Genomic DNA, 56,584 nt, shown 5'->3' with positions numbered 1-56,584 from the left:
ATCTGAAATAAAGAATGAGTCTTATTTTTGCATTGTCAATATGATCCCCGAAAGGATCTTCCAGAATGGCCGGAATCGTAAATCCCAAAGGAAAAGGCAAGTCCCAACCACGCCTGCATCCTTCTATCAAGAAGGACAATGTCCATCCGTCTGATTACCTGAAATACGACACACGCTTTTCCTGTGAAGACTGTTCTCACTACGATGGCGACAAGATTCTTTGTACTATTGGCTACAACCCACGCCATCACCTGAAGGCCGAACAGACGCACCAGTATCTGTTGGCTGGCAATATGGCTTTCTGCCGTTTCCTGGAAATCGACTAAGCTTTTTCTTCGACATTCGTCTCCTCTCTAAAAATTGACCGATCTAAAGTCCGGCAATCGCTGGTTTTTCCCTCTGAAAGTACTGTGTACAAATGATTCAGGACAACCTTACGTCCTGAATCCCCGATCTGCCCTTTGACCAGTATTGTAAAAAACAAACAAAACCCGCCTGACGTCCTGTCAAGACCTCGTCTCAAATCCCGATCTAATGCACATCAACGATTCACTCAGAAGGAGTCAAGAGAGATGGTCACTCTCTTGCTGAACCGAAAGGAGGGCCTTCAAGGATGAAACTGAAATAGAACAACAGATTGTTCACGCGCTGAGCGCAAGAGCAAAAGGGGCAGAGCCCCGGATGCGAACTTAGCCAGCGGGGGTTAACGCCCAAAATAAAAAGGCCATTAAAAAATGCACCGACTCGGATGTCAGTGCCGGCAAAGCGAAAGTAGGTTTCGCCGATGCCAAAAAAACAAATCAAGGAAGGTATTGAGTATGAAAAATAAATATTAACGGAGGAATTTAAAATGGGAATGAGAGTAACAACAAATATCAGCGCACTTAATGCTCAACGTAACCTTATCGGTTCTCAAAGAGCGATCAACGATTCTATGGCGAAACTTGCTTCCGGCAGCCGCATCAATAAAGCTGCTGACGACGCTGCAGGTTTGGCGATCTCTGAAGGCTTGAAAGCTCAGATCAGATCTGCCGCTCAAGCTCAACGCAATGCGAACGATGGTATCTCCATGGTTCAAACTGCTGAGGGTGGCTTGAACGAAATCGGTAACATCGTGGTTCGTCTTCGTGAGTTGGGTATCCAGGCTGCTTCTGACACTGTTGGTGAGACAGAGCGTGGTATGTTGAATAAAGAGGTTCAACAGTTGAAATCTGAGATGCAACGTATCGCTTCTGTAACAACTTGGGGTACTACTAAGCTTTTGGATGGTTCTTCTCCAAGCTTCGATTTCCAAGTGGGTTTGTTCAACAATGCTGAAGAAGATCGTATCTCCTTCAACGCTGGTGAAAACGTAGCCACTTTGGATGCTCTGGGTCTTTCTGGTGTGGACTTCTCCACTAAAGAAGGTGCTCAGGAAGCTTTGAGCCAACTTGACGCTGCTCAGACTTCAATCTCTGGAACTCGCGCTAACCTTGGTGCGCTTCAGAACAGATTGACTTCCACAGTGGACAACTTGGGTGTGGCTCAAGAGAACTTGTCTGCAGCTAACAGCCGTATCCGCGATACAGACGTTGCTCAGGCATCTTCCGAGATGACTCGTAACAACATCCTGTTGCAAGCTGGTACTTCCACTTTGGCTCAGGCTAACCAATCCAATCAATTGGCTCTTAAGCTGATCGGTTAATTGGAATAAGATAACCAAAACCTAAAACCCGGTGGGATCTTCCCTCCGGGTTTTTTATTTATTTCTGCCCAAACTTTTTCCACCCACCCTTGCCCGCTTTTCATCACACAAAAAACTGTCGAACTTATTTACCAATAATTTCAAATATTTAGCTTAAGTCCAGGCGAAAACCTTCCGAAAAATATGTACGAAGCATGGAGGTTCGATATGACTAAGGCGAAAACAGCAAGATTGATGGGGGCACTTCTCGCAACCGCAGTTCTTGCAGCTTGCAGCAACCAAGGAGGGTTTGAACCTCTGGGTGGCACCGGTAACACCAGCCAAGGGTCTAGCAGTGGCGGAGACAACTCCGGTCAGGGAACGGAAACTCCCCCGGTGACTCCGGCCCCGCCAAGTGCCTATGACAAACTGGAATTGTCAGCCCATGTGGGCGGTGGCGCTTATGAAAATGAACAGGTGATGTCACTGGACAAGGCCAACAACGCTTTGCTTCTGTATCTGCCCCTGCCGGGTGTATTTAGCCAGCTCTATATAGATGTGCCACAGGTTAAAGGTGTCCAAATCAAAACGGTTCTGGACTCCCAGCAAAAAGCCCGCGTGGCAGTTAGCATTCCGTTAAGATTAATTGTTAAGGACAAGGTTACAACCTTGCCAGCCTCCCGCCTTCCCAATGGCAATGCCTTGCCAATGATGCCAAGCGGAGAGCTTCCATCCCTAGGGCTGGGCCTGAATCAGAATTCCAGCAACAAGCTGTACCTGTACTTCGGCGTCAGTGCGGTCGGAATGTTCGTCGAAAGTTCCTTTTTCCCAGAGTATTTCGGGATGACCTCCCCGCTGAAAAATGCGGCGGGTACTCGCACGCTGGGGTATTTGACGATTGTGCCTAAATCCGGGGGCTACAATGGGGGGCTTTTCCTGTCCTTCATACTGCCTAACGATCTGGCCAAGATCATTGATGACCACTTGAGTGGTATTATCAACTAAGCAAGACCGTCCCCACAAGAAATCTATTTTGATTTGCCTGCCCCCTTAAATCTCGCTAGTCTAAGGGGGCATTTCCATTTTGAACCAGGACATTTCAGGGAGCGAATCATGGCAAAGAAAAAAGCAAAACCGGCAAAGAAAGTAGCTAAAAAAGCAGCGAAACCTGCAAAAAAAGCTGCTGCTAAAAAAGTAACTAAGAAAGCTGCAAAGCCCGCTAAAAAAAAGGCGACTAAAAAAGCAGCTCCAAAGAAAGCAGCCAAACCTGCTAAGAAAGCTGCTCCTAAAAAAGCCGCTGCAAAAAAAGTAACTAAAAAAGCTGCAAAGCCTGCGACTAAAAAAGCCGCTGCTAAGAAGCCTGCTGCAAAAAAACCAGCAGCTAAAAAACCAGCAGCTAAAAAGCCAGCCGCTCCTAAAAAAGAAAAAGTGGCTAAAGCTGCTGTTGGCGGTATCGCTGCAACTGAAATCATCAAACCAGCTATCGAGGAAATCTCTGCTGACTTTGACGACGAAACAGAAATGGACAGCATGATCGATATCGAGGAAGAAGCTGTTACTGACGAATCCGACGACTGGGATGACGAAGGCGAAGAAGAGTCTGAAGAAGCGGAAGGTTCCTTTGAAGAAGAGGACGAAGAAGCTGAAGACGACATCACTTCCAAAGATGATGATGGCGATGACGACGACGATGATGAAGACGACGACTTCGGTGATGACGAAGGTTACTTCTAGTCGCTGCGCGCACAGCTAAATAAAAAAGGGAGTCTTTGACTCCCTTTTTTATTATGATCAGGCCATGTACAAACATCTCTATCAAAGATTTCTGGCCGCCCACACTTCTGAACTGCATTTTGCCTGTCACAGCCATCACTACTGGCCGGACTGTTCCCGTGAAGCCCACCTGCAATACTGGGATGATTCCTGTAAATATGTGGACGACAAATGGGGCTATATCTTTTCAACGAAAATCCCCCAGGCGCAAAAGCTGATCGCCGAACAACTAAAGATCTCATGTCCGGAACAAATCGTTTTTGCCCCGAACACCCATGAATTCGTCTTTCGTCTGCTCAGTTCCCTGAATTGGAAAAAGAGTCTGAAAATCCTGACCACAGATTCCGAGTTCTACAGCTTTGACCGTCAGATCAATCGCCTTTCTGAAATGGCCGAATTTGAAGTGGTCAAGATTCCGACCCTGCCCTTTGAAACTTTCCATGAACGCTTTGAAGCAGCTCTGCTTTCTGAAAGCTGGGATCTGGTATTCTTCAGTCAGGTGTTCTTTAACTCTGGCCTGGTGGCGGACATTCCCCGTCTGGTGGCCAAGGCCCCGGCATCTGCCATAGTCGTGGTTGATGGATATCATGCCTTTATGGCTGTGCCGACGGATTTAAGCTCTGTGCAAGAAAGAATCTTCTATCTTGCCGGTTCTTACAAATACGCCCAAGGCGGCGAAGGGGCTTGTTTTCTGTATGTGCCTTCCAGCACCCGCCACCGTCCGCTGTTTACAGGCTGGTTTGCCGAACTGTCACATCTGTCTGCGGTGGGAAATGAAGTGGGCTATCCGACCGACGCCCTTCAATACGCTGGCAGCACCATGGATTTTTCAGGGCTTTACCGCCTGATTGCCACACTGGAAACTTTTAAAAAAGAAGGTCTGACCACCGAAGCCATTCATCAATGGGTGCACAGAAATCAAATGTTGTTTTTACAGAAACTTTCCGGGAAGTCCCATCCCCTGTTACAACGATCCAAAGTTCTTATGCACAACCCGGATCACCATGGTCACTTCCTGACATTTGAACTGCCTTCCACGGAAGACACACAAAAGATGGTGAAAGAGCTTGCCAGCAAAGGCATTAAAACAGATTCCCGGGGTAATCGCCTGCGTTTTGGATTCGGGCTGTATCACGATGAACAGGACATTCAAGAACTTATCCGCCGCATTTAAGACAGCGGCCCCGGGTTGCCGCGGGGCCGAACTTGAATCACCCCCACAAGTATTCTAAACTTCCCCTTTGATTCTTCAGCTATACCGAAAGGATACAATGAACATCCAAATTGACTCTGCCCTTGCGTGGTCTCTTTTGAAGGCAGCACTCCTTCTGATTCTTTTCGCCATTCTCTGGCGAGTGATCACATTTGCAAAACGCAAAGGTGAAGAAACCCTTCAAACTTACATCACCAGTCGCCTGACCACTCTTAAAGAAAAAAGGCTTTTGGTGTTTGATACAAAAGTTATCAACAAGACTTTCATGGGTGTCTTAAGCCTGATTGTTTTCTTTGTCCGCTTAAGTCTGATTTACCTGCTGGGGACCGCCATACTTCTGGCAATTCCCTATACACAGTCGTGGTCATCTCAAATCATCGACTTCATTCTGACGCCTTTACGCTGGTTGGGTGCCGGAGCAGTCTCAGTGCTTCCCAACCTCATTTTCATTATGGTGATTGCGGCTGTTGCACACTATCTTTTGAAGGCCCTGAAGTTCATCTTTGACTCAATCAAAGATGAAAGCATTCACATTAATGGATTCCACGCTGACTGGGCTGAACCAACTTATCAACTTGCCCGTATTTTGGTATTTGTGATCTTTATGGTCGTGTGCTTTCCGTACATTCCAGGATCAGATTCGGCGGCATTCAAGGGACTGTCCGTATTTCTGGGGGTCTTGATTTCCCTGGGTTCCTCGTCTGCGATCAGCAATGTTATGTCAGGCCTGGTGATTACCTATATGCGCCCCTTCCGTCTTGGGGACCGTGTGAAAATTGCCGACATCGTCGGAGACGTTCTTGAAAAGAATCTGCTGGTGACAAGAATTCGGACGGCTCAAAATCTGGATGTCACAGTTCCCAACGCCATGATTCTTTCAAATCACATCACCAACTTCAGCTTCCAAGCCGACAGCCAAGGTGTTTCCTCCTCTGTCAGTGTCACTATCGGATACGATGTCCCATGGGATCAGGTCCACAAAACCCTTCTGGCAGCCGCCCAAAGAACCCGCGGAGTTTTGGCGCAACCCGCTCCTTTTGTCTTACAAACAAGCCTTAATGACTTTAATGTGGCCTATGAACTGAATATCTGGACGTCGGAGCCCAAATCCCTACGGCAAATTTCATCCGACTTAAACTGTCATATTCAAGAAGAATGCGCGAAAGCCGGTATTGAAATCATGTCCCCACACTATATTTCAAATCGTGACGGGAATAAAAGCACGATCCCAAGCTTTTAAAGCATTTCACCAACTCTCTACTTTTTAAAAAGAAAAAGGCCGTCTTTCGACGGCCTTTTTTTTTGTTTTAGCCTCTTGGAGTTAAGGCAGATTTGTTTTGAATCATCTTGGCCAGCAGGCCGTTCATGGAACCTTTTTCCTGTTCGGAAATCACATTCCAGAAATTCACCACTCGCGGATACCATTGCGGGAAGATCTCCTGAATCAGCTGCTCGCCTTTAGGAGCCAGCTTGATCACAAAAGAACGACCGTCTGATTGATGTCCTTCACGAACCACCAATTCAGCTTTTTCAAGGCTATTGATCAAACCTGAAATCGTGGCTTGGGTGACACCAACCTGATTCGCAAGCTCAGAGGGGCGCAAACCCGCCGGAGAATTACGAAGCATGAACAACAACATAAAGCGTCCCGAAGACAGATTGTACTTGGCAAGCAAGCTATCAAGGCTGTTTTCAATTTCGCTGGCCACCTTCATGAACAGAAGATTGGAATACAGAGCCGCTGCAGAATCCACAGCAGAATTAAGACTCAGGACAGAAGCTTGAACTTCCTCCTCAGAAGGGATGTCTTGGATAAAAAGTTTCGCCATAAGGCCTCCAACAAATTCTAAAAGCAAGCGGGACATATCTGGTCCCGCCTTGTCATAAACTATTTCACTGGAACCATTCCGTCGTCAGACTTGCTGACTTTTTCTTCAACGACCGCTTCGCGGGGTTCCACTTCCATTTTCTTCTGGGAAGTGAAGCGCGCACCGAAGTTGTTCGCCCACACACGGAATCTATCCACATACGTAAACACCGCCGGAACCACAATCAGAGTCAGGATCGTGGAGGAAATCATACCCCCGATGATCGCAACCCCCATCGCCGTACGGGTCTTGGATGCCGCATTCATACCGATCGCCACCGGAACAACCCCGGCGATCAATGCAAAGGACGTCATCAAGATCGGACGAAGACGCGTCTTACCGGCCATAATCAAAGCCTCACGACGGTTTTTGCCTTCTTCCATCATCTGCTTGGCAAAGTCCACAAGCAGGATACCATTCTTACCAGCCACCCCGATCAGCATGAAGAATCCGAAGATCGCAAAGATCGTCAAGATCTCGCCCGTCAGGAACAGCGCCAGGAACGCACCACACAGAGCCAGTGGCAACGCCACCATGATCGTAATTGGTGTGATGAATGACTCATACAAGCTCGACAGAATCAGGTAGATGAACAGAATCGCAAAACCTAATGCCATCACTGTGGACGTCATCAGTTCCTGCATGTTTTCCGCATCACCACCGAATCCGAAGCGAACACTTGGAGGCAGGGCATTTTCACCCGTGGTCATTGCCGCCACCGCAGAGTTCACAACCTCACTCAACCCCACACCCGGAGCCAGGCCCGCAGTGATCTGGATATAACGACCACGGTCCTGACGTTCAATCGAAGCCGGGCCGGATTCCAGGTCACCTTTGGCAATATCGCTCAAACGAACCAGTTTTCTGTTCACGTTCGGGATATAAACGTCGTTAAACGTTTTCAGCAGGTCACGCTGGTCCTCTTTCAGACGAACACGGACTTCGTACTCGCGTCCCTTTTCACGGAACTTCGCTGGTGTGAAACCTTCCACCTGCGCACGCAGTTCAGAACCCATGGTCGATGTATTGATACCATAAGCCTTGGCTGCCCCGGGTTTCAGATGAACCTGCATTTCAGGTTTACCCGGGCGATAGTTGGAGTCCACGTCCTTTAGACGTGCATCCTTCTTCAAAAGTTCAAACATTTTCGTACCGGCTTGTTCAAGCTCCACCGGGTCCGCAGAAATGATATTCAAGATAAACGGCTGCTGCCCCATACCACCAGTTGCATCATATTTCTTAACAACCGGGTTGGCGGATGAAAGATGCGTCAACTGACCGCGGACTTTGTCACGGAACTGTTCTGTCGTCAGAACACCGCGCTCTTTGCCATCTTTCATACGAACATAGAAGCTGGCCTTGTTGGACTCACCATACAAGCTGCCCACGATCATCGTTGTAAAGCTGACTTCAGGGTTGTCATGAAGGATCTTATCCACCTGCCGAGCCACTTCTTCCGTACCATCCAAACTTGTGCCCGGCTGCAATTCCAAAGTCACTGTGAACTCACCACTGTCGTCGTCCGAGATGAACGCGCCAGGAACTTTTGTCACTGTATAGATACTTAGGAAGAACACCATCACCGTCAAACCGATGGTGACCTTTGGCCAATCCAAAGAAACCTTTAAAAGCTTTTCGTACATGTTTTCAAGCCAGGACTGGAAGCGGTCGAAACCTTTTACCATTCGGCCCAAAGTTTTGTCGTACACGCCTGCAGGCTTGTGATCATTGTGATTGCCACCATGATGACCGGAACCACCAAAGTAAGCTGTCAGCATCGGAATCAATGTCATCGCCACAAACCAACTGATGGCCATGGAGAATACCACTGTCATACCGAACTGCTTCAGGAACTGACCGATAGTACCGGACATTGTACCCACTGGCACGAACACCGCGATAACAACCAGCGTGATCGCCATAACGGCCATCTGGATTTCCGTGGTCCCTTTTTCCGCCGCAGTCAGGGATTCTTCACCCAGCTCCATACGACGATAAATATTTTCAATAACCACGATGGCATCATCGATTAAAAGACCCACAGCCAAAGTTAAAGCCAGCATCGAAACGATATTGATAGAGAATCCCGCCACCTTCATAACCATAAATGCACCAATCAAAGAAATTGGAACAGATAAAGCCGTGATAAAGGTTGAGCGCGGACTTCCCAGGAAGAAGAACACAGTGATAACTGTCAGAATAATACCAATGATGATCGTTTCATAAACGTCATACAGGTTGTTGGAGATTTTGATGGAGGCATCAGTCATCACTGCCACCACAGGGGCTCCGTCCATTTTATCAAGTTCTGGCTTGATACGGTTCATCTGTTTGATTACGTCCTGAGCCACTTTGACAGTGTTGGAACCGGACTGACGATAAACCTGAAGGAACAGGGACTTTTCACCATCAACATAAGCACGTGATTTTTCATCGGCCAGGGTGTCAACAACAACACCCAGATCCGCCACACGTGTTGGCACTTCGTTTCCGTACAGGTTCACCAGAGTGTCAGAAATTTCCGGCACTGAGGAAAACTCCCCCAGACCACGGAATACCAGCTCTTTTTCGCCCTGATTTACTTTACCGGATGGAATGTTCTGACCGGAAGCCCCGACCTGACCTGCCACCTGAGTCACAGAAATCTCGCGGGCTTTCAGTTTTTTACGGTCTAAAAGCACGTGAATTTCACGTTCACGACCACCAAGAATTTCAATCGCGCCCACGTTCTGAACCTGTTCAAGACGAGGCTTCACAAACTGGTCCGCGATATCAAACAGCTGGGCATCCCCAAGGTCTTTGGCAGTCAAAGACACTGTCAAAATTGGCGTATCGGCCGGGTCAAAACGTTTGATCAGTGGATCTTCCACTTCGTCAGGCAGTTTTGCCTTGGCGATATTTACCTTATCGCGCACTTCCTGTTCAGCATGTTTTACGTCCACGCTGCTGTTGAACTCCACGATAACCTGGGACACACCTTCCAGAGACTTGGAAGTCAGACGTTTAATACCGGAAATGGTGCTGACCTCTTCCTCGATAGGACGACTGACCAGAGTTTCAATTTCGGCAGGACCCGCACCGGCATAAACTGTTTGCACAGTTACAACCGGAATGGACACATCCGGATACAAATCCACAGACATGGATTTGAAAGAGGCCCAGCCCACCACAACCATGGCGATGGTCACGCACGTGATGAAAATCGGACGACTGATGGATAACTTAGGTAAACTCATGGCTAGTTCCCTCCTTCAGGAGAGGCTTGGTAAAGCTTGATCTGAGCCTGCAGACCAAGAATATTTGCTGCTAATTTTACTTTGCTCAATGCGGACTGAGAATAGTCCTGCTCAAACAACAATACTTGATACGTCGTTGTACGGCCCTGACGCAAACGAGTGCGCTCAGCTTCCAGCTTGGCCTTCTGAGCATCTTCAATGCGAGCCAACAAACGAAGGTTGTCACGGGCATCCTGCAAGTTGCGGGTCAGATTGATCCAGTCCTGCTCTTGCGCGTAGTATGCGTACTCACGATTCAGCTCGGCCGCACGTTCCGCCTTTTTTGCACCGGCTTTCGTGTCGCCAGCGGCAGAAATGTTCAAAGGCATGCTGAAACGAATCCCCACAAAGCCAGTGTCCTGCTCGGTTTTACCTGCATTTTTCAAAGCCTCGTTGAACTCCTCATCACGACCGTTCAAAGAATAATTGGCATACACATCCAAAGTCGGACGGTTGCGTTCCAAAGTCAGAACCGCAGAAGCCTTGGCTGCTGCCAACTGAGCATTGGTGGCTTCCACATCAGCACGGGTGCCCGGACGCTTTTCAGGAACAGTCAAAGCCTCCAGGGCCTTGTAGTTCACTTTCTCCAAAGTCTCGACCTGGGCGTAGGCCTCACGGTTCAGGAACTTATTAAAAGAGCGTTGCGCTTCCAGCTTTTCGTTGTTCGCCATCTGCAATTCCAAAGTGCGGGCTTCAACCAGAGCACGTGCCTGAATCACATCGGCGTCTTCACCCAGATTCATTTTTCTTTTCTTGGCAACGTAATCCAGAATATTTTGCGCGGCTTGTTTGGCCTGCTCTTGAATGGTCACAACATCCTGCCAGGCAGCCAGCTTCCAATAAGCTGCTTCCGCACCAGCAAGAATATTCAGGGATTGTCCCTGACCTGCAAATTTCTCTGCAATGTTCTGCGCGCGAAGAGCTTCTTCATTCGCCTGAGCGGTACGCCCGAAGCCGTTCCCCCACAATGGCATTGCCAATTCCAATTTCGGAGTTGCATCCCAATACTTCTGCGGACTGATCGGAGACGTCGGTGCCAGACCTTCAAACTCCGTGCGGCTCATATCATAATATAGTTTGGTTTGAAGACCGAAACTGAACTGTTGTGATACACCCAGGGAGTAGTATTGGCTTTTCACTTCATCATACATTTTCGGATTGCCGGGTTTTCCGTCAGAACCGATGCGTGCTTCCGCAAACAACTTTGGAGTGAAAATCAAATCTGCTTCACGAGCTTTTAGCTCTGCACCTTCTGATTGTTCGGCGCTGCCCTTGTAGGCGGAGCTTCCACTCTTTACTTGTTCCAGGTACTCATTGAGCGTGAGGGCTGAAGCAGCCGTTCCATGCAAAAGAGTCCCACATATGAGAAGCTTTGCTCCCCAATGTATGATCTTCTTGTTTTCCATACTGAGTTTCTCCAAAGTCCTATTAACTAACTGGTTGAATATGTAATCGCTTACATACAAATAAGTACCCCAACACTTATAAGTATGCAATCAATTACTTAATTGAATACCAAATGACCTTATGATACAGTATTCTATATACAGTGATTTTAGGTATTTAGGGGGCTATTCCATGTCTGAAACATCTCAACTTAAGACCACACCAGACGAAGGTGCTGAGAGTCAAAAGGGCAAAAAGCGTGATCGTTCTGCATCCGAAGAACGTTTGATTTCCGCTGGAATCGAGATCTTTTCCAAGCACGGCTACAGTGGCGCAACCACCAAAATGATCGCGAAAAAAGCGGACGTAAACGAATCCTTGATCGGCCGTTACTTTGACGGAAAAGAAGGACTGCTGCTTTCTATTATTGAAAGATTCATCGAAGACCTGCGCAGTGAAGAACTGCCCTATTCTGCACAGGAAAATCTGGCCGCTGAACTTGAAAACTATATCATCTTTAAATTGAGCACCAAAGACGACCGCGACTGTCTGGGCAAGATCATCATCGTGCAATGCCTGACCGATAATAAATTCCGCAAAAAAGCACTGGAAAGAATCCCCATGTTCTCAGACCCAAATCTGCTCAAACGGCTTGAGGTTCTGCAGAACGGAGGCAAGATTCCAAAGTCCGTTGATCTAAATGATATCTGTCAGGATCTGGAAGCCTACCTGCATGGCGTTTTTCTTTTCGATATGATTCTGGCAGAAGTTCCGGAAAAAGAAGTGCTTGCCCGCGCCCGTCGCTTTGTCAGCCGCTATACACAGGGCTACCGCAGTTAACAAAAGAAATACTGGCAATCAATAAAAAAAAGCCCACTTTCATCAAGTGGGCTTTTTTGTTTTTACTTGGCAGTTATTGTGGAATTGGCAGATCCGTGATCACACCACCGTCATCTGCGACTGGTGGTGGCGGAGTCTTCGGCGGCTTGCCAGAACCCGTTCCAGAGCCGGAACCAGACTGAGAGCCATTCTCTTTGTCTTTCTTTTCCTGCTCTTCTTTACGTTTACGCTCTTCTTCTTCCTTGCTCTTACGTTCTTCTTCCTGACGTTTCTTTTCCTCTTGCTGCTGTTTTGTCTGCTGCTCGTTCTGCTTGCGTTGCTCTTCCTGTTTGCGCTGTTGTTCCTGCTGCTTACGAACCTCTTCCTGACGACGCTTGTCTTCCTGATTCTGAGAAGATCCGGAAGAAGAGCCAGAAGACGATCCTGGCTTCGGCAGCTCCGGTTGAACTACGACGTCTTCACGACGGCGACGCTCTTCCTCTTGACGTCTTTTTTCTTCCTGTTTGCGGGCTTCTTCCTGACGGCGTTTTTCCTCTTGCTTGCGCTGCTCTTCCTGCTGACGGCGCAATTCTTCCTGACGACGTCTTTCTTCAGCCGCTTTTCTTTCGGCTTCGATACGGCGTTTTTCCGCCTCAATACGAGCGCGTTCTGCCGGATCATGCTGAGCACGGCACACTTTAACCGCGCGCTGGGCATCCCCGTTGGAGCGACGGAATTCATCCACGATACAATCATTCAATCTCTGGTTCTGCATCTGGCACAGACGAGCTCCATCATCCAGATACTGCCCGCCATACAGGAACAACCTGGAAACACACATACCGAAATCACTGGAGTTCGCCATTTGACAGGCCTGGGCCGCCGGCAAAGAATACCGTTCCTGCTCTGACAATGCTGATCCGTCCAAGTTTGCGTTATCCAATTCCAATACAACATCAACCACGCATTGCTGGAACTGACGGTCAAATCTGTTCACACGACAAACAGCCTCTGCTGTGGATGAAAAGATCCCCATACGGGAATACAAGTCATCAGCACAGGCCATCTGGTCATAAACCGTGGCAGATCGCTGCGGAGCTGGCGCAGGCGCTTCTTTCTTTTTGCCCCACCAAGCGTGAGAAACACTTGAAAAAGCCATGATAACGGACATTGTAAGTACATATCGTTTCATAGAAACCTCGACATTCACGGGTGGAAATGCAACCCGTGCGCCAAAGCCCTCTCAAATTAAGACGATCTGATAGAATTTCCATGGATAGCTCTTAGACAAAGATGCCGTTTTGCGCCGCCCTCCCCCCATATATTTCAGATATTTAGATGAAACCGGGGCTTATCTCAGGTAGCCTTTCAGGCATGAACTCATTCTATACCCGCACCCAATGGATTGAAGAAAACTTCATGGAAATCAAGCCTTCCTCTGAGGTGGTTTTAGATCTGAAATACGCCACGACCGACAACTTTATGAAAGAGGATATCTATGCAGGCTTCCAGCGCTGCTTTATGTCTCCGGTTGCCGGCAGGATGTTTCTAAAAGCCTGCGAAGTACTGCGCAAAGATCAGCCTCACCTGCAATTTCGTATTTGGGATGCCCTGCGCCCCCGCAGTATCCAGGCCCGTTTTTTTGACTTTTTGGCAGGAACACCTTTTCAAAGCTACGTCGCAAACCCTTACCCCGGATCTTTACACAATTTCGGCATGGCCCTGGATGTGACCCTGCAAACAAAAGAAGGGGAACTGCTGGATATGGGAACGTACTTCGATGACTTCCGCGATATTGCACAGCCAAAGCTGGAAGGGCATTTTATAAAAACCGGCGAACTGACGCCGGCTCAACTGGAAAATCGCCTGCTGCTAAGAAAGCTTCTGGAAGATCAGGGCTTCAAGGTTCTTGACCACGAATGGTGGCACTTCAATGCCCTGCCAAAAGAACATGTTTACGAAAAGCATCCTATCTTGGAATAGGCCAGATTGTCGGTGGCAGATCAATTTCCGATTCTGCCCACTCGTACTCTTCGGAAAAGAACAGGGCCACATAGGTGCGAAATTCAACTGAAGTTTTCACGCCGGGATGTTTGCTTTTCTTAATCACCAGTCGATAAACCAGTTCATGCAGAATTAAAGCCGCCTGGTTTTTTGCATCCAGCTTATCCCACAGATCAAGCGAGATATCATAGCGGCGGCCAAAAGAGGATTTTTCAGTCCACTGCACCGCCAACTGCTCCAGATAGCAACCTTCTTCCAGAACGTAGTGCCCTTCGTCCTGCACATTCGGTAACCTGCCAGAAATAAACTTCACTTCGCTTGTAAAAAGAAACAGCTCATATCGAAGCTCACGAACAAACTGAGGATGCCTTCTGGACAGGCGATTCAACACCTGATTCAGCAGTTCCGACGCCGAGGTTTCCATAGTCGCATAAGACCAAAGCGAAAAACCCCGCTGCTTAAGTTCATACATGTCCAACAACTGATAACGTGGGCCCTCTTCAGAATTGCAAATGACAACGTCACCGCCATTGCCGCGATCAAAAACCCCTTCGCCACCCGCCCAGGAGTTAAATCCGCTTAGCAACAGTATAAAAGTAACAAGACATTTCATTCTACACCCCCAGCTCGGACACAGGCACAAGCTGCACATTCAGATTGTAAATTTCAGAGGTCTTTCCCCGCTTCATCACACGTGCCATTTTACTTTTAAATTCGCGAATCAGCTTCTTGGCCTCTTTCAGGTTTTGCAAATCCACCGGGAAAGTCATGGAGGTGATATCGCGACTTAGAACGTCCACCGTGTTCATTTTTTCCAGCCCCTGTAAAATGCAACTGGCATTGGCCTTACGCAAAGCCTCTGACGGGATATCAGTCAGAGTGGACATCGAACGATGAACATTGCTGATTTTGTTATTCTGATCAATCCGCACAAATCCCATGCTGACCAGACGTTGTAAAACCTCATCCGTGCGCGCCAAACTAAGCCCCAGCTTTTTCGCGATCCACTTTCGGTCTGATTTGAACGTGGACACCTCGATCAAAGACATCAAGGCAAAGTATTCCCAATCCTGCACCAACACCACTTCGTCCATTTTAAGACGGCGCGGAGCAACGCCTTCATACCGACTGCGCCCGCGGCGTTCTGTGCGCTGTAAATTTTCATTTTCCACCAGACGCAGGAAGTATTGCTTTTCATAGGGTTCAAGTCCCAGCTTATTGACAATTGACTGGGCTTTCTTTTCCGTCAGCGGCGCCTTGCCATTAAGAATTTCAGTCAAACGTCCGCTGGAAATCCCCAGAAGCTTGGCATAAGAACGTTTGGAAAAACGGGAGTTCTTACTTTTTTTACTGTTGTAGTCGAACAACAGAACATCTTTGGAAGTTGCAAATTTCTGATTCGGCATTTGCCGCGATCCTATAAATACAGGCCACATCCTTCAAGATGGATTTTATATAACTGCTCCGCATAAGTCGGCCAATTTGGAGCATAAAAAGACCGAACAGTCGATCTAGTGCTCCAAAACGCTGAGGCGCGAGAAAGGCCCGCCGATAAGAAAATTACAGAGTGAGGTGGGTTATGATGGTACGTTTGTGGGTCCTCTTTGCAGGAATCCTTCTTACCGGCTGCACATTGGATGCGGAAATGCTTCGCCGTATGGAACAAAGCCTTAAAACGCCCGAAGTGGTTTTAACCAGCTCGTCACAAGATAATACCAATATATCCCCCATTATGGTGAGCGCAGAATTTTCCAGCGAGATTTCAGGGTTCGATGCTGAGGATCTCAATTTGATAAATGGAACCGCCATCATCACCGGATCAGGCAAGAGCTACCTCATCGCCATCACTCCGCAATTAGCCGGAGTCGTCAGCGTTTCAGTCAAAGCCGGTTCCGTTACCGGTACTGATGGATATGGCAACTCACCTTCAAACACCCTGCAAAAAATGTTCGACGATGTCCGCCCAACGCCGCCAGTTATTTCAAACAGTCCTTCGGCTGCCACGCCTGATACATCCCCTGCCATTTCCTGGACCGGAGCCAGCGACGGACACTCGGGAATTCACCATTACGAAATTGCGCTGGGCACAACCGCAGGCTCCGACAATCTGGTGGCGTGGGATATAACTGCAGAATCCTCGAAAACATTTGAGAGTCTGACTTTACAGGATGGCGTAAACTACTACGCCTCGGTGCGCGTGACTGACAATGCCGGCAATGTCAGCACGATCGTCTCCGGCCCCGCCTTTCAGTATCAAGCGCCTTTAACTTGTCCTTTAGGCTATGTCCGCGTGCCCGCTTTGGCTGGATATTCCGCCTCTGATTTCTGCGTGATGAAATACGAAGCCAAACAGGATGGGACCAAAGCTGTTTCCACTGCGGCCGTGGTCCCTTGGGGGAATCTAACTCGTGCTGCTGCCGATGCTGCCTGCAAGGAAAGCGGCAGTCGCTATTCACTCATCACCAATTATCAATGGCAAACCATCGCCCGCAATATCGCGGATGTCGATGCCAACTGGTCCGGTGGTGTTGCCTACAGCGGGGAAATCAGTCGCGGCCACAGCGACAGCACTCCTTTTGATGCGCTGGTCGCCAGCACAGATGACAACGATGGCTGCGCTGGCACCGGACAGACTTGCAATTCCACTGTATATAACAATCAACGCCGCACACATGTGCTTTCCAATGGCGAAGTCATTTGGGACTTCGCAGGGAACCGGCATGAAATGGTTTTGGAAAATGACGGTTTCGGAACTACAAATGTCGGGGGCTATGTTGCCTCCCTTACCGCAGGTGACCGCCGTCAGTCCGATTATGGCAATGACACAGTCTGCGCGGCACCAGCCAGCAACAACTACTGCGGCTTCGGAAAACATAATTTCTATGACTATAACAAAGTGGTGATTCGTGGGGGCAATGCCACCTATGGGGATTCGGCAGGAATTTTTGCGGCTTACATGGGTTATGATCCGGCTTATCCGGTGGGAGGCTCTGTCGGTTTCCGCTGTACTTATAAGTAATAGTTCTGAAACACGAGCATCGGTACATCGTGATGCGGCGAAAAGACAATCTTAACAAGAAATGGGGCAGATTTTATTTGTCGGATAGCAGCTTTGGATAGGAGACTCCCAGTCATATCCCAAAGGAGCGCCATGAAAGCAAATATTTTGAAAAGATCCCTCGCTTTAGCCGCCGTATCCATTCTTTCCACAGGTTTTGCACCTATTACCCCCATGGGGATTTACGGCGACGACAATCGTTCCGATCTGTATGAAGTTCAAAAAGAGGAAGTCCGCGCTGTCGCCGCCTCTACTGCGGCACTTATCGGCAAGGAGCATCTTCAAAATAATGATTCAAATGGTTACTATCACAAGGGCTCCACTCTGGGGCATGAAAAAAAACTCTGTCCAGAGGAAAGATTCATTGATCAACCCGCCTTGTCCGACTGCTCTGGCTTTCTGGTGGGCGAAGATCTGTTGGTCACGGCAGGACATTGCATTCTTTCTGCAAATTCCTGCAACAGCTTTTATTTTGTCTTTGATTATAAAATGGACAACGCCCATGTCGGGCCAAAGTTTTCCAGCTATGATGACGTCTATTCCTGCAAAAAAATTATCGAACGCAAACTCAGTGATGCAGCAGACTATGCACTCATTCGCCTTAATCGTCCCGTAAAAGGTCGCAAACCCCTTCGCCTGCAAGCCCGTTCAGCACAGGCCGGCGACACTCTTTACGCCATTGGTTACCCTTCGGGCCTGCCAACCAAAGTCGCTGACAACGCCACTGTCAGAACCTCATATTCTGATTATTTTGTAGCCAATTTGGACACCTTCAGTGGAAATTCAGGATCGGCCGTATTCAATGCGGAAACAAACGAAGTAAATGGTATTTTGGTGCGTGGTGATGATGACTTTAGATACGACAGAGCCAGACGCTGCAATGTCACTAATCGCTGTCCTGACGACTCTTGCAATGGGGAGCATATCACCCATATCTCGTTTATCATCAAGGCCCTTGCAAAAATCAAGAGCGGCACATCTGAATAAAAAAAAGCCCGGAGTGGAAAGAGAGAGAAACCACTCCGGGCAGCCAGTCAAAGAACTATTTCATCGGCTTTGTGTGAACCGCGAACTTTTCAAATTCGCCGTACTCATGAAGTTTGTTATAAAGCGTCTTGATCGTAATACCCAGGTTGTTTGCAGCCTGAGTTTTGTTGCCACCAAAGTGAGCTAACGCTTTCAGAATGTAACGCTTTTCAAGCTCGTGCAAAGTCATTGCCGGGTCATAAGCAATCACATCTTTTTCCGTTTCGCCATTACGGATATTTTCTGGGACATCATTCAGCATGATCATGTGACCATCAGACAGGATCTGCAAACGTTCACAAACATTCTGAAGTTCACGGATATTACCCGGCCACTCGTAACGAACCAGAGCTTTCATCGCTTCTTCATTTACAGAACGTCCACGGTTCAGGTACGCGTGCTGGGAATTGTTCAGGAAGTGATTCACCAATGCCGGAATATCTTCCTTACGACGACGCAGTGGCGGAGCACTTACCACGATTGTGTTAATACGGTAGAACAAGTCCTCACGGAAGTTGCCACGAGTCACTTCCTGATCCAGTTCACGGTTCGTCGCACAGATCAGACGAATATCAACTTTGATTGGGTCTTTGCCACCAACACGGTAAACTTCACCCTCTTGAATGAAGCGAAGAAGTTTCGCCTGAATCGCCGGATCCAATTCACCGATTTCATCCAGGAACAAGGTCCCACCGTTAGCCGCTTCAGCCAAACCGATCTTGCGGTTGTAAGCACCTGTGAAGGAACCTTTTTCATGACCGAACAATTCAGACTCAAGCAATGTTTCGCGAAGAGCACCGCAGTTGATGGCAACAAACGGTTTGTTCTTACGACCAGAACGCTCATGGATAGCACGAGCGATCAACTCTTTACCGGTACCGGACTCACCCAACACAAGGATGTTTGCCTGGGACGGAGCTACGCGGTCGATCATCTTCATCAAACTGCCCATCACTTCAGACTGATAGACGATGGTCTTGTTTTCCACCACTTTGGAAGTTTGATTTGTGTTCCACATAACTTGGTTTGCATTCTGAGAAGAGGGCAAAACAGTCGTTGAGTTGTTTTCGTTCATAGCTCCACCTTTCGGTTTACGTACTTTATTTAAACTTGGGTGGGCGTCTCATTTTGAATATCTCAACTTGATACGCCGCGACAACGCATTGAGTTATAACTTTGGTCGTGTAGTATTTGCAATAAAAATAATGCATGACGTTAACTTTTTTTTAGGGTGTGAGCCCTAATATAGGGATTTTCAGGGCTATGGCGAAGGCATTCAGGCTTTCCGAAAATATAGATAAATACCTGAAATACATGACTTTTATTAAGTCTGCTTCGCCCTTGACTATCAAGCACTACAGCCTGGATTTAAAGCAGGCTTTTGATTATGAAAATCCCTCAGTTAAGTCCAAATCAATTTCGGAGTCCGAATTACTTTCAACAGCACGAGGGGCTTTCAACCACTGGGCGCACCTGTCCCTGGCCTCGCGCAATCGCAAGGCCGCAACCCTGAAGAGCTTCTTTTCCTGGGCTTTCGAGGAAAGTCTGACAGAGAAAGACCTCTCCCTGCAGATCACCTGCCCTAAAGTCCCGAAGAAGCTGCCCCACTTTGTGAGTGTGGATGAGGCACTGGCCGTCTTAAAAAGCTTCGACACCGAAGACAACGTTCCCCTGCGGGAAAAAGTTCTGTTTCTGCTTTTATACGGCGGCGGTTTGCGAGTCAGTGAAGCCTGCAACCTGAAATGGAACGAAGTGCATCTTTCCCAGAAGGTTTTGCGAGTCACCGGAAAGGGTTCCAAAGAGCGCGTCGTGGCCCTGCCCTCACTCACTGTGCAAGTTTTAACGAAGTGGAAAAAGGAAAGTTCCTTCAACGAATATGTTCTGGGTGAAAAACCCCTGAACTCCCGAACCGCTTATGAGATGGTCCGCCAAAGTGGTGTGCGTGCGGGATTGCTGAAGCCTTTACATCCGCATGCGCTTCGCCACAGCTTTGCCACACATATGTTAAGCAGCGGAGCGAACTTAAGAACCCTGCAAGAACTGCTGGGCCACGAAAGCCTGCAAGCCACAGAGAAATACACTCACTTGGGAATTGATCAACTGGCCCGCACGATGGAAAATCTGCATCCCCTCGGCAAAGGCAAATAAGTTCTATAGCGTCGCATGCTCAATGTAATGGCGAACCATCTGTTCCACATTGTACAGTTCGTCATCGACCACCTGACGGTAGGACACGAGCTGATTGGAATCCGCCAGATTGGTCTTTAGGAACGGCGCCATCCACGGTTCGGCATCCACCACCCCTTGTTGCAACAGGAACTTCAGATAGAAATGCATCTTCACAACCAAGGGGTCCTGCGCATTTTCAAGCGCGCGCAAAGTATGGCCCAGAAGGTTGAATAGGAATTCAGAATTCTTATCCCCTTCCTGACTGACTTTGCTGACACACTCAAGGATATGCAAGGCCAGCTCCAGACGGTCATAGTCCGTGCGCAGCCCGACAAAATCATTCACCAAAGTGGCTTCTTGCAGAACATGCATTTTGCCCTCTTCGGAGGACTGCTTATAAGTGAAGCTGACAAAGTGAGTGGGCTCCAGAACGCCGCCGCCAAAGCGCTTTTTACTTTTTAAAGCTCCGCGCGCAATAAAGGACAGCTTTTCCCCTTGAACGGAAATCGCATGCAGAATCAGATCGGATTCTCCGTATTTCATTTTTTTCAGGATAATAAAACGATTCTGCGCCTGGGTCACACATTCCAACTTTGCTGGGATTTGATATCTTCATACGAAGATATCACCGTCTTGGCAAAGTCTTTTGTGTTCAAAAAATCTGAACCGATAATCAGTAACCCGCGCAGCGTTTCAAGACTCGGAGCAGGTTCCCACCAGTGATGAAACATTTTAACCACCGACCAGTGACACATGTTGGTGGTCGCTAGTTGACGCCAGCCTTCCTCCGCAGTCACGCCAAGGCGTTGAAAGATAGTCTGTGCCAGCGCTTCAGCACTGACGTCCTTAAACACACACACCGCCCGGTCAGTTAAGCGCATCTGTCCGGGTTGAAAATAAGGCGTGGCAACAGCAGAAAGATCTTTTTCAACCTGCTCCACCAACAGAGGATTCTGAGTTCTTCCCACTCTGGATTTTTCCAGAACAGAAACAAAGTCCACCCCGTCCCAGCTCATATTGTGAGCCATCATCGATGGAGACCGGAATCTTTCCCCGACAACGGCCACCGCTGCCTGAGGCTCATAAGAACAGAGTCGAACCGAATACGGTCGAATCTCGGAATTGTCATAGAAATGCTGAAAGTGAGAGACACGGAACGAGAAAATTCTTTTCTCGTTCAGCAGACGATCCAACTCCTCGGCAAAGGGATACAGCTCGCCGGTGACGGGATGGTCTTCACTAAACAGAACGAAGCAGGTGTCTTTCTTCAGGCTTTCCACCCACTCTTTGACATCAGTGATTTGCATGTGTGACCGGGTGTGAACCTCGTAGGTTTCCTTGTAGTAGTATCCCAGCAATCCTTCAAACGCGGAGGTCTGCCCCAGAATCACCCCGATGGCTTTTTTGTGAGACATAAACTGAGCTGTGCTTTGCGAGATTTCGTACACAGCCTGTGACAAGCCGTTATAAACACGGGCACGAACCCGTGGCGCCAGACCCAAATAGGATTTAACTTGATCGTTCAATTCTTCCCAGGTTTCAGGGCGCACAACATCGATGAGCATACTGTGATTGAAGATAGCAGATTCTCTTATAAAAGAGAGTGCGACAAAGGTCTTATTTTAAGACCGGCTTTTGAGAAAGCCCGGCGGGGACATTACACTAAAGTGGTTTGTCAGGAGTTCGTTTATGCGTATGCCATTATTTTTTGTTTTGTCCGTTCTGCTTTTTGTTTCTCCAAAAGTTTTTGCCCGGGACCTTTTTGAAGCGCGTGTCTCTTACGGTTTACTGAACGCAAATCCCAATATGGACTCGTTATGCCCCAGTTGCGCCACCTCGGCCCCCAGTGTGACTCCGGCATACGGCTTGGGAGCTGATGCTATTTTAACTTTGCCACTTCCTTTTATTCCGGGGATAGGTTTGCGCTACGAAAACATGGAGCTTTCCACCAGCAAATCCGGCCAGGATCACAAGGCTAATTTCAGTCGAACAGCGTTGCTGCTTAATTGGAGACCCATTGATAATCTGATTTTTGTTGGTCCTGTTTTGACATACGGCCTTTCACATTCAACCGACTATGAAGTCACGGAATTTGGCGTAAAAAAAGCCAGCTTCTCTGCTGGCTCTGCCAAGTCGTACTCCGTCGGTTTAGAGGCCGGAGTCAAACTCATTGGGTTTTCAGTTGGAGCTGAGATCGGCTATCAGGATTTCCATTGGGATGACGCAACAGACTCGACTGGTAACGCACCCAAACAAGATATCAATATGAGTGGGACTTACGGTAAATTTATCCTTGGCTTTTCTATTTAATTATTGAAATCTTGGCACCTCTGTTACACTTAGCAGTAAGAGGTGCCCTATGACTAAAAAACAAATTGAATGGCCAGTGGCTCTGTTCTTGGTTCTGAATCCACTGATCACTTTGATCCTGGCCCCCGTTTATTTCTACTTCTACGGTTTCCAATGGGACATCCTGCTTTTTGCTTTGATTTTTGCTGCGGCAACAAACCTGGCGATCACGGCTGGATATCACCGCCTGTTTTCTCATAAAAGCTATGATGCTCATCCGTTTATTAAGGCCATGTTCCTTTTGGTTGGCGCGTCCGCGTTCCAAGGTTCGGCTTTGAAATGGTCTTCTGATCACCGTCGCCACCACACGCACATCGACAGCGAAAAAGATCCTTACAGCATTGAAAAAGGATTCTGGTATGCCCACATGGGCTGGATGTTCTACAAGGACTCTGTGAATCAGAAAATTCAGGCTCCCGATCTGGAAAAAGACTGGATGGTTAAATTCCAAAACGACTACTACGTTCCAGTGGCTATTCTTACCGGTTTTGCGATCCCGACTTTGATTGGCTGGATGATGGGTTCCTGGCTGGGTGGCTTGGTGATCGGTGGCGGTTTGCGTATCGCTCTGACCCAGCAAAGCACCTTCTTTATCAACTCTTTGTGCCACACTTTGGGCAAACAAACTTATTCCAAAGAAATCTCTGCTCGTGACTCCTGGTTTGTCGCTTTGCTGACTCATGGTGAGGGCTATCACAACTTCCACCACAAATTCCAAATCGACTACCGCAACGGCATCAAATGGTATCACTGGGACCCGACAAAATGGGTGATCCGCAGCTTAAGCCTGATGGGTCTTGCCACCAAGTTGCGCCAGATTTCTCATGTCGAAATCCTGAAAGCGCGCCTGCAAGCAGAAGCCGCAGAACTGACCAAACACGGATTTGCGGAAGAAAAACTGGCTCAGATGAAAGAAAAAATCCTGGAAGCGCAGAACAAGATGAAAAAACTGCGTGAAGATTACGAGCAGTTCAAACTGGATGCCGCTCGCAAACGTGAGGAACTAAAAGAAGCTTACGATCACAAACTGGAAGAGCTTCGCAGGGACATGGAAATCGCCAAATTAGAATTCCAAATGGGAATGAAACAATGGCGAATCTACGTAAGATCCGTCTAAGACTTGACTCAAACACAAACCCACAACTTTAATGGTTGTGGGTTTTTTGTTTTTTGGAGGTCCTATGAAACACATCCTGACATTGCTTTTTAGTCTGACCCTGTGGGCTCCTGCCGTCACTCAAGCCGGTGAATTCGCCACTCAGTTTAAAGCCAAATATCTTCCCAAAAAACTGGCCGCTGTCGAACCGGGCAAAACCTCGAAAAAAGAAATTCTAAAATCTTTCGGCAAGCCCTTAAAGACGGAAAATAACGGAAGCCTGTTGTTCTTTAAAACCGGTGACATTCCCTACGACACGACCATCGAAATCAAGAATGATCGCGTGCAGTCGTTCTATTTCCGTCTTCCCGAAGGAAAAGTTTCTTTAAAAGACATTGAAGCCCAGCTTCCTGAAGCCATCGCCAAAGATGAATCGGAAGAAGGCCACGGTGAGGGCACTGAAACCCAGATCGAACACGACGGCATTCGTCTGGCTGTGAAAAACACCAAGGCGGCCCCTGTCACGTCCTTCTATCAAAGCGCTACGCCTTAATCCCCACGTCTAAAGTAGCCACCAGGCCGGAGCTGTAGCTTCCTGACATACTGGCCATCTGATAGGCCGTACCGTCACTGAAGACATTGTCCGTGGCAAAACTGATCTTGGCAAAATTGGTTTTGCTGGCACTGTACCCGGAAACATTGTTGTAAACCGAGCTGGAGGTCGCCAGCGGGAACGTGAACTGAGAAGTACGCACAATATAGCTGTCATCCACGGCTTCCGCCAGACTGGGGTAAATTTCAAAGTGCACATGGGTCATCCGGCCGTCATAGCAGCCCGGAAAAATCGTCTGAAAAGCCACCTGTCCGTTTGTATCAGTCTGCTGCACTCCGCGCAGATAGGTTTCCTGAGTCACCCCTGAAGAATACATCGAGTACTTCCCGTTGATATCACAGTGCCACAAATAGATGACATAACCTGCCAGCGGTGCGCAGGCCGAATTCACATCCAATAAATTCAATTGAATGAGCAAAGGCACACCTGTCGCCGTGGCTGTGCCGGAATAGCCACCGGAATTCAGACTGCTGCGAATATCGCTGCGGTTGATACCGTTAATTCTAAGAACATTGATGGCACTGTCATCGTGCGCGGGATAAGGCCCGGCGGTTTCAGATGGAATCACCCCGCAGGCTCCCCCCGTGGTGCCATCGCCAGTGTCAGTGCCGCTTCCAACAGCGTTACTGAAGTTGGTCTCTGAACAGCCCAGCACACTGCCCGCCGCTGCTGATCCCAGAATGGCCAAGCCTCCGTATTTGATAAGGTCTCTGCGTGAAAGTCTTTTAAGCTCCATGAACCGCATCCTTTCGGGCACCGTCTTGCACCCTTTGGAAAAGCCTAACAAGGCACTATGGAGCCAGTATGGATGTCCAAAATGAGAAAAGCCGCAAACACCCTGTGCCTGCGGCTTATTATCGATTTAAAAAACAAATCCTAATTATTCACACTTTTTGGATTTGTTATAGAAGAACCAATGGAACTTGGAACGATCCACATTGGGCATTCCATCCACTGTCCGATTTTGATCCAGATACTCACGATGCAACTTACAATCCTGAATACGATAAGCCTCGTTCATCGCCAGCATGTCCTGGAAGGATGGCAGATAACCTTTCTTTTTATAGAACTCAGCTTCCTGCTTATAGATATTTTCTTCCAGAACCTTGGCGACGGCTTCAAACTGCACATTCGTTTTGATGCTGTCCACAGGCATGTACTTAGGCAGGGTGTCCTTCGCCACACCGAACTGACGAACCATCTTCGCAAAGTAAGCCTTCACACTGTGCTGTGGAGCCCAGTGGAATGTATAATCTTTTTCAATCATCCAGCCATACAGGCTTTGCAAAGTCGCATCCTGCATGCGCACCTGACGAAGCAATGGCAGATGGCGATATTCCGCAACAAGATCAAAACGCGGGTCCACTTCGATATCATAAGGGGCAAACAAAGAGGTCTTCGTCACACCCAGGCTGCGTGGATAGTCTGTGTTTTTGAACTTGGTCACAGTACTGCGATATTTTGGAACGATGAACTGACCATTCGTCGCCTTATCGTAAGCCATACGCACAACTTCAGAACAGAACAACGTGGAATAGTCATCGTCGTCCATGGCGAAGTCATAGCGGATGCCCTTCTTTTTATCCAAAGCGGATTTCGCATGATCATACATAAAGCGCGCGGCTTTCTTTGCCACCACCTGATCTGGAGAGCGGAACAAAGCCACGCGGGAATCTTCAGCCTGACGCCATTTTTCCAGCGGAGTGACAATCACACCATACTGAATCAAAGATTCCACCACATACTTTTTCCCGGCTTTGTCTTCACCGACAATCGCCAGGTGAGAGAAGTTGCCCTCTTCATCCGCGATACGCGCGATCATGGCGGAAACATAGGACTTACCACGAATCAGCATCACGTCACCGGATTTAAGTTCGAAGCCTTCAAACTTTGGATTCGTCCACGTGCTGGGTTTTTCATTGATCATGATCGGGGTCTTTTTGAACGTGTAAACTTTGTTCGTGTACAACCAGTCCAAAAGGTATTCTTCCGAGAAGCGCGCATACTGGAAGCCTTCGCGGATTTCCGTGATGCAGTCCTTGTTCAGCTCGTTGCGGGCATCAAAAGCCTGTAGTTTTTCATGCAAAGACACGCGGATCTGGAAGATGGTGTCCAATACCTCAGGCCCGAATTTTTTCAGATTCTCCTGTTCGCCGGGCGTTTTGGGAATGAAATGATCAGCTGGCAAATAGTACAGATAGTCCGTCACTTTATTTACAAAGCTGGCGCAAGTTTGCGGATTGAAGATTTGTGGATTGTTAATATCCGACAGCACTTTCCGGCTTCCTGTGATCAATTCATCTGTGCTGGCGGGATTGCGATAAGACTTAAATTCCGCAGACTTATTCGGGGTGCTGGAACAGGCCGTGAATAAACCAGTTGCCGTCGCAGCAGCCAACAAAACGAGCTTCTTCATAATGTATTCTCCTAATATGACCTTTCTTTTTTCGGCATCCTACGGACCTCACATAACTGGACCTTTGAACAGGAAGTGCCAGTCCCGACCTTAGCCCCCTGTTCTTGCTCCCCCATCTTTACGATAAGAAGCTGTCAAAAATTACGACAAGATTTAACAACTTTGAGGAGACAGCATGAGTGCTCACGGCGCAATGAAACAGGAATTCTTCCAGATCGACGAAAACACCCGCAAGAAAGTCATCCGTCAGGACAGAAATGACGTTGAGCCGGGAACCTGCTTCCTGTCTGTGCCGGGTCGTCAGTTGGAAGTTCTAAATATCAGTTCCTTTGGTTGCGCGGTTTTAGTTCCGGGAGCGGACTATCAGGACTTCCAACAGTGGTACAATCAACATCCTCACATGGAAGCTGATGTCTTCTTTAAAAACATTCAAACACAACATGTGGCTTTGCGCTGGGCCCGTTCAGAGAATCATAGTAAATCCGTAACCGGCGAAATGATCGTGGGCTTTGAGGTTCTGGGTGAACCTTTGAAAGTGGAACGCATCAAAGCTTTGGAAGCCTCTGCTGAAGTGATCTCAGCCCAAACAGACTATGCACAAAATCTGGCACAGCTTCCTGCGGAATTTAAAACTTTCGTGTATGAAATGAAAGACTGGCTGGAAAAGCTAAAAAGCCGCATCGATAAACTGGAAGCCGAATCCCCAGTGGACAACTGGAAAGAGGCTCAAGACTACCGCATGACAATCGCCGATGCAGTTTCTGACTATTTGGGTCACGTTCTGCCGATGAAGTATTCACAAATTCCGGCCTTTATTCAAAACTTCACGCCGGACCAATTAAAATGGGCCACTCAGTTTGCCCGCGAACAAATCGGTCATCTGGTTTACGGTGCACCTTTTGCCAACCGCGCTTACTACAAACCTCGTGGCTATGCCGGGGACTATGAAATGATGAATCACCTGTATCGTGACGAACTGGTTGGAAAAACTCTGTTTGACCAGTGCATGCATAAGTACTTTATCGACGAACCTGCGGGTGCAGCCGTGAAGAATCGTGGTCAGTATCTGTTTGAAAAGATCACTCAACTATTTGACAAGAGCTCTCCGGCCACGCCATTGAAGGTTCTGTCTGTGGCCAGCGGCCCGGCAATGGAACAGCAGATCTTCCTGCAAAACTCTCCAGCCCACTATGGTCGCCCGGTGGAGTTCACTTGTTTGGATCAGGACGAAGAGTCTTTGAAACATGCCCAAAGACAACTGCACTCTGTCGAGCGTTTTGTTAAGTCCGGCTTTAAATTCAAATTCAATAACATGGCCATTCGCAACGTCATCGCTGCGGGACTGCCAGAAACAGACTATGACATGATTTATTCTGCGGGTCTGTTTGACTACTTCACAGAACCTGTCGCCCAAATGGCAGCACAAAAAATGCTGGCTTCCGTAAAACCCGGTGGTCATGTCATCATCGGGAACTTCAGCAAAGACAACCCATGTGTTCCGTTCATGGAGCTGGTCTTGGACTGGCATTTGATCTACCGCTCTGAAGAAGATCTTCTGCGCATGTTCAAGGGCATGGGTTCAAAAGTATGGGTGGAAAAAGAGCCACTGGGTGTAAATCTGTTTGTAGTCATCCAAAAGTAGGAACTTATCCATTATGCTGGGTAAAGAAATCACCACCTCGCAACTTCGTGAGTTCGAGGTGATTGAGGAAATCAGATCTGTTCTTAAGGTCGTCGCCAATTGGATGGCGGTCCCTTTGTTCATGGCCTTCTGGGTCGCGGATCTGATTTACGTTCCCCAGTTCAAATGGCACTTCCTGGCTTTGCGTCTGACAATCATTCCCTTATGTTTCTTAGCCAACAGAGAACTTAGAAAAGAACATAATGCCACTCGTACACAATCTGTCGCGGCCTTGTATGCGGCATTGGTGGCTTTGCCTATTAATATCATGATCTACATGATTCCCGATGTGGGAACCGGATACTATGCCGGATTAAATCTGGTCGCCATTGGCGGCCTGTCGTTCATTCCTTTTTCTTCCACCTTCTTTATTGCAACCGCCGTGGGCATTTATCTGCCGTACTTTATCATTGCGGCTCTTAAGATTCAGGCGCTGACAGATCTGTGGCCTGTGGTTCTGAACTCGTTCTTTATCGTCGGCTCCATTGTGATCTGTTTCCTGATTCGCTTCTTCCATGAAAAGCTTCGCATGCGAGAAATTAACAGCCGACTGGCCCTGAAAGCGGAAATCGCCAACCGCGATAATCTAATTAGAAGTAAGACCGAAGAAGCTGTCCGCCTGAACACGTTAAGCACACAATTCAGCCCGCAAGTGGTGCAAGCCATTCGTGACGGGCGCGTGGATATTGAAAAAGGTGTGCGCAGATCCCAGATCTGTGCCATCTTCGTGGATATTGTAGGCTCTACAGAACGCGTTGTGCGTCTGGATCAGGCTAAAGTGGATCTGGTACTGGCGCGCTTTATGGACACTGTTGTCAGCATCTTCTTAAAGTACGACATCACTATCGACAAGTTCCAGGGCGATGGTATTTTGGCCTTTGCCAATGATCCCATCCGCTATGGGGACTTTATGCAAAGAACCTGTCTTGCCGCTCTGGAGGTCCGCCAGGCACTTCAGCAGGACCGCGAGTTCTATTTGTTGAACTGGAAAAAAGAAATGCAGATTCGCGTGGGTATTTCCGCCGGATATGCCAATGTCGGCTTCTATGGAAACAAGAAATTCTTCCGTTCTTACACTGCCATCGGCGCCCCGCTGCCGTTTGCTTCCCGCCTGACCAATCTGGCGGAACCAGAGCAGATTCTGATTGATTCCGATATTGCCCAGTCCCTGATGGCCGAAGGCTTCCAAGTCCGCAATATCGGCGCGCGCACCATCAAAGGCTTTGAAGACGACACCCACTATGTGTTTGAACTGATTCAGGCACCAGAGGCTCGTAAAGAACACGCCAACTCCGGCTGCCCTCACTGCCCGGACTCCGTCCTGTATCTGGATACAAACGCACACGGGCATTTTGTGATGAAATGCCGCTCTTGCAACTACGAAGCTTCCGAAAACCCAGCCGCCCTGGTCGCCAATTAAAATCCACCATTCCGGCACTGTTGAGGCATTTGACAGGGCTATGACTCTTTAGGCTTCTGACACTTACAGTCTCAGAGTGAGACGCCAGGCTGGCGCGTAAGTGCCTGATAATTGTGGAATCCTTTTTGGCAGGCCTATTGCTTTAAGAAGTACCTGAGGAGGTGCTTCTATGAAAGTGACCACATCCCATTTGTACAAGATGCTATTCCTAAGCCTTTGCTTCAGCATCGGCTGGAACAACCCTATGGATTTTTCCATAGACCTAGCTTCCAAGGACAAACAAGGTCTATCTGCACCTTTTACTGTTACAGTGCCTCCAATTTCCAAACTTGTGTCTGACAAAGACCAGGAAAAGGAAGAGGAACCAACAGAACCCACTCCTATTATTGAGCACGCTCTGGATAAGATCGAAAGTGCCAAAGGATTCCAAAGTCTTTTCGGCTGGAGTGACAACACTGCCAATCGCAACTGCCCTTCCTGTGAAGAGGAAGTTCGCAATATGCGCTACATGCAGTGTAACAAGCAGAATGATTATCTTGAATCCGAAATGGCCACAGCGGTTCTAAGCAAAGGTCTTTTAGGCGATATTATCCGCGCTCCGATTAAGACAAACTCCATCATCAAGCCCGTCTGTATTCAAATGGGTATGAATATGAAGTTCGGAGCCAGCAGCAAAACCTTCCGTGAGTGCTCTGCAAACGGCACATCTCGTCAGGCTTTCCGCCCTTGTATCTCTGAAAACTACTTTAAAATGATCAACAACAGCTTCGAAGCAGTCAGCTCTTGCATGAAGGAATTCCTGGCTCCTGGAGGCAGTGAAGAAACACAGAATCTGGATGTACGTGCAGTCTATGCTTTGATCAACGTTGAATCCGGCTTCCACGTGAACGCTCGCAGTGGTACTGGTGCTGGTGGTATCGGTCAGTTCACAGCCTCTGCCATTCAGGATGTTAATGCCAACGAACTGAATGCCGTAAGAATTTCCCTGGAAGGCAACAAGAATCCTCTTTGTTCCCGTCTGTCTTTGGAACTGTTGGACACGATGACTCCAATGCGCACTTCCAGCAACTATTCCTGTGATCGCACGGCATTGAAAAACGGCAACCCAATGAAGAACATGATCTATACCTACGCTTACCTGAAAGGTATCAAAGCGGATATGGACATGATGATCTTCAACAACAAGAACTATAAAGCCAAGTTTAAAATGTCTGAATATGACCTGAATAAGATCAAACGCGCTTTGATGATCTGGTCACATAACACCGGCCCGGCCGGCACATGGACACCGGCAAAAGCTTTGCTAAATACATTCTATCGTGGAAAAACCGTGACTGACGCGGATCAATTCATCCAGCAAATGCAGCAGTACATGCAGAAGTTCCCGGCCAGTGCAAATAAGTCATCCGCACGCCGTAAAGAGACTTCGCACTACTTCCCGTCCATCACTAAAACTTTGAATTCAATCGAGCAATCTGTCGGAGGTGGCTCATGCGTAAACTAATTATGATCGCGACAATGATTCTAATGAGCAGTTCAGCGTGGGCCTTCCAGGATTTCCAAACCTATCAGGCCACGGACAAACTGATTGAAAGAATGCAGATCGAAACCAATCTGCAAAGAAGACTGCGCATCATGGAAGCTTACAAAAACTTCCTGTATCAGCGCCTGAACACGATCGAAATCCCTGATCTGACAGAAACTCCGGACAATGACCCCCGTCTGGAAGAATACCGAAGTCTGACAGAATTCGATAACTACATCAGTCTGATTCGCATGCGTCAGGTGGATGCAAAAACCTGCACTTCCACGAAGCTTCACATTGAGCGCTCCACCAGTCGCGATGGCGGGGTGGTTCCGGAAGCTGTCGAGGCTTTAAAAATTCTTTCAGCCCTTTGCAACACATAACAAAAAGGCGGGTCCCCCCCGCCTTTTTTATTTTATAACGAAAATTCCTTTATCAACTTGGCAGCAATCGGATTGTCAATCTTGCGATCCGCGGCCATCAGCCAGATCTCTTCATAAATTCCCTGCAAAGTGCCCAGCACCACCAACTTCTTTTCCTTAATAAGGTCCGAGGCCGCCAACTCAACAATTGGAATCAACCCCACACCTTCCTGGCCCAGAAGCTTCTGCAAACTCGTATCCTGGGTTTCAGCAATACGGTCCACGCGGATTCCGTTGACGGTAAAGTAATGCTCCAGATCACGGCGCAAACGACTGTGAATCGTCGGGAAGATGAACGGCTGACCTTCCAAAGAATGCGGGAATCCCCGGCGCAGATGCTTGAACTTCGGCGAAGCACACACCACCACATCCAGTTGCGCGATGGACTTTGCAAACACTGTCTGAAAATCCACATTGGGCGGATAATTGGACAGTAATAAATCAATCTGGTGGGCCGCCAGCTCACGCAGCAGGTCGCCTCCGGCCCCCTCCAAAACTGACACTGCACAATTTCCCTTCTTATACGCCTGCATCACCACTTCCAGAATGATCTGTTTCGGCACGCTATCCAGGGCGCCGATCTGCACATGCACACGGTTGTTCTGCATCCGATCGTGCAGAACCTCCACCATCTCAGAACCCAATCGAAACACCTGATCGGCGTATTCAAAGGCGATACGCCCGGCCTCTGTCAAAAACAGCCTTTGCTTGCGTCTTTCAAAAAGATTCTTCCCTAAAGACTCTTCCAGTTGCTTTAATTGAGTACTGAGAGTCGGCTGCCCCATATTCAGTTTTTCCGCCGCTTTGGCAATCGTGCCCTCTTTGGCGATCACATAGAAGTAGTGCAAGTGATGATAGTTCAGCCATTGAATTTGATTTTCGATTTTAACGGGCATGTCATACCTCATTGTTTTAAGCGATTAACTTGTTAAAGATTATCTAATTTTTAAAATAACAGGAAGCCTTTATACTGCGTTCTGGAGGTTCAACTGTGAACGAAGTTCTATTATTCCCTTTTGCTGATTACTGGTGGTTCTATGCGGGCTTTGTGGCCTTCGTGTTCGCCATGCTTGCCCTGGATCTGGGCGTATTCCATAAACATTCACATACGGTAAGCTTCAAAGAGGCCACTATTTGGTCCATCGTATGGGTAACCATCGCAATGCTCTTTAACGCGGGTCTTTACTACTACACCCTGATGCGTTTCCCGGAAACCCCGGCCATCGCCAAGCAGGTCGGCCTGGAGTTCCTGACCGGTTATGTGATCGAAAAGTCTCTCTCGATTGATAATATCTTCGTCTTCGTCGTTGTCTTTAGTTTCTTCTCAGTTCCCTCCAAGTACCAGCACCGTGTTTTATTCTACGGTATTCTGGGGGCCCTGGTGTTCCGTGCGATCTTTATCGCCCTGGGCTCTGTGCTCATGCAGTACCAAGCGGTGGTTCTGATCTTCGGTATCTTCCTGTTGATCACTGGTGTGAAGATGATGTTCCAGCCAGACAAGGAAGTGGACCCTTCCCAGAACTGGCTGATCAAATGGCTTAAAAAACATATTCCGGTTGCGGACCGCATGCATGAAGATCACTTCTTCATCAAAGAAAATGGCGTGAAGCTGGCGACTCCGTTGTTTATTGCTCTGGTGTTCCTTGAATTTACGGACATCATCTTCGCGGTGGATTCTGTGCCTGCGATCTTCGCCATCACTAAAGAGCCTTTGCTCGTGTTCACGTCCAATATCTTTGCGATCCTGGGCCTGCGCTCTCTGTACTTCCTGTTAGCTGGTGTAGTGGATAAGTTCCATCTGCTGAAGTATGGTCTGGCTTTGGTGTTGATCTTTGTCGGCCTTAAGATGGTTTGGTTGAACAAGTTGTTCGGTGGCCACTTCCCGATCGGCATCTCTTTAGCAGTGATCTTCACGTTTATCGGTGGCTCGATTGCCGCCTCATTGCTATTCCCGAAAAAAGAAGCATAACTTCGGGTCTGCTGTAGCATTAATTGTTACTGCGGACTGGACAAGCCCTCTAAGATTGGTGATCATATTCTTAGGGGGTTTTTTATGACTAAAAGACTGTTCCTGGCTCTGAATGCGACCGATCCTTTGGCCGACACCTTTCTGCCGACCCTGAAAAAGCTGAAAATCAATGCAGACCGCCGAGATATGACCATGAAATGGGTTCCTGTCGACAACTACCATGTGACGGTGACTTTTCTGGGGGATACTCCGGAAGAAGACATCCACAAGGTGGCGGAAACTCTGGCGGAAGTCTGCACACACTTTGCCCCTTTTGAACTGAAGATCGAAGACGTTGGAGCTTTCTCCCAAGAACACGATGCCCGCGTTTTATGGCTGGGAGTTCAGAACAAAAGATATCTGGGAGAATTCAAAGAGGCTCTGGATCAGGAGCTGGTGGCAAAGAATCTGCTGACTCGTGAAGAGCGCAGCTATTCCCCTCACCTGACAATCGGACGCCTGCGCAATCCTCGCAGTGTGAAAGATATGATTTCGCCCTTTAAAAGAAAGAGCTTCGGCAAAATTCAGGTGGACGAGATCGTGTTGTACGAATCAACACTGCAAGGGGCTTTCCCTGTGTACAAGCCCCTTGCCCGATGTAAGCTGACCGGAAAGGCCAACCTAGCGGATGGCGTTCCCGTAAAGACGGATATAGATATTGCTATCACGTAGATAAATCGTCACATCAAGCTCCTCCCCCCTGAAAAAAAGCCCCAACCGTCAAAATCTTAGACAGCAAGCCGTGTTCACCAACCGCCTAGTCCTTTTTCTTGATGGCTCCCATGTAGGAGTATTGCCATGGACGGAAGGCCATCAACACCCCGGCGTCCACCACCGACACATTGTGCTCGATTTCGTAGCGGGACTCTTCCTGCATATCCATCATCAGGCGCTCCAGCTTGGCTTTGTATTTTGCAAGCGTCGGCGTGCTGATTTTAATCAGAGTGAAGCGAATATAATCTTCCGGACGGAAATCATAATTCAGATAATTGGATTTGGTCTGATCGAACAAAGCCTTGCCGACAGGCCCGTCACGGCGGAAACGCAGGAAACCCTGACGCTTCAACTTCACTTTATCACGCGGGTGCAGCTCAATCAGATTCAGACGGTCCAACTGGAACAGATACTTTTTCGATTCCGAGCCGGGGATCTGATATTCCTTTTCGATTTTCTGCGGTGTTTTTCCCTCTTGCAACATCATGTAGTAATGCAGCAGGCGTGCATTTTCCGCCAAAGCCTTTTCCTGTTCGTCATTTAAGATCATCGGCTGGTTGGCTTCTTCCAAATTCGCGGACTTGACGATTTCAGAAAAGCTTAGGTCCGCGATACGACAGATCTCCTCCAGTCTTTCAAGGCTGAGACTTTTGCTGGAAAGGATTCTTTTAACGCTAGATTCGCTCAGATCCAGAGCTTTCGCCAGATCCCTATACAGAATGTTCTTCGCTTTTAAGGATCGTTTCAAGGCATTCAAAAACTGGTCAACCTGTGACATCTCAACCTCCAAAACCAGAGTATCGTATTTCAATACCTCAATCAAGGGTATTGAATATCGACACCATTTTGCCGATCCTAGGGATAACAAAAGGAGGTCCGCAATGAACTTTCTTAGGACTATTTTCGCTCGTTTGACAGAACAAAGACCGTTCTTTTACAGCTGGGAACAGCGGGCTTTTGAACGACGCCAAGAGCAAACCTTCGGCTCGGCCCAAACTTCTTGCAGAGTCTGGAAGGATTAAATACAGTCCTTCCTTAAATGCAAACTGCGGCCGAAAACAATCTCCTCTATAAGCGTCCCCTTTGGTATTACATCAAAAACAATCCCCGCGCCTTCGGCCTGGGGATGCTGTTCCTGTTGTTAACCAATGCGCTGGACGGGGTCTATCCTCTGATCATGAAAGCCGCGATTGATCAGATCGAAAGCCAGGCCCCACTGGGCGCCATCGGCAAAACCTGCTTAATCTTTTTGGCCATCATGAGCGGACTGGCGATCACCCGCTATGGCTGGCGCGCCAACTTTGGCCGATTCCATACCTATGCCGCCGAACACATCCGTCAGAAAATCTTCCGCCATATCACTTCACTGGGACCGAACTTCTTCCACAAAAATCCTGTGGGGGAACTGATGAGTCTTTTAACCAATGACGTGCAGTCCTTCCGTCAGGCGATAGGACCGGGCCTGCTGATTCTGGCCGACGGGATTATCATCATTGCCGTGAATCTACCTATTATGATTTCCCTGAACTGGGGCTGGACCTGGAAGACTCTGGTTTTTCTGCCCGTGGTGCCTTTCCTGATCTGGAAGGTCATGCGTCTGATTCATCTGAACTATAAAATTCAACAGGACCGCTTTTCCGAACTGACCGGCGTGGCCCAGGAAACTGTCGGCGGCATCCGCGTGATCAAAAGCTTTGCGCAGGAAAAAAATCGCACGGATCTTTTCAACGGTGTCAGTGCCGCCTTTGAAAAAGCCTGCAACAAAGTGGCGCGTGTGGATTCGTTCTTTATTCCGGTTATGGAATTTGGCGTGACCTCTGGCAGTGTCATCCTGCTTTTTGTCGCCAAAGATGATCTGTATTCCGGGGCCGTGACTTTGGGAACCTTCGTGGCTTTCCATCGTTATATCCAAAAAATGGTCTGGCCAATGACAGCGCTGGGAATGGGGTTTTCCAATTTTCAAAAAGGTTATGCTTCATTTGATCGCATCAAGGATGTTCTGCAAACCGAAACCGATATTCCTGACCAGGGTACAATCAACATTGAAAAATTCCAGACTCTGGAATTCAAAAACGTGTCCTTCAAACACCGGGACAGTTCTGTCTATGTTCTGAAAAATGTTTCCTTCACTTTGAAGGCCGGTGAAAGTCTGGGCATCATGGGGCCGGTGGGATCAGGTAAAACAACACTGCTTCACCTTCTAACCCGCATGTATCCCCTGGAAGAAGGACAGATTCTAATCAACGGCCATCCGATTGAATCCATCACACAGGAATCGCTGCACCGTACTTTCCTTTTGGTTCCGCAAGAAGCGTTCCTGTTCAGTGAAAGCATTTCCGACAACCTCAGCTTCGGTCTGACAGAACGCGCGTCAGATCCGGAAATTCAACGCATGACTGAAATCGTGGATCTGACCCGCGAGATTGATTCCCTGCCACACAAGTTTGAATCCCAACTGGGTGAACGCGGCGTGAATCTTTCCGGCGGACAAAAGCAACGCCTGACCATTGCCCGCGGAATCATTATGAAAACACCGGTTCTGGTTTTGGATGATTCCCTGAGTGCCGTGGACACGCGCACGGAAAAAGCCATCGAACAGGAACTGCGCAAAAATCACGGCGCCATGAGCCGCATTATTGTTGCTCACCGGCTGTCTTCCTTAAAAGGCGTCGATCATATTCTGATCCTGAAAGAAGGTCAGGTCGAAGCCTGGGGCACATTCGATCAGGTGCTGCAACAAAGTCCAACCTTCCAAAAAACCGTGCAAATCCAGGGAAAGGGGGACCACCATGAATAATGACAACTTCATGAATGAGGACCTTGTAAAAACCAAGGTCACCTATCCAGTCCTGTTCAAGCGTCTGTGGCCCTATGCCCGCCGTGAAAAAGCTTTGCTTTTTACCGCGATCGTGGCTGTGGCTGGTGGCGCTACCGTGGCCCGCCTGATCCCTGCCCTGATCGGATATGCCATTGATCACGGGGTTAAAGACAAAGACTATGAGGTCTTCACCAATGTGGCTTTTGCCTATTTGGGACTGGAAGTCCTGCGTTCGCTATTTTCTTTTGGCAATGCTTATCTGTTTCAGGTTTTTGGCAATCGGATGCTGTTTCATTTGCGCGAAGACCTAATGAACCACGTGCAGCGACTGCCCCTGCAGTTCTTCAATAAGACTCCAACCGGGCGCATTGTCACGCGCCTGACCAATGACGTGATGTCTTTGGGGGAACTCTTCACCGAAGGAGTGATCTCCGTCTTTACCAACACCGTGATCATCGCCTCTGTGGTGATTGCCCTGGGGTTGATTTCCTGGAAGCTGACCTTGGTGTCACTGATTCTGGCGCCGCTGTTCATCTGGGCGTCGTTTTATCTTTCCAACAAGATTCGTGATATTTTGCGCGACCTGAAAAAGAAGCTGTCTTTCATGAATGCTTTTATCGCGGAAAACCTGAACGGCATTAAGGTGGTGCAACTGTATAATCGCGTTGGCAAGAATCGCGACAAGTTTGCAGCTCTTTCCCATGATTATCGTGATACGCACATGCGCTCGATCCGGGCTTATGCCCTGATGCAGCCAATTATGAATCTGTTCAATGCCGTGACAATCACTTCGGCTTTGTACTTCGGCGGATATTTAAGCTCCCAGAACGCCATTGCCATTGGTTCCTTAGTGGCGTTCCTGATGAACATTCAGGACTTCATTCCACCTCTGCGTGAGATTCTGGAAAAATACCAGCAGTTCCAGAACTCTTTAACCAGTGCCGAACGCATTTTCACCCTGATGGATGAACCTAAAGAGTTTGAAATTGAACAACTGACCAGTCGGGGCGCCTTGCGCGGGGATCTGGAAATTCGCAATCTGAATTTCCAGTATGAAAACCACCTTCCGCTGGTTTTGAAAAATATCAATCTAAACGTCAAAGCCGGAGAATCCATCGCCTTGGTGGGCCGCACTGGCAGTGGCAAGTCGACGTTTATTTCCCTGCTGCAAAGATTCTATGATGCCCCGGAAAAGACCATTTTTGTGGATGGTATCGCTCTGGAAAGAATCCAACGCGAGGAAATCCGCCATCACGTTGGCGTCGTTCAGCAGGATAATTTTATTTTCCGCGGGACGATTCGCGACAACGTTGGTCTGGGTGATCCCCGTATCCATGAAGATCAGATTCAAATGGCCTGTGAAAAAACGGGTTATATGCAGCTGCTTCAGCGCACTGGCCGCAATCTTTCAAGCCCGGTGGCAGAACGCGGGTCTAATCTGTCAGTGGGGGAACGCCAGTTGATCGCCTTTGCGCGCATTCTGGCCTTCAATCCCGATATTCTGATTTTGGATGAGGCCACCGCCAATATTGATTCGGAAAGCGAGCACATCATTCAGGATGCCACCAAAGAAATCACCCGAGGTCGCACCAGTATTATCATTGCTCACCGCCTTTCCACGATTGAACAGTGTGATCGCATTGTCGTTTTAAATCAGGGGGAAATCGCGGAAGTGGGATCTCACGAAGAGCTGATGAAAGCCCAGGGGATGTATTATCAGTTTGCCTCTTTGGGAACAAAGTCCCCGCTTTTCGCGGGAAAAAGCGAAAGCACGACCTCATAGCTTAAGACAAACTTAATTCTCGCCACCGGGACAGTTTATCTCAGCTTCGAGAACGCCCCTTCTGGCGGGAACAGCCTCCTGTCCCGTAAGGGAGATTTTGATTCGGTTTGTTTTTTATTTTTGCGACCCTTGGGTATTGTGAAAAAAACATCCAAATCCACCGGAAAATACCTGAAAGACAAAAGAACAGCCCTGGGACTTTCACAAAAAGACGTCAGTCAAAGTCTGGGCTACACAACACCACAGTTTGTTTCCAACTGGGAGCGGGGGCACAGCTATCCCCCCGTGCGCATTATAAGAAAGCTCGCAGAGATCTATCGGATCTCTGCGGATGAACTGTTTGAACATGTTTTGTCAGATATTATCTTTGATCTGCGCCAGGAATGGAAAAACAAGTTTCATTCGCGCAGTTGATACGAAGGCCTAATTGGCCTCTCGTGGTTTGAAGTCCACTTTGATGGCCGCGTCCGCTGCTGGAACGGCAGAACCATAGAAGCGGACGGAATTCGAGGCTTCCAGATATTCCCAGCCATTTTCAGAACTGCGTGGGACCTTCTGACCATTGATTGTCACCGTGATGGATTCAATCACAGGCAGCTTGGAAAGCTTAAAGTCTGTCAGAATTTGGAATATGCGTGAACGAATATTGGACACCGATGAAGCCAGATTCGTGCTGCAAATGGATTCCTTCACCCCGCCAGACACATCGGCCAGACCAATATAACTTAAACCCGCCGAAGCAAAATCATTGAAGGTCTTGCACTGTGAAGTCAGACTCAGCACACCGATAAAGCTGAACATCCATGATCTGCTGCCATCCACCCAAGGCGTTTTAATACCGTCCAAAAAATCAGTGTAATAGGAAATGCCCGCTGAAGAATTGGACTTGCTGAAATCATCCTCATCCGACAAAGCCACAACCACCAAAAGAGCGTCGTTACGGAAGAAGCCTTTTCCTTCATTGGCCAGATAGCCCGAGGACAGAGCTCTTTCCATGGACTCCAGACCGCGCTCCAGATTACTGCCTGCCTCACCCACGATCATGCGGCTTTTCAGGTTGTTGATCAAATCCGGTGTTTTGGCCGTCACATACTTGGGAGTGCCAATAAAGCGACCGCCGTCGGGATTGTCCCCGCCCATGCTGGTTGTCACCACAGCCATATGATAATCCATTTTCAGGGAGTTCAACTTCGTCACCAGATCCGGAATCTGCTCACTAAGGCGCTGCTGATGTTTCAGCATGGAGGTGGAATTATCCACGATCCACAGAATATCGACTTTGTTGTTATAAGTGATGCTTTGACCGAAGTTGTCCTGGGATGGTGGCAGATCAAATGCCACATTCTGCTGGCAGGCCATGAACAAAAAAGAAGTTACGGCCAGCAGGGAGAATCGAAAATCCATTTTCATCATGGGAAAATCCTCTCAAAGGCCGCTTTTATGCAGCCTTCGTCGTATAGTTCTTGATAGATTCGCGTGCAGACTGACTGAGTGTTGTGAATTTCACACCGTATTTCACAGGGTCCACCGCACTGCTGCCGTCTTTGACATACTGTTTGCTGACGATCTGGCAGACAGCATTGAACGGTGGAACACCATCCCCCGGCTGAAAATGCAGGAACAATGACTGCCCCGGCTGCAAGTTCGGGGTATCAATCAAAACACCCGCACCTCCAGCACTGATTTCCAGAGCCTGACCACGGAAAACTGTTTTGTTGTTATGAACAATCAGCGAAGCACCGTAAGACGCACGCACATGGCGACGACGGAAAAAGATTTCAGCCACGTCGGCTTCCTTGGATTCTTTCATCACACGAATTTTGTCCGGAGCAAAGTCCTCGACTTCGGCAACACGCTTCCAAGCCGGAAGTTTGGAGTGCCAGATATAGTCGTATTCAAACAAAGCTTTTTCCTGAAGCATTTGGATCAGCTCCAACTGACAGAAAGGACCGTAGTTATTACCTTCCTTCAGAATGAACCATTCCTTATCCTTCAGAAGATGCTTGTTTAAAGAGAGTGCTGGCGTCACCTGTGGACGAGTCGCTGGTTTTTGGGCCAGCTTGGCTGAAAACTCGGGATGTTCGAGCAACATCACCCATTCACCCATGGATTCATCATAGATGTAATCAGTCCATTGATTCTCTTGGGACTCAATCTTTTTCAGCACCGTCTCAAGATTGAACGGACCAATATGAGTGCCATTGTTAGAAAGATAATACTGTTTTCCCATGCTCTCGTTACTCCTTATGGGGCCTATCGGCACAAACAGGACCTGACTTAACTGTAGGAAATTAGACAATTTGTTGGAAATTTGTTTGAAGTATTTTGTCGAAATTGTCGACAAATAATTAGGTTAAAGGGTTCCTCATGCTTTCCCGACAAGATTGCTGTCAGTTAAGAATGCGGACCTTTTTAATCAATTAAGAGTTTATGGTTTTTATACAGAAGAAAGAAATGAAACAACGTAAAAACATCCTAATCGTTGATAACAACTGTGAACTCGAGCAACTGGTGAAAGAACCGTTGCTGAAGCAACTTGAAAACTCAGGTGTTGCTCCGATTGTCGTTCGCGCCAAAGATGGGGCCGAGGCGGCCATCAAATCTGAAAACCAGAAATTCGATATGGTTCTTATTGATACCGAAGTCCCGCGTCTGATGGATGGCGGTTTCGTTTATGGTATTCATACTTATAAAAACACCCAGGATGCGGATCTGATCGTGATTTCGCATAAAGACGCTTCGGACTTACCGGAAAGTCTGCGCTCTTCCCGTATATTCAAAAAACCTGTCGCGCCTGCTGAACTTATTAATGCCATGATTCGTGTACTGAATGCCGAACATCACGGCACGGCAGTCCGCGAACCAGCCACTGCTGCTGCGGCAACAAAGTTTGCGGTGGATGTTCGAGTGATCAACGCCATTATCAAAGCCACAACCCATGTACTGGGACAATTCGGTTGTCCTGACGTAAAAATGGAAAAAGCCGGTCCCAAATCACCGAATGATCCGTTTATGGGGGAAGTTTCCTCTGTAGTGGAGATTCGCAGCCAGGCCTTCCAGGGACACTTGTGCATTTCCTTTGATAAAGGCAGCTTCCTGGAAGTCGTGTCCACCATGTTAATGGAAGAGCAAACCGAACTAACATCTGATAATCAGGATGCTGTCGGTGAAATCAATAATATTATTTTTGGTAATGCCAAAGCAGAAATCAGTTCTTACGGCGTTCAATTGACTGTGCCCAAGGTGATTCTGGGACTTGGTCAATCCATCCCCTGCCCGCAAGGAGCTGCGGGAATGATGATTCCGTTTGCCACGGGCAAAGGGAAATTCTATATCACGGTCGTTGCCCTGCCGATGGCGAAAGTCGCCTAGGTCAGTCCTACAGCCTGCTTCCATTCGGCAGTGGGTTCAATCAGCTTTCTTTCTTTCATGTCAAACAGACCAAACGTAAACACCGCTTCACTGGCGACGGTTCCGTCCTCTTTGACCATCTGCTGTTTCATCTGACCGATCTTGCCCTTATAAGCCAATACTTCCAGAGTGATCGTGATAGCTTCACGCAGCAAAACCTCCCGCATGAACTTCAGATTCACTTCGAGAATGACAGGCCCCTGCTTCAGACGTTGAATGTCCTTAAAGCCAAAGCCCCGGGCCGTGATAGCTTCCCAACGGGCCTCTTCATACAATGCCAGATAAGTCGCATTGTTCATGTGCCCCAAAGAGTCCACATGATGTTCCTTGATAACAACCTTGTATGAATTCAATGCTGACATAAAAACTCCTACTTCAAAGCTTCACGAATATGGGCCGAGGCCTGATCCAGTGCCCACACCACCACCGCAATCACCGCGATGATGCAACCCACTTCGCGCCACATCGCCTGCCCCTGATACTGCACCAGCATGGTGCCAATACCACCACCGCCAACAAGGCCGATGATTGTCGCCATACGAACATTGATGTCCCAGCGATAGACCGTAAATGAAATATAAGGCAAAAGCACCTGAGGAACAATCGCATACCAAATCGTCTGAAGTTTATTGGCTCCCGTGGATTCAATCGCCTCAATCGGACCTTCTTCGACTGATTCCACCATCTCTGAATACTGCTTCGCCAGCGAGGCCACCGAATGAATCATCAAAGCCAGCATCCCCGCAAAGGGACCAATCCCCACCCATACGGAAAAGATAATCGCCCAGATCAAAGCTTCAATCGAACGCGTTACATTCAAAAAGGTTCGCAGAACAAAGTACACCACTCGTGCCACTGGCCCCTGCATGATATTTTTGGCACAGACAAAACTTAAAACAAAGGCCAGCGGGATCGCCAGGCTGGTTGCCAGAAAGGCCATAAAGATGGTTTCGACAATATTTAAAACCGCCCGTGGCAACACTTCCCAATTTGGATTTAAAAGTCCCTTGAACAGACGAACGGCACCAGCAAAGCCATGTTGATCAAAAAGTTCAATAAATGAAAACTCGGTCTTCACCACAGCAACCACAAACGCTGCCAAAAGAGCCACCAACAACTGCCACTTCCAGAACAGGCGATACCACGCGCGGTCCTCAGGCTCAGCCGCCGCCAAAGGGCCGAACAGCACCGCGCCCAGTGTATTTACACGCAGTCTGGTCAAAGCCCCACTCAGAACACATCCCAAAGCAAAGAAAATCAAAATCCAAACACTGACGATTCCCAGTTGCAGCAACTGTTCTTCCGTGGGGGCCAGCACCGCTGCCGTCAGAACAGACAGCAAGAATCCAAAAAGCACTCCGTCAAAGATCGTTCGGCGCAACATCCTGAGCCCCTTCTCCGTAAATACGACGGAACCATTCCTCGGTGATTTCATCCGGGCGACCGCGGAACACGATCTCCCCGTCCTTTAAAGCCACAACCCGCGTCGCATATTTGCGAACCAAAGAAAGAAAATGCAGATTGGCAATGACTGTGATCCCCAGCTCCTGATTGATCTTGCGCAGATAATCCATCACCACATGGCAGGTTGCCGGGTCCAAAGAAGACACCGGTTCATCTGCCAAAAGCAGTGTCGGTTTCTGAGTCAGGGCCCGGGCAATCGCGACTCTTTGCTTTTGGCCTCCGGAAAGCTGATCGGCGCGAACAGGTGCCTTTTCCGCAATCCCCACCAGACGCAAATTATCCAGCGCCTGACGTTTTTCCTCGGCAGAGAAAATGCCCCAGAAACTTTGCCACAAAGTCTTGTCCGCCAGACGGCCCATCATGACATTTTTCAAAACACTTTGTCGCGGGATCAGATTGAAATGCTGGAAGATCATGGCCATTTGACGGCGCACTTCACGGATGTCCCGCACATCCTGCATTTGACTGACGTCTTGACCCTGAAAAAAAATATTCCCCGAAGTCGGTTCTTGCAGCCGGTTCAGACAGCGCAACAACGTGGACTTGCCCGAGCCGCTCAGTCCGATAATAACCAGAAATTCGCCCTGCTGAACTTCAAGATCGACATTCTTCAAAGCCTGCACGCCATTGGCGTACGTTTTAGAAAGCTTTTCGACACGCAGTAAAACTTCAGCCACAAATCACTTCCCCTCAGGGGCCAGTTGGCGAAGCATTTCGCGGACACTGTCGTAATCACTGTCCGTGGCCTTTTTCAGGTTGGTCGCCCCCAGCATCAAATCCAAAGCCTTTTGTCCTTCCGGAGTCGCTGCAAACTGCAACAGCGTATCGACAATCTTTTCCTTCATTTCCTCTGGCATATCCTTGCGAAATGCAATCGGGTCATTAGGAATGGGTTCGGACAACTCAATGATTTTTACTTTTTGTTCCACATCCGGATACTGGGTCTTCACCATACGGCGTGCATCTTCGATCTGCCCGTTTTGTGGCGGACTGTAGTAAGTCGCCCCCGCATCCACCTGGCCTTGATAGATCATCGTCACGACCGAATCATGCTTCATTGCAAAGACCGTGTCTTTGGGTTCGACCTTCAAATCCTTCAACGTTTTCAGTGGCAGAAGATACCCCGACGTGGAAGCCGGGTCCACAAAAGCCACTTTTTTTCCGTTCAGATCTTTCAGGGTTTTAATTTTGCTGTCCGCCCGGGCCAGGAACTGAGACTGATACGTCGCGGAGCCATAACGAATAACGGTCAGGCGTGCCTCAGCACCAAATCTTTTGTGTGCCAGATAGTACCCGTAGGTATTGATGGCCGCCATATCAGCGCGATTGGTTCCAAAGGATTCCACCACGGCAACAAAGTTCTGTGGAATTGTGATTTGAAACTTATAAGGAGTGTGTTTTTCCAGATAGTCCTTCAGGACTTTGGAGTTGTCGGTCAGTACGCGGGCATCCAAGGCCGGTACTAAATGAAACTTGATGGGATTTTCCGTTGTGCCCAGTACATCTTTCTTAAGGTGACAGCCACTCAAAATCGTTCCGAACAGGACCCCAATTAGAAAGAAATTCCTCATGCTGTTTGCCTCCGCCGACCATTATACTGTACATTGAGCCCATATGTTAGAGCAGATTCTTGTCAATATTCAGGACCTCTCCCATCAGGGAAAAAACAGTCTTGTTGTCTTCGACCTCGACTCCACCCTTTTTGATGTCAGCCCCCGTCTGGAAAAAATTCTTCTGGATTTTGCGGCGTCTCCGCTGAATCAAAAACGTTTCCCTGAACAAGTGGCCCTGTTAAAAAATATCAAAACCCTGCGCTCTGACTGGGGTATCGTGGGTGCCTTGACCCGTGCCGGACTGGATGGACATCATCAAGATTTCCAGGATGCAGTCCGCGCTTATTGGCAGAAAAGTTTCTTTTCAAATCACTATCTGCAATTTGACCGGCCTTATGAAGGGGCCGTTGAATTTGTTAATGCCGTTGAACAAGCCGGAGCCCAAATCGCCTATTTGACCGGACGTGATGTCGAACGCATGGGGGCCAGCTCGGGAGAAGTTCTGGAACAGTGGGGGTTCCCTCTGAATGAACAAGCCGAGCTTGTGTTAAAACCTCATCGCAGCATGGACGATGCCCAGTTTAAAACCGACTGGTTCCTGGCGGCTGAAAAGAAAAATTATGAAACGATTTACTTCTTTGAAAATGAGCCTGTGAATCTGGTGCATCTGGCTCAACACTGTCCCAAAGTTCAGATGATCTTCTTTGAAAGCACCCACGCCGGCAAAGCCGAGCCACCTGAGGACCTGCCACGGATCATGAACTTCCTTCTGAACCAAAAGGAGTCTTAATGCTTTATGTGGTCGCCACTCCTATCGGAGACGTCAGCGAAATTTCCCTGCGTGCCCTGGAAATTCTTAAGAACTGCGACGTTGTTATCTGTGAAAGCACCAAAGAGGCCTCCAAGCTTCTAAGAGCGCACGGCATTTCCGGAAAAACTTACGAGGTGCTGGATGAACATTCCACACCAGACGATAAAATGGCGCTGGTTCCCCTGTGTGCTGAAAAAAATGTGGCTTTGGTTTCTGACTGCGGAACCCCGGGTTTTTGCGACCCCGGTGCAGATCTGGTGCGCCTGTGCCGCCAGAAGAATGTGCCGGTAAAATCTGTTTTAGGAGCCTCGGCACTGATGGGGTTGCTTTCCCTGAGTGGTCAGCGCATTGATGAATTTGTCTTTCGCGGTTTCCTTCCTGCGGAAAATGAAGCACGCGCGCGGGCTTTGAAAGAGCTGACCAGGGAAAAGCGTGCGATCATTGTCATGGACACACCTTATCGCCTGAAAAAAACTTTGAATGATATGAAAGACCATTTTTTCCAACGTCGTTTTCTGCTGACGATGAATCTTTCACAGGAAGAAGAAGTTGTTCTGGAAGGCTCCATCGACAAATTGATTGCGGGGCTACGGGCTGACAAAGCTGAATTCATGCTTTTGATATATCCGGTTTAAATCCATGCGGCAGGATCTTTCCCTTCCCATCGACAGCTTTGTTCCTGAGATTCAGAACTTGATGAATCAGGGACAAAACCTTGTGATCACCGCCGCCCCAGGGGCTGGCAAGACCACCCGCCTGCCCCCGGCTTTATTAAAAGTCACAGCAAAAAAGATCATCGTCCTTGAACCACGCCGAATGGCGGCGATTGCCGCTGCTCACCGTATCGCCGAAGAAAATGGCTGGCAGGTCGGTGAAGAGGTGGGCTATCAGGTCCGTTTTGCCAATAAGACCTCGGCAAAAACCCGATTGGTGTTTATGACCGAGGCCCTGCTGGCCCGTCAGATGATCGAAGACCCGGAACTTGTGGATGTGGAGCTGGTCATTCTGGATGAATTCCATGAACGCTCCATGCATGTGGATCTGGCACTGGGACTGCTGCGTGAACTTCAGGAGCTGGGGCGCGATATTAAAATTCTGGTGATGTCCGCGACGTTGGAAGCTGAAAAAATTTCCGCCTATCTGGGAAATTGCCCGGTCGTCAGCGTGCCCGGAAAGCTGTTTGAACTGGATGTGCGCTATCAAAAAGGATCACAGGTTCTGCAAACCTTTCCGCAGTTCTTTGATTCTGTGGTTCAAACAGTCAAAGAGGCACAACTAAATACCAAACACGACATTCTGGTTTTCCTGCCCGGTGTGGGGGAAATTGATCGGGCGAAAGACGCTTTGCAAGTCTGGGCCGACAGCAAAGGCCTTGAATTGGTTCCTTTGCACGGATCACTCAGCCTGGAGGATCAGCGTAAAGCTCTGAAAAAATCGTCATCTCAGCGTGTGATTCTTTCCACCAATATCGCGGAATCCTCTGTGACTTTGGATGGCGTGAACACCGTGATTGATTCAGGGCTGGCCAAGAACATGAAGCAGGATCATCGCACCGGCTTTTCCCGTTTGGAGCTGGGACGCATCAGCCTGTCCAGCGCCATTCAGCGCGCAGGCCGGGCAGCCCGGCAGTTTCCCGGCATTTGTTATCGTATGTGGAATAAGATGGATGAGCTGTCTTTCGGAAAATCCGAAGTGGCCGAAATCCAGCGCGTGGATCTGACTGAAAGTTTATTATTCCTCAGCGCTCAAGGTGTGACTGATTTTGAATCTTTTAGCTGGTATGAAAAACCCCAAAAGGTTGCCATAGAAAATGCACTTCGTTATCTACGCATTTCCGGGGCCCTGGATGAAGGAAATAAAATCACGGCCTTGGGGCGAAAACTTCTGCACTTCCCACTGCCCGTGCGTCTGGCCAAGCTGATGCTGGTGGGAATGGATTTGGGTGCCAGCGAACTGGCTTCTGAAATGTCCGCCCTTCTGCAAGAGCGGGATATTCTGCGCAAAGAAGCCGTGAACGCTTTTCTGGGGGACAACTTAGAATGTGATCTCAGCGCGCGGTTAGAAACCTTGCATCAGTTCCGCCAGAGCAAAAAAGCACCAAATGGGACTCACTATTATTCTTTGCAAACGGTGGATCAGTCCGCGCGACAAATTCTGGAATTGGCGCGTCGTCTGCAAAAAGAGTCCGAGCCTGTTCAGGGGCTGAAAAAAGATCAGCAACTGGCGTTAATCAAGAAAATCATCTTCACCACCTATGCCGATCGGCTGTGCCGCCGCCGCGGGAAAACAGAACGCGCGCTGATGGTCGGTGGCCGCGGTGTGAAATTACAAAACGAAACTCTGGTAAAACATTCTGAATTCTTTGTCGCCCTGAATGGCGTTGAAGGAGCCGAAGCCGAAACTCTGGTCAGCCTGGCCTGTGGTGCGGAAAAAGATTTTATTCTGGATCTTTTCAAAGACAGCATTCAGAAAAACAAAGACGTGGCCTTTATCGAGGAAAAGGGGCAGTTCTTTTCGCGTGAATACCGGGCCTTGTATGGCCTGTCACTGGAAGAGCCCAGCCTGACGACAGCCTCCAGCACAGAAATTGCGGAAAAGCTTCCCCAGATTCTGACCGACAGGTTTGATCTGGCACTAAAAAACAATGAAGCTCTGGCCCACTGGTGGGAACGTTTGGAATTCCTGCACCGGCATGAGCCCCTGTCTGTGGACTTTGAAAAAATTAAAATGGAAGCTTTCACACAGGCCTGCATGGGCGAAAGCAAAATGCAGACGGTGATGGAAAAGGATCTGTGTTTCTTCTTTGAAAATGTTCTGCCCTTGGATGTCGCGCAGACTTTGCGCAAAGAGATTCCCGACCGTATCGAAGTCCCCAGTGGCAGTAAAATTCGCGTGATCTATCCTCCGGACAAGCCTCCTTATCTGGAAGTTCGTATTCAGGAGGTTTTTGGTCTGATGGAAACACCGAAGGTTCTGCATAAAAGCATTCCGGTGACGCTGCATTTACTGGGACCGAATTTCCGCCCGGTGCAGGTGACTTCCAGTCTGGAAAGTTTTTGGAAGAACGGCTATCCGGAAGTGCGCAAGGAATTACGACTTAAATATCCCAAACACCAATGGCCGGAAGACCCCGCCGATGGAGTTCCGGAAGCCAAAGGCCGACGCCGCCAATAAATCTCATTTCGATACCCTTTCAAAATTTGAAAGACTCTTGAATTAAGTTCCCTTGTCTAAATCCGAAAAATTCTCTGGCGCCATCGCGCTGGAGGATCTATGAAAATGAAGTACGTATTGTTGACGCTGTCTCTGTCGCTATTGGCCGCTTGCAGTCAGGAATCCAAAGTCCGTTCTGCTGCAAAAGAGGAGATTGAAAAAAGCTATCACGAACAGATGGCTAAAACCTACAAGGGCAGTGAAAAAAGCAAGGTGTGGACTGAATACATTAATTTGGTAAATTCTAAATTCAGCGTTGAAATCGTTGATGTCAAAGTGGATGGCAACAAGGCCGAAGGCATCGCCAAAGTGACAACAGCTGAAGACAAAACAGCCGGGGGGCTTGCGGTGCTGTTGATGTTCGCCGCAGAAGGCATGGACAAAAAAGGTCAAACTTTGGCACAAGGCTGGGAGGAATTAAGAGCCCAGGACAAACGCACACCGGCCATGTCTGACTTCCCGACAGAAACCAAAGAGATTCCTTTCACTGCGGTGAAAGAAGACACCTGGAAGGTGACGCCGAAAAAACCACAAGCGAAAACCGCTAAAAATTCAAAAGGGAAATAGCCCATAAAAAAAGGCCTCTGAAAGAGGCCTTTTTCATTTGAGTTTAGTGAACCTTCATTTCCGTGGGAACGGCTTCACAGGCACAAGCGGCCTGTTGTTCCTCCTGCGCTTCCAAATAAGCCAGAAATGAAGCTGAACGGAAAGCCAGATCGTACAAAGTATCCATGTCGATCACGAACTTGTCGTCGCCGAATTTAACGGCCACCCAACTCTCGGTAATTTCTTCGAAGGCGATTTGTTCTGCCTCGATGAACTTCGATGTTTTCATTAGCCCCTCATTGAGTAGTAACCGATGACCAAACCCGGTTCGAAAGCAAATGGAACTGCTTCCAAGGTCGGTTCATCTGTCAAACGGCCCTGCTCTTTACCCGCAACATCCTCTTTCACCATGAAAGAAGGCAGCGGCAGACGTGGAGTTTGTTTTGCCTGAAGATAAACCTGATTGTCATAAGCCTCAGAGGTCAATGCGATCTTGTCGCCGACTTTGATGATTTGAGAACCGATATTCACCTTTTTGCCATTCACCAGAACTTTTCCGTGAGACACAAGCTGTCTTGCCGCCGGAATGCTTCCAGCAAAGCCCATGCGGAACACAACGTTGTCCAAACGTTTTTCCAGAATGTTAACCAGAGCCTCAACCCAGTTGGTGGCTTTGGATTTCTTGGCTTTATTGATCAAACGACGGAATTGTTCCTCGCGCAGTCCGTAGTGGAATCTCAGCTTTTGTTTTTCCTCAAGTTGCAAAGCGAATTCAGAGTACTTTCGGCGTTGCAAGCCGTGCTGACCTGGAGGATATGGGCGTCTTTCCAGAGCGCCCGCCTTCCCCATACCGGGAAGTTCGGTCAAAAGTCTTCTCTGTCTTTTAAAACGTGGTGTTTTACCTTGTCTGTTCATAAATAAAATTATCCTTCACTGTCGTGCCGTTGATTTAAAAGGACTCTGACAGAAAGAACAGCAATTCATGATTTTCCAACAGGAATGAAAGCGCGAAGAAAACCGACTGAAAAGAAACTGAGACTGCAAACGAACTGAAAACCAAAAATTTGAAACTTGAAAAAAGCTTTGCCCGTCTCAGAGCCTCAGCTGCAAGGCGAGAGGAGGAAGAAGGCGTACTCCCTTGTACGCCGACGACGAACAACGAAGCAGATGAGGTTCTGAGGCGGGCAAAAAAAAAGCCGGTCAAAAAGGTTCGCTCTTTGTGAGTGAGCCTTTTTCACCGGCTAAGGTTGGTCACTTACCAACCGGCCAAACGGCGACGACGACTTCTTTTTCGAACTGGAGCACTTGTTCCACTGCTCTCCCCTTGATGGGTGTTCGAAGCTGGTACCGTCTGGATAGCTTCTGTCTGCTTCATAGCCGAACTCCTTTCGCCTAGATTAAGAACTCTCTTAGTATCGCAGAGAAGCGCAGCGGCATGCGAAGCTTTTAGTGTGAGGAATGGGTCATGAAAATAGGATGAGAATATTCAGGACTTAAAAAGAGGCTTCACGACCCACAGCGGTCCGATCAGCAAGAACTGTAAGTCTTTGAAAAACGAAGGTTTTTTTCCTTCGATTTTGTGGCCAACAAATTGTCCGATCCACGCCAGAACAAAGATCAGGACCAAGGGCCAGAATGGAGAAACCACCTGACCGAGCGCGTAAATGAGAATGTAACTCAGGAACAACTGTCCCAACATCACCAGAAAGGCCCGGCTTCCCAGGGTTAGGTACCACCCCAAAGCCAGGGCAATCACCAGTTCACCGAGCTTCAAGGGTCCCAATTGCACAGGAATTTGCAGCAACAAACCCACGATGGAAAAGAAGATCAAAGGAACACAGACCTTGTGAATGATCTGATTGGTGGGATGGCGGTGACTGTCTCCGTACTCGCTAAACCATTGTTCCAAAGTCTTCATGTGTTTTACCTCTGTGTTGCCAGTGGACCGACGACGGTGGAACCGGGCGGGACATCGCGAATCACCACGGCGTTGGCCCCGATCATTGCTCCGTCACCAATTTCAATCGGTCCAAGAATCTTGGCGCCTGTCCCAATCAGAACCTTATTGCCCACAGTGGGATGGCGTTTGACCGGATCGAACTTCAATCCGCCCAACGTCACACCGTGAAAGATGATGCAGTCATCACCAATCACAGCCGTTTCCCCGATCACAACCCCGAAACCGTGGTCGATCACCAAGCGCTTGCCAAGAGTGGCGCCGGGATGAATTTCAATCCCCGTCAACCAGCGGGAAATCTCGGCCACAAAGCGCGCCAGAAAGTATAACTTCAGAATATAAAAATGGTGAGCCAGACGGTGCAAGGCAATCGCCTTCGGGCCCGGATACAACAGACCGATCTCCCACAGCGATTTTGCCGCAGGATCATAGTTCTTATAGGTTCTCAACAGCTCCAACACACGGGACATCATTATCAATACTTCTCACTCATATCATCGAGCAGGAAATAGCGGTCGAACAGTTCACTGTATCGGGACCACTTTTCCCCGGAGCCGCGCTCGTTATCCATGATGGTTTTCACCGTCGCAACCTTACTGTCGAAATCATCGACCATTGCCACAACCATCGCTTCCAGGAATTTAGGACGCTTCGGAGATCCGTATTCCAATTTGCCATGATGACTTAAGATAATATGCTTGCAGATGTCACGCAGTTCCTCAGAGAAGCCCAGAATACGAGAAGACTTTTTATCTATCAGCTCACAGGCGATTTGCATGTGCCCGATCAGACGGCCCCGGTCCGTGTAGGAAATACCATTGTCATACGACAGTTCCCAGATTTTACCGATGTCATGGAAGATCGCTCCGAACAACAGCAAGTCCCGGTTCAGGAAGCTGTAATGCGTCCCCATAAAATCCATGATCTTGCAGATGGAAAGAATATGTTCCAACAAACCACCCAGCCAGGCATGATGAATGGACTTGGCTGCCGGAGCGCGAAGAACCATTGGACGGATTTCAGGATCTTCCAAAGTATCCAGCACCAGTTGGCGAAGATAATCATTCTTCATGGTCCGGACCATTTGCAGCAGTTCCACCATCATGTCTTCAGAATTGCGGGCTGTGGCAGGAATAAAGTCCGCCATGTCCACGGTGGAACTTTCCACTCGCTCCAAACGATGCACGATCAGTTGCTTGCGATTTTGAAAGATCTGCACCAGACCTTTCACTTTCAGAATATCGCCCACTTCAAATTCACGGGAAAGTTCATCCACCCGGTCCCACAGACGCGCGTCAATGCTGCCAGTGGCATCACCCAGCTGAAGCCCCATAAAAGGACGTCCGTTTTTGCCGACGGAAACATTCTTTTCCTTCACCAGAAAAAGAGAGTCCACATTCGATTTATCCTGAAGACTCTGAACTGTTTGTCTTTCCGGGGTGCGCTCATCCCCTCGGCCTGCATCTTTTTAAAGAACTCATCCGTAATATCAAAAAATTGATTGCAGCCCGCCCCGAACACTTCACTGCCAATACGGCGTTTGCGGGCCTTGCTGACGAAAAGAACTTTTTTCCCGGCGGCATCAGTAAATGCCGGAAATTCAAAGCCGACATAGAAAGTGCCACGTTGGCCGGTGATAAAACGGGACAGATCAATCGTGCCGCCCCCTTTGGGTAAAGCAATTTTCAGAGCTTCGCCCTCGACCACGCCCGGATTTTTTTCCACTAAAAAGACATTCACTTCTGAAAAAATCAGATTCTTGGAACCCGTCGCCGCCCCTTCCGTTGCAGGCTTGAATTCCATCAGATCCCACGCCTGACGGGGGACTTTCACTTCCTCGGGAAGGTCTTCGGATTTAATCTCGTGATATTCAGATACCTGATAGCCGGGTTCCTTTGTGCAGGCACCCAACAAAAGAAACATCCAGATACTTAAAGCCTGGACGGAACGTCTCATTACTCAGACTCCAGTTGATCCCTCAACTCCAGCAAAGGCAGATAGTTTGGTTCTGCCTGCAAACCAGCCCGGACATAATCATACGCCATAGGACGATTATTGCTCTTCATCATAACCCAGGCAAGACCATACAAGGTTGGTGCACTTCGCTTGTCAGAACTGTAAATGTGTGTATATGCAGTCTGCGCACAAGCCATGTCCTGTGTCGTGATACAGATGTCACCCATCAAAAGATTTTTCACAGAGATCTGAGACAGCTCTGGCATTTTCAAAATAGCCAGTGCTTCCGGCAAACGCCCCACTTTGGACAGGTAACTGGCCTGCGTGATCAGAACATACGGATCCTTAGGTGCTTCAGCCAAAGCCTCCTGCAACGTTTTCGAGGCATCAGAGTCACGATTCACTTCCATCAGACAGATGGAACGCAGGGCTTTTAGCTCGGCATGAGGCGGTTGTTTTCTGAAGGCTTCTGCACAGTACTTTTCCAGATAGTCCCACTGGGTAAAGCGCCATTCCACCTGCAATGGATGAATGTAGTTGCGCGCCTGCCCCGGCATTTCTGCCAGGAACTGCACAACCGCACGGTTCACACCGTCCACATCCCCCATTAAACTTTGTGCGTACACCAGGAACAGCAAAAGCTCCTGACGAAGATAACCGGTTTTCTGGATATTGGCTTTGATGTCAGCCACCAATGTGCTTAAGAAATTCGGTTCATTCACCGTCTTGGCATATTCCACGGAAGCCATAGCTTTTCCGAACAGCGCCAGCACAGATCCCGGATTCTTGCGATAGATCGAATCAAAGTCGCGCATCGCCTCGCCGTAATTTCCTTTTTTCAGCTGGATGATAGCCAGATTTAAAAGAGCGGAAATATTAAACGGCTCATGTCCGATGGCTTTTTGCAAAGTGTCTTCGGCCTGCTTTAAATCCCCGTCCATCATGTAAGAAACAGCGATACCCAGATAAGCATCCACAATTTCAGAGCGACTGCGGTTTTCCTGAACCAGGGCTCTTTCCAGAATACGACGGCCCATCAGACTTTGACGGTCTTCGGAAATAAGCACTGTCGCCATCTGAACCTGGGATTCCATATCCGGTTCTTTCAGCTTGGAGGCTCGTTGATAAGCTTCCAGGGATTTTTCATACAAACCCAGGGATTTGTAGCGCAAAGCATGGTTCATCAGTTCGTCATAACCCAAAGCTTTGTTTTTGTCTTTTTGGGTCAGGATCACGAAGACAACCCCGACTACCACCACGGCGGCTCCCAACAGGGCCCAGCGCATGAAGTTGGATTTGCCACGGATTTTATCCTGCAAACGGGAATCACCGGAAGCACCATAGCTTTTTGTCACAGTGGCCGTTGCCGTGGATCGACTTGCCGGACTTTGCGGAACCGGAGTCACATCCTTGATGTCACGAATAGGCGGCGGAGTCAGATCCAGATTTGGCACCGGAGTCGGTGTCAACGTCATCTCATCCGGAACCGGCAGAATATCCGTGCGGGTCATGGTGTGATGAGCGATGGACTGGGTCATCGTTTGTTCAGAATTATTATCCTGCTCTTCACGGATATTTTTTACGATTTCCATGAACGACTGGTTTTCGCGGATATAACTCCAACGGCCATCAGTCTGGCGAACTTCGTCAATAATTGAGATTTGTTTAGTACGCAACTGTTCGGTGACTTCAGCAAGAGTGAAGGGGCCAAGAATCCTCGTGGAAGATTTTACTAACCAGTTCTTCTCGATGCTGCTCACGTTGTCACCGTTCATAAGTTAAAAAGGCGCCTTGGTTAGAAGTAGTTTAAGATCGTCGTTCGTCAGGAACAAACCCGCCCCCAAATAGCCCGATCTTGCACCCTGCTGATCGAAAGCATCGTTGATCCCACCCGTGATGTAAATACCGCGATACAATGTATAGGACAGGGAGCTTCGTACATTTGTGTGGCTGAACTGGAAGGCCTCAGCCGTGAACTTCAACTTACGACGGAAGAAGAAGTAGTCGATACCAAAACCACCGTTGTTTTCAATCACGCCGCCTTTCAGCGTCAGATCCCAGAAGTTCTTGGCGAAAAGAGCCGTGATCTTAATTCTATTTTCGTAAGTTTTCTTTTCAGTGTAATCACCAGGCCCCACTGTGCCTGCCCCCGGACCTGTGATCTGAGTGCGGGTTGTTTCAACCACACCGGCAGGATCATCCACCACACCAATATAATAGTAACGATCCAGACCCGGCTGGATCTGCACACCGATATGAGTTTTAGTCGCACCGACTTCGCCCAGATACTCGCCGCGGAAATCAAATGCTGTCTGGATACGGTTGGCTGAATCCAACATCCCGCCCAGACCGTCGATCGCCGACGTCAGGCTTTCGGAAGTCTGTTCGTCACTGATAAGTTTACCCAACGCCCCTTCACCCTTGTTGATACGAGTGGTGATGTCGTCCAGATTTTTTACGGAACTCGACAGACGTTTCCAGGTCTCTTTCAGACCGGATTCGCTCTTGTCGTTCATGACCTCTTGCAGGTTGGCCGTGATATCATGAATATCATCCACGATGTCGCCGATTTTT

At 48.6% G+C, this 56,584-nt stretch carries 56 protein-coding genes (1 of these 56 cut by a window edge); 28 read left to right on the top strand and 28 right to left on the bottom strand.

Features of this window, described 5'->3' with window-relative positions; translation table 11 throughout:
* Positions 1–65 precede the first annotated feature (65 nt).
* The 3 genes from EZJ49_RS15940 to EZJ49_RS15930 all read left to right on the top strand — a co-directional run bounded on the left by EZJ49_RS15940 (position 66) and on the right by EZJ49_RS15930 (position 2,668).
* Entirely contained in the window at positions 66–326 is a 261-nt protein-coding gene (locus EZJ49_RS15940; RefSeq protein WP_262553264.1) for a hypothetical protein, read from the top strand.
* Between the two features lie 524 nt (positions 327–850).
* Positions 851–1,684 (top strand): flagellin, encoded by an 834-nt coding sequence (locus EZJ49_RS15935; RefSeq protein WP_262553263.1) that lies wholly within the window; start codon positions 851–853, stop codon positions 1,682–1,684.
* 207 nt (positions 1,685–1,891) lie between these two features.
* Positions 1,892–2,668 (top strand): hypothetical protein, encoded by a 777-nt coding sequence (locus EZJ49_RS15930; protein ID WP_262553262.1) that lies wholly within the window; start codon positions 1,892–1,894, stop codon positions 2,666–2,668.
* 23 nt (positions 2,669–2,691) lie between these two features.
* Here EZJ49_RS15930 and EZJ49_RS15925 read toward each other — a convergent pair whose 3' ends face one another.
* Positions 2,692–3,135, bottom strand: a complete 444-nt coding sequence (locus EZJ49_RS15925; protein WP_262553261.1) for a hypothetical protein — start codon at positions 3,133–3,135, stop codon at positions 2,692–2,694.
* On the opposite strand from EZJ49_RS15925, the gene EZJ49_RS15920 reads away from it, so the two are divergent.
* From EZJ49_RS15920 to EZJ49_RS15910, 3 genes are all read left to right on the top strand, one after another.
* Positions 3,092–3,397 carry a hypothetical protein gene (locus tag EZJ49_RS15920; protein ID WP_262553260.1) on the top strand — a complete coding sequence of 102 codons (306 nt, stop codon included), beginning with the start codon at positions 3,092–3,094 and terminating at the stop codon, positions 3,395–3,397. The genes EZJ49_RS15925 and EZJ49_RS15920 overlap by 44 nt on opposite strands.
* 64 nt (positions 3,398–3,461) lie before the next feature.
* Positions 3,462–4,610: an aminotransferase class V-fold PLP-dependent enzyme gene (locus EZJ49_RS15915; protein WP_262553259.1), complete on the top strand. Its 1,149-nt coding sequence runs from the start codon at positions 3,462–3,464 to the stop codon at positions 4,608–4,610.
* 97 nt (positions 4,611–4,707) lie between these two features.
* Positions 4,708–5,889, top strand: coding sequence for a mechanosensitive ion channel family protein (locus tag EZJ49_RS15910; RefSeq protein ID WP_262553258.1), 1,182 nt, complete (start codon positions 4,708–4,710; stop codon positions 5,887–5,889).
* 67 nt (positions 5,890–5,956) lie between these two features.
* Here EZJ49_RS15910 and EZJ49_RS15905 read toward each other — a convergent pair whose 3' ends face one another.
* Genes EZJ49_RS15905 through EZJ49_RS15895 form a run of 3 tightly spaced genes read right to left on the bottom strand, consistent with a single transcriptional unit; the run spans position 5,957 to position 11,198 of the window.
* Entirely contained in the window at positions 5,957–6,478 is a 522-nt protein-coding gene (locus EZJ49_RS15905; RefSeq protein WP_262553257.1) for a MarR family winged helix-turn-helix transcriptional regulator, read from the bottom strand.
* Between the two features lie 59 nt (positions 6,479–6,537).
* Positions 6,538–9,753 (bottom strand): efflux RND transporter permease subunit, encoded by a 3,216-nt coding sequence (locus EZJ49_RS15900; protein WP_262553256.1) that lies wholly within the window; start codon positions 9,751–9,753, stop codon positions 6,538–6,540.
* Positions 9,754–9,755: 2 nt separating this feature from the next.
* Positions 9,756–11,198, bottom strand: coding sequence for a TolC family protein (locus tag EZJ49_RS15895; protein ID WP_262553255.1), 1,443 nt, complete (start codon positions 11,196–11,198; stop codon positions 9,756–9,758).
* Positions 11,199–11,370: 172 nt separating this feature from the next.
* On the opposite strand from EZJ49_RS15895, the gene EZJ49_RS15890 reads away from it, so the two are divergent.
* Complete coding sequence (locus tag EZJ49_RS15890) at positions 11,371–12,018, top strand: TetR/AcrR family transcriptional regulator (protein WP_262553254.1); 648 nt, start codon at positions 11,371–11,373, stop codon at positions 12,016–12,018.
* Positions 12,019–12,091: 73 nt separating this feature from the next.
* On the opposite strand, the gene EZJ49_RS15885 is transcribed toward EZJ49_RS15890, so the two are convergent.
* On the bottom strand, positions 12,092–13,189 hold the full coding sequence (locus EZJ49_RS15885) for a hypothetical protein (RefSeq protein ID WP_262553253.1): 1,098 nt from the start codon (positions 13,187–13,189) through the stop codon (positions 12,092–12,094).
* 182 nt (positions 13,190–13,371) lie between these two features.
* Between EZJ49_RS15885 and EZJ49_RS15880 the strand changes: the two genes are divergently transcribed.
* Positions 13,372–13,980, top strand: a complete 609-nt coding sequence (locus EZJ49_RS15880) for a M15 family metallopeptidase (RefSeq protein ID WP_262553252.1) — start codon at positions 13,372–13,374, stop codon at positions 13,978–13,980.
* Here EZJ49_RS15880 and EZJ49_RS15875 read toward each other — a convergent pair.
* On the bottom strand, positions 13,967–14,614 hold the full coding sequence (locus tag EZJ49_RS15875; protein WP_262553251.1) for a hypothetical protein: 648 nt from the start codon (positions 14,612–14,614) through the stop codon (positions 13,967–13,969). The genes EZJ49_RS15880 and EZJ49_RS15875 overlap by 14 nt on opposite strands.
* Before the next feature lies 1 nt (position 14,615).
* Positions 14,616–15,407 carry a DUF4423 domain-containing protein gene (locus EZJ49_RS15870; RefSeq protein WP_262553250.1) on the bottom strand — a complete coding sequence of 264 codons (792 nt, stop codon included), beginning with the start codon at positions 15,405–15,407 and terminating at the stop codon, positions 14,616–14,618.
* A 173-nt stretch (positions 15,408–15,580) separates the two neighbouring features.
* Between EZJ49_RS15870 and EZJ49_RS15865 the strand changes: the two genes are divergently transcribed.
* Together EZJ49_RS15865 and EZJ49_RS15860 are read left to right on the top strand one after the other, a co-directional pair.
* Positions 15,581–17,020 carry a hypothetical protein gene (locus tag EZJ49_RS15865; RefSeq protein ID WP_262553249.1) on the top strand — a complete coding sequence of 480 codons (1,440 nt, stop codon included), beginning with the start codon at positions 15,581–15,583 and terminating at the stop codon, positions 17,018–17,020.
* Positions 17,021–17,152: 132 nt separating this feature from the next.
* A complete protein-coding gene (locus tag EZJ49_RS15860) occupies positions 17,153–18,046 on the top strand; it encodes a trypsin-like serine peptidase (RefSeq protein ID WP_262553248.1) in 894 nt (297 codons plus the stop codon).
* Positions 18,047–18,101: 55 nt separating this feature from the next.
* Here EZJ49_RS15860 and EZJ49_RS15855 read toward each other — a convergent pair whose 3' ends face one another.
* Positions 18,102–19,160 (bottom strand): sigma-54 interaction domain-containing protein, encoded by a 1,059-nt coding sequence (locus tag EZJ49_RS15855; RefSeq protein ID WP_262553247.1) that lies wholly within the window; start codon positions 19,158–19,160, stop codon positions 18,102–18,104.
* A 188-nt stretch (positions 19,161–19,348) separates the two neighbouring features.
* Between EZJ49_RS15855 and EZJ49_RS15850 the strand changes: the two genes are divergently transcribed.
* A complete protein-coding gene (locus EZJ49_RS15850) occupies positions 19,349–20,233 on the top strand; it encodes a tyrosine-type recombinase/integrase (protein WP_262553246.1) in 885 nt (294 codons plus the stop codon).
* Between the two features lie 3 nt (positions 20,234–20,236).
* On the opposite strand, the gene recO is transcribed toward EZJ49_RS15850, so the two are convergent.
* Together recO and EZJ49_RS15840 are read right to left on the bottom strand one after the other, a co-directional pair.
* A complete protein-coding gene (recO, locus tag EZJ49_RS15845) occupies positions 20,237–20,836 on the bottom strand; it encodes a DNA repair protein RecO (protein ID WP_262553245.1) in 600 nt (199 codons plus the stop codon).
* Positions 20,833–21,819, bottom strand: coding sequence for a hypothetical protein (locus EZJ49_RS15840; RefSeq protein WP_262553244.1), 987 nt, complete (start codon positions 21,817–21,819; stop codon positions 20,833–20,835). Before EZJ49_RS15840 ends, recO begins: the two co-directional genes overlap by 4 nt.
* A gap of 70 nt (positions 21,820–21,889) precedes the next feature.
* Between EZJ49_RS15840 and EZJ49_RS15835 the strand changes: the two genes are divergently transcribed.
* The 3 genes from EZJ49_RS15835 (at position 21,890) to EZJ49_RS15825 (ending at position 24,252) form a co-directional block, all read left to right on the top strand.
* The gene (locus tag EZJ49_RS15835; protein ID WP_262553243.1) at positions 21,890–22,564 is read left to right on the top strand and encodes a hypothetical protein; all 675 of its coding nucleotides are present in this window, start codon (positions 21,890–21,892) and stop codon (positions 22,562–22,564) included.
* A gap of 49 nt (positions 22,565–22,613) precedes the next feature.
* Positions 22,614–23,720, top strand: a complete 1,107-nt coding sequence (locus tag EZJ49_RS15830; protein ID WP_262553242.1) for a fatty acid desaturase — start codon at positions 22,614–22,616, stop codon at positions 23,718–23,720.
* Between the two features lie 64 nt (positions 23,721–23,784).
* Entirely contained in the window at positions 23,785–24,252 is a 468-nt protein-coding gene (locus tag EZJ49_RS15825; protein WP_262553241.1) for a hypothetical protein, read from the top strand.
* On the opposite strand, the gene EZJ49_RS15820 is transcribed toward EZJ49_RS15825, so the two are convergent.
* Entirely contained in the window at positions 24,242–25,048 is an 807-nt protein-coding gene (locus EZJ49_RS15820) for an intradiol ring-cleavage dioxygenase (protein WP_262553239.1), read from the bottom strand. The two genes, EZJ49_RS15825 and EZJ49_RS15820, sit on opposite strands and share 11 nt — an antisense overlap.
* Before the next feature lie 144 nt (positions 25,049–25,192).
* A complete protein-coding gene (locus tag EZJ49_RS15815) occupies positions 25,193–26,728 on the bottom strand; it encodes a YiiX/YebB-like N1pC/P60 family cysteine hydrolase (RefSeq protein WP_262553238.1) in 1,536 nt (511 codons plus the stop codon).
* A 175-nt stretch (positions 26,729–26,903) separates the two neighbouring features.
* On the opposite strand from EZJ49_RS15815, the gene EZJ49_RS15810 reads away from it, so the two are divergent.
* The 4 genes from EZJ49_RS15810 to EZJ49_RS15795 all read left to right on the top strand — a co-directional run bounded on the left by EZJ49_RS15810 (position 26,904) and on the right by EZJ49_RS15795 (position 31,737).
* Positions 26,904–28,370, top strand: coding sequence for a class I SAM-dependent methyltransferase (locus EZJ49_RS15810; RefSeq protein ID WP_262553237.1), 1,467 nt, complete (start codon positions 26,904–26,906; stop codon positions 28,368–28,370).
* Positions 28,371–28,383: 13 nt separating this feature from the next.
* A complete protein-coding gene (locus EZJ49_RS15805) occupies positions 28,384–29,829 on the top strand; it encodes an adenylate/guanylate cyclase domain-containing protein (protein ID WP_262553236.1) in 1,446 nt (481 codons plus the stop codon).
* Between the two features lie 169 nt (positions 29,830–29,998).
* Positions 29,999–31,333, top strand: coding sequence for a transglycosylase SLT domain-containing protein (locus EZJ49_RS15800; protein ID WP_262553235.1), 1,335 nt, complete (start codon positions 29,999–30,001; stop codon positions 31,331–31,333).
* Positions 31,321–31,737 carry a hypothetical protein gene (locus tag EZJ49_RS15795; RefSeq protein WP_262553234.1) on the top strand — a complete coding sequence of 139 codons (417 nt, stop codon included), beginning with the start codon at positions 31,321–31,323 and terminating at the stop codon, positions 31,735–31,737. The genes EZJ49_RS15800 and EZJ49_RS15795 overlap by 13 nt, the downstream gene beginning before the upstream one ends.
* Positions 31,738–31,769: 32 nt before the next feature.
* On the opposite strand, the gene EZJ49_RS15790 is transcribed toward EZJ49_RS15795, so the two are convergent.
* Positions 31,770–32,672, bottom strand: coding sequence for a LysR family transcriptional regulator (locus tag EZJ49_RS15790; RefSeq protein ID WP_262553233.1), 903 nt, complete (start codon positions 32,670–32,672; stop codon positions 31,770–31,772).
* A gap of 95 nt (positions 32,673–32,767) precedes the next feature.
* Between EZJ49_RS15790 and EZJ49_RS15785 the strand changes: the two genes are divergently transcribed.
* Positions 32,768–33,745, top strand: a complete 978-nt coding sequence (locus EZJ49_RS15785) for a TerC family protein (RefSeq protein ID WP_262553232.1) — start codon at positions 32,768–32,770, stop codon at positions 33,743–33,745.
* 84 nt (positions 33,746–33,829) lie between these two features.
* A complete protein-coding gene (gene thpR, locus EZJ49_RS15780) occupies positions 33,830–34,456 on the top strand; it encodes an RNA 2',3'-cyclic phosphodiesterase (RefSeq protein WP_262553231.1) in 627 nt (208 codons plus the stop codon).
* Positions 34,457–34,541: 85 nt separating this feature from the next.
* On the opposite strand, the gene EZJ49_RS15775 is transcribed toward thpR, so the two are convergent.
* Entirely contained in the window at positions 34,542–35,276 is a 735-nt protein-coding gene (locus EZJ49_RS15775) for a helix-turn-helix domain-containing protein (RefSeq protein ID WP_262553230.1), read from the bottom strand.
* Between the two features lie 261 nt (positions 35,277–35,537).
* Between EZJ49_RS15775 and EZJ49_RS15770 the strand changes: the two genes are divergently transcribed.
* The 3 genes from EZJ49_RS15770 (at position 35,538) to EZJ49_RS15760 (ending at position 39,513) form a co-directional block, all read left to right on the top strand.
* Positions 35,538–37,295: an ABC transporter ATP-binding protein gene (locus tag EZJ49_RS15770; protein WP_262553229.1), complete on the top strand. Its 1,758-nt coding sequence runs from the start codon at positions 35,538–35,540 to the stop codon at positions 37,293–37,295.
* Complete coding sequence (locus EZJ49_RS15765) at positions 37,288–39,099, top strand: ABC transporter ATP-binding protein (RefSeq protein ID WP_262553228.1); 1,812 nt, start codon at positions 37,288–37,290, stop codon at positions 39,097–39,099. Before EZJ49_RS15770 ends, EZJ49_RS15765 begins: the two co-directional genes overlap by 8 nt.
* A gap of 138 nt (positions 39,100–39,237) precedes the next feature.
* Entirely contained in the window at positions 39,238–39,513 is a 276-nt protein-coding gene (locus EZJ49_RS15760) for a helix-turn-helix domain-containing protein (RefSeq protein WP_262553227.1), read from the top strand.
* A 9-nt stretch (positions 39,514–39,522) separates the two neighbouring features.
* Here EZJ49_RS15760 and EZJ49_RS15755 read toward each other — a convergent pair whose 3' ends face one another.
* On the bottom strand, positions 39,523–40,512 hold the full coding sequence (locus EZJ49_RS15755; protein WP_262553226.1) for a hypothetical protein: 990 nt from the start codon (positions 40,510–40,512) through the stop codon (positions 39,523–39,525).
* Positions 40,513–40,537: 25 nt separating this feature from the next.
* Entirely contained in the window at positions 40,538–41,329 is a 792-nt protein-coding gene (locus EZJ49_RS15750; protein WP_262553225.1) for a GYF domain-containing protein, read from the bottom strand.
* Between the two features lie 224 nt (positions 41,330–41,553).
* Here EZJ49_RS15750 and EZJ49_RS15745 point away from each other — a divergent pair, with 224 nt between their 5' ends.
* The gene (locus tag EZJ49_RS15745) at positions 41,554–42,471 is read left to right on the top strand and encodes a chemotaxis protein CheX (protein WP_262553224.1); all 918 of its coding nucleotides are present in this window, start codon (positions 41,554–41,556) and stop codon (positions 42,469–42,471) included.
* Here EZJ49_RS15745 and EZJ49_RS15740 read toward each other — a convergent pair.
* Genes EZJ49_RS15740 through EZJ49_RS15725 form a run of 4 tightly spaced genes read right to left on the bottom strand, consistent with a single transcriptional unit; the run spans position 42,468 to position 45,545 of the window.
* Positions 42,468–42,872 (bottom strand): acyl-CoA thioesterase, encoded by a 405-nt coding sequence (locus tag EZJ49_RS15740; protein WP_262553223.1) that lies wholly within the window; start codon positions 42,870–42,872, stop codon positions 42,468–42,470. The genes EZJ49_RS15745 and EZJ49_RS15740 overlap by 4 nt on opposite strands.
* Before the next feature lie 8 nt (positions 42,873–42,880).
* The gene (gene phnE / locus EZJ49_RS15735) at positions 42,881–43,894 is read right to left on the bottom strand and encodes a phosphonate ABC transporter, permease protein PhnE (protein ID WP_262553222.1); all 1,014 of its coding nucleotides are present in this window, start codon (positions 43,892–43,894) and stop codon (positions 42,881–42,883) included.
* The gene (phnC, locus tag EZJ49_RS15730) at positions 43,872–44,651 is read right to left on the bottom strand and encodes a phosphonate ABC transporter ATP-binding protein (protein ID WP_262553221.1); all 780 of its coding nucleotides are present in this window, start codon (positions 44,649–44,651) and stop codon (positions 43,872–43,874) included. The genes phnE and phnC overlap by 23 nt, the downstream gene beginning before the upstream one ends.
* 3 nt (positions 44,652–44,654) lie before the next feature.
* Positions 44,655–45,545: a phosphate/phosphite/phosphonate ABC transporter substrate-binding protein gene (locus EZJ49_RS15725; RefSeq protein WP_262553220.1), complete on the bottom strand. Its 891-nt coding sequence runs from the start codon at positions 45,543–45,545 to the stop codon at positions 44,655–44,657.
* A 43-nt stretch (positions 45,546–45,588) separates the two neighbouring features.
* Between EZJ49_RS15725 and EZJ49_RS15720 the strand changes: the two genes are divergently transcribed.
* From EZJ49_RS15720 to EZJ49_RS15705, 4 genes are all read left to right on the top strand, one after another.
* A complete protein-coding gene (locus tag EZJ49_RS15720) occupies positions 45,589–46,317 on the top strand; it encodes an HAD family hydrolase (RefSeq protein ID WP_262553219.1) in 729 nt (242 codons plus the stop codon).
* Positions 46,317–46,973 (top strand): 16S rRNA (cytidine(1402)-2'-O)-methyltransferase, encoded by a 657-nt coding sequence (gene rsmI, locus EZJ49_RS15715; protein ID WP_262553218.1) that lies wholly within the window; start codon positions 46,317–46,319, stop codon positions 46,971–46,973. Before EZJ49_RS15720 ends, rsmI begins: the two co-directional genes overlap by 1 nt.
* A gap of 4 nt (positions 46,974–46,977) precedes the next feature.
* The gene (hrpB, locus tag EZJ49_RS15710; protein WP_262553217.1) at positions 46,978–49,512 is read left to right on the top strand and encodes an ATP-dependent helicase HrpB; all 2,535 of its coding nucleotides are present in this window, start codon (positions 46,978–46,980) and stop codon (positions 49,510–49,512) included.
* 99 nt (positions 49,513–49,611) lie between these two features.
* On the top strand, positions 49,612–50,118 hold the full coding sequence (locus tag EZJ49_RS15705; RefSeq protein WP_262553216.1) for a hypothetical protein: 507 nt from the start codon (positions 49,612–49,614) through the stop codon (positions 50,116–50,118).
* Between the two features lie 43 nt (positions 50,119–50,161).
* Here the strand turns inward: EZJ49_RS15705 and EZJ49_RS15700 are convergent, their stop codons facing one another.
* The 8 genes from EZJ49_RS15700 to EZJ49_RS15665 form a co-directional block, all read right to left on the bottom strand.
* Complete coding sequence (locus EZJ49_RS15700) at positions 50,162–50,386, bottom strand: hypothetical protein (protein WP_262553215.1); 225 nt, start codon at positions 50,384–50,386, stop codon at positions 50,162–50,164.
* A complete protein-coding gene (gene rpsD / locus EZJ49_RS15695; RefSeq protein WP_262553214.1) occupies positions 50,386–51,012 on the bottom strand; it encodes a 30S ribosomal protein S4 in 627 nt (208 codons plus the stop codon). Before rpsD ends, EZJ49_RS15700 begins: the two co-directional genes overlap by 1 nt.
* A gap of 571 nt (positions 51,013–51,583) precedes the next feature.
* Entirely contained in the window at positions 51,584–52,015 is a 432-nt protein-coding gene (locus tag EZJ49_RS15690) for a DUF962 domain-containing protein (protein ID WP_262553213.1), read from the bottom strand.
* 5 nt (positions 52,016–52,020) lie between these two features.
* On the bottom strand, positions 52,021–52,527 hold the full coding sequence (cysE, locus tag EZJ49_RS15685; RefSeq protein ID WP_262553212.1) for a serine O-acetyltransferase: 507 nt from the start codon (positions 52,525–52,527) through the stop codon (positions 52,021–52,023).
* Between the two features lie 2 nt (positions 52,528–52,529).
* Complete coding sequence (locus EZJ49_RS15680; protein ID WP_262553211.1) at positions 52,530–53,450, bottom strand: 3'-5' exoribonuclease YhaM family protein; 921 nt, start codon at positions 53,448–53,450, stop codon at positions 52,530–52,532.
* Entirely contained in the window at positions 53,429–54,010 is a 582-nt protein-coding gene (locus tag EZJ49_RS15675; RefSeq protein WP_262553210.1) for a hypothetical protein, read from the bottom strand. The genes EZJ49_RS15680 and EZJ49_RS15675 overlap by 22 nt, the downstream gene beginning before the upstream one ends.
* A complete protein-coding gene (locus tag EZJ49_RS15670; RefSeq protein ID WP_262553208.1) occupies positions 54,010–55,770 on the bottom strand; it encodes a tetratricopeptide repeat protein in 1,761 nt (586 codons plus the stop codon). Before EZJ49_RS15670 ends, EZJ49_RS15675 begins: the two co-directional genes overlap by 1 nt.
* 18 nt (positions 55,771–55,788) lie before the next feature.
* A protein-coding gene (locus EZJ49_RS15665) for an MlaD family protein (RefSeq protein ID WP_262553207.1) crosses the window boundary here: on the bottom strand, positions 55,789–56,584 show its 3' portion. 581 nt of this gene lie beyond the right edge of the window; 796 of the gene's 1,377 nt are visible here — the last part of the coding sequence; the start codon falls outside the window, past its right edge; its stop codon occupies positions 55,789–55,791.

The sequence above is a fragment of the Bdellovibrio bacteriovorus genome (genome assembly GCF_025558485.1).
GTDB classification, from domain to species: Bacteria; Bdellovibrionota; Bdellovibrionia; order Bdellovibrionales; family Bdellovibrionaceae; genus Bdellovibrio; species Bdellovibrio bacteriovorus_G.
Note: the sequence above shows the minus strand (reverse complement) of the source record. Positions and strands in the feature narration are given on the sequence as shown.

What these genes read in the sequence shown, in the direction of transcription:
- EZJ49_RS15940 (WP_262553264.1), top strand. Translation starts at nt 66, where the DNA reads ATGGCCGGAATCGTAAATCCCAAAGGAAAAGGCAAGTCCCAACCACGC.
- EZJ49_RS15935 (WP_262553263.1), top strand. Translation starts at nt 851, where the DNA reads ATGGGAATGAGAGTAACAACAAATATCAGCGCACTTAATGCTCAACGT.
- EZJ49_RS15930 (WP_262553262.1), top strand. Translation starts at nt 1,892, where the DNA reads ATGACTAAGGCGAAAACAGCAAGATTGATGGGGGCACTTCTCGCAACC.
- EZJ49_RS15925 (WP_262553261.1), bottom strand. Translation starts at nt 3,135, where the DNA reads ATGATTTCAGTTGCAGCGATACCGCCAACAGCAGCTTTAGCCACTTTT.
- EZJ49_RS15915 (WP_262553259.1), top strand. Translation starts at nt 3,462, where the DNA reads ATGTACAAACATCTCTATCAAAGATTTCTGGCCGCCCACACTTCTGAA.
- EZJ49_RS15910 (WP_262553258.1), top strand. Translation starts at nt 4,708, where the DNA reads ATGAACATCCAAATTGACTCTGCCCTTGCGTGGTCTCTTTTGAAGGCA.
- EZJ49_RS15905 (WP_262553257.1), bottom strand. Translation starts at nt 6,478, where the DNA reads ATGGCGAAACTTTTTATCCAAGACATCCCTTCTGAGGAGGAAGTTCAA.
- EZJ49_RS15900 (WP_262553256.1), bottom strand. Translation starts at nt 9,753, where the DNA reads ATGAGTTTACCTAAGTTATCCATCAGTCGTCCGATTTTCATCACGTGC.
- EZJ49_RS15895 (WP_262553255.1), bottom strand. Translation starts at nt 11,198, where the DNA reads ATGGAAAACAAGAAGATCATACATTGGGGAGCAAAGCTTCTCATATGT.
- EZJ49_RS15890 (WP_262553254.1), top strand. Translation starts at nt 11,371, where the DNA reads ATGTCTGAAACATCTCAACTTAAGACCACACCAGACGAAGGTGCTGAG.
- EZJ49_RS15885 (WP_262553253.1), bottom strand. Translation starts at nt 13,189, where the DNA reads ATGAAACGATATGTACTTACAATGTCCGTTATCATGGCTTTTTCAAGT.
- EZJ49_RS15880 (WP_262553252.1), top strand. Translation starts at nt 13,372, where the DNA reads ATGAACTCATTCTATACCCGCACCCAATGGATTGAAGAAAACTTCATG.
- EZJ49_RS15875 (WP_262553251.1), bottom strand. Translation starts at nt 14,614, where the DNA reads ATGAAATGTCTTGTTACTTTTATACTGTTGCTAAGCGGATTTAACTCC.
- EZJ49_RS15870 (WP_262553250.1), bottom strand. Translation starts at nt 15,407, where the DNA reads ATGCCGAATCAGAAATTTGCAACTTCCAAAGATGTTCTGTTGTTCGAC.
- EZJ49_RS15865 (WP_262553249.1), top strand. Translation starts at nt 15,581, where the DNA reads ATGATGGTACGTTTGTGGGTCCTCTTTGCAGGAATCCTTCTTACCGGC.
- EZJ49_RS15860 (WP_262553248.1), top strand. Translation starts at nt 17,153, where the DNA reads ATGAAAGCAAATATTTTGAAAAGATCCCTCGCTTTAGCCGCCGTATCC.
- EZJ49_RS15855 (WP_262553247.1), bottom strand. Translation starts at nt 19,160, where the DNA reads ATGAACGAAAACAACTCAACGACTGTTTTGCCCTCTTCTCAGAATGCA.
- EZJ49_RS15850 (WP_262553246.1), top strand. Translation starts at nt 19,349, where the DNA reads ATGGCGAAGGCATTCAGGCTTTCCGAAAATATAGATAAATACCTGAAA.
- EZJ49_RS15840 (WP_262553244.1), bottom strand. Translation starts at nt 21,819, where the DNA reads ATGCTCATCGATGTTGTGCGCCCTGAAACCTGGGAAGAATTGAACGAT.
- EZJ49_RS15830 (WP_262553242.1), top strand. Translation starts at nt 22,614, where the DNA reads ATGACTAAAAAACAAATTGAATGGCCAGTGGCTCTGTTCTTGGTTCTG.
- EZJ49_RS15825 (WP_262553241.1), top strand. Translation starts at nt 23,785, where the DNA reads ATGAAACACATCCTGACATTGCTTTTTAGTCTGACCCTGTGGGCTCCT.
- EZJ49_RS15820 (WP_262553239.1), bottom strand. Translation starts at nt 25,048, where the DNA reads ATGGAGCTTAAAAGACTTTCACGCAGAGACCTTATCAAATACGGAGGC.
- EZJ49_RS15815 (WP_262553238.1), bottom strand. Translation starts at nt 26,728, where the DNA reads ATGAAGAAGCTCGTTTTGTTGGCTGCTGCGACGGCAACTGGTTTATTC.
- EZJ49_RS15810 (WP_262553237.1), top strand. Translation starts at nt 26,904, where the DNA reads ATGAGTGCTCACGGCGCAATGAAACAGGAATTCTTCCAGATCGACGAA.
- EZJ49_RS15805 (WP_262553236.1), top strand. Translation starts at nt 28,384, where the DNA reads ATGCTGGGTAAAGAAATCACCACCTCGCAACTTCGTGAGTTCGAGGTG.
- EZJ49_RS15800 (WP_262553235.1), top strand. Translation starts at nt 29,999, where the DNA reads ATGAAAGTGACCACATCCCATTTGTACAAGATGCTATTCCTAAGCCTT.
- EZJ49_RS15795 (WP_262553234.1), top strand. Translation starts at nt 31,321, where the DNA reads ATGCGTAAACTAATTATGATCGCGACAATGATTCTAATGAGCAGTTCA.
- EZJ49_RS15790 (WP_262553233.1), bottom strand. Translation starts at nt 32,672, where the DNA reads ATGCCCGTTAAAATCGAAAATCAAATTCAATGGCTGAACTATCATCAC.
- thpR (WP_262553231.1), top strand. Translation starts at nt 33,830, where the DNA reads ATGACTAAAAGACTGTTCCTGGCTCTGAATGCGACCGATCCTTTGGCC.
- EZJ49_RS15775 (WP_262553230.1), bottom strand. Translation starts at nt 35,276, where the DNA reads ATGTCACAGGTTGACCAGTTTTTGAATGCCTTGAAACGATCCTTAAAA.
- EZJ49_RS15770 (WP_262553229.1), top strand. Translation starts at nt 35,538, where the DNA reads ATGCAAACTGCGGCCGAAAACAATCTCCTCTATAAGCGTCCCCTTTGG.
- EZJ49_RS15765 (WP_262553228.1), top strand. Translation starts at nt 37,288, where the DNA reads ATGAATAATGACAACTTCATGAATGAGGACCTTGTAAAAACCAAGGTC.
- EZJ49_RS15755 (WP_262553226.1), bottom strand. Translation starts at nt 40,512, where the DNA reads ATGATGAAAATGGATTTTCGATTCTCCCTGCTGGCCGTAACTTCTTTT.
- EZJ49_RS15750 (WP_262553225.1), bottom strand. Translation starts at nt 41,329, where the DNA reads ATGGGAAAACAGTATTATCTTTCTAACAATGGCACTCATATTGGTCCG.
- EZJ49_RS15745 (WP_262553224.1), top strand. Translation starts at nt 41,554, where the DNA reads ATGAAACAACGTAAAAACATCCTAATCGTTGATAACAACTGTGAACTC.
- EZJ49_RS15740 (WP_262553223.1), bottom strand. Translation starts at nt 42,872, where the DNA reads ATGTCAGCATTGAATTCATACAAGGTTGTTATCAAGGAACATCATGTG.
- phnE (WP_262553222.1), bottom strand. Translation starts at nt 43,894, where the DNA reads ATGTTGCGCCGAACGATCTTTGACGGAGTGCTTTTTGGATTCTTGCTG.
- EZJ49_RS15725 (WP_262553220.1), bottom strand. Translation starts at nt 45,545, where the DNA reads ATGAGGAATTTCTTTCTAATTGGGGTCCTGTTCGGAACGATTTTGAGT.
- EZJ49_RS15720 (WP_262553219.1), top strand. Translation starts at nt 45,589, where the DNA reads ATGTTAGAGCAGATTCTTGTCAATATTCAGGACCTCTCCCATCAGGGA.
- rsmI (WP_262553218.1), top strand. Translation starts at nt 46,317, where the DNA reads ATGCTTTATGTGGTCGCCACTCCTATCGGAGACGTCAGCGAAATTTCC.
- hrpB (WP_262553217.1), top strand. Translation starts at nt 46,978, where the DNA reads ATGCGGCAGGATCTTTCCCTTCCCATCGACAGCTTTGTTCCTGAGATT.
- EZJ49_RS15705 (WP_262553216.1), top strand. Translation starts at nt 49,612, where the DNA reads ATGAAAATGAAGTACGTATTGTTGACGCTGTCTCTGTCGCTATTGGCC.
- EZJ49_RS15700 (WP_262553215.1), bottom strand. Translation starts at nt 50,386, where the DNA reads ATGAAAACATCGAAGTTCATCGAGGCAGAACAAATCGCCTTCGAAGAA.
- rpsD (WP_262553214.1), bottom strand. Translation starts at nt 51,012, where the DNA reads ATGAACAGACAAGGTAAAACACCACGTTTTAAAAGACAGAGAAGACTT.
- EZJ49_RS15690 (WP_262553213.1), bottom strand. Translation starts at nt 52,015, where the DNA reads ATGAAGACTTTGGAACAATGGTTTAGCGAGTACGGAGACAGTCACCGC.
- cysE (WP_262553212.1), bottom strand. Translation starts at nt 52,527, where the DNA reads ATGATGTCCCGTGTGTTGGAGCTGTTGAGAACCTATAAGAACTATGAT.
- EZJ49_RS15675 (WP_262553210.1), bottom strand. Translation starts at nt 54,010, where the DNA reads ATGAGACGTTCCGTCCAGGCTTTAAGTATCTGGATGTTTCTTTTGTTG.